Raw genomic sequence first — 57,162 nt, 5'->3', positions numbered from 1 at the left:
GACCTCAAGGTCCGCCGGGGTGAGTTGGAGCAGGCCGTCAACACCACCGGCACCATCGAGCTCGGCTTCCTGGAGCGGGGGCTGGTCGTGCTGGCGACCATCGCCAACGTAGCCCCCCTGATGGGCTTCCTCGGGACCGTTCTCGGAATGGTGCTGGCGTTCGCCTCCATCGAAGCGGCCGGCAACGTGGATCCGGGACTGGTGGCCGGCGGCATCAAGGTGGCTCTGCTCACGACGGCCGCGGGGTTGATCATCGCCATCCCGGTGAACATCGCCTACAACTTCTTCGTGTACGCGATCGACAAGCTGATCGTGGACATGGAGCAGGGGACCCAGGAGGTGCTGAATCTGGCCTGGGACCTCGAAAAGCAGGGCAAGCTCCAGGTCACGAGCAGCAAGGGAAAGAAGCGGGCGGCCACCACCTGAGGCCGGAACCTCGTCACAGATCACCCGGTATCTGAACTCAGCGCCGACACAGGCGGAGAAGCGATTCCATGGCATTCATGAAGAAGAAGTCCAAGGTCAGCGACGAGGTGCCCACCTCGTCGATGGCGGACATTGCCTTCCTGCTTCTGATCTTCTTCCTGGTCACCACGGTGTTCCCCCGCGACAAGGGGCTGCCGGTGGTGCTTCCGGAGGCTCAGGAGCAGGTCCAGGTCAGCCAGAAGAACATCATGCACCTCATCGTCCAGCCCAACGGCCTGGTCGAGGTGAAGCGGGGTGAGAGCCAGCAGACGCAGCAGGTGCGGCCCGACCAGATCGAGGCCATGTGGCGCCTGGAGGTGGCGAGCAACCCCGGCCTGATTGCGGCGGTAAAGACCCACCCCGATGCGCCGTACAGATTCATGGTGGACGTCCTGGATGCCCTCCAGTCGGCCGGCGCGGAACGTATCTCGTTGCAGCTCCTGGAGAACTAGACGCGATGGCGATCAAGCAAGGTGGGTTCAAGAGGAAGTCGGGCGTCTCCGACGAGATCCCCTCGTCGTCGCTCGCCGACATCGCCTTCCTCCTCCTGATCTTCTTCATGGTGACCACGGTCTTCCGGACGTCGGGCGAGCAGCCGATCGACTGGGTCGCGGCTGAGGCCACCCAGAAGATCGACGAGAAGAAGAAGAACGTCCTGGAGCTGTGGGTGCTCGAGAACGGCAACGTCTTCGTGAACGACCGTCCCGTGGCGATGGCCGACGTCTCGTCACTGGTCGCTCCCATGTACGTCGAGACCGACCGCCGCCTGGTGACTTCGATCCGAGCGGACAAGGACGTGCCCTACATCTTCATTGACCAGGTGCAGAAGGAGCTGCAGGAGGCCGGCGCCGTTCGCGTCGTGTTCGCCACCGAGCTCGAGCGCCGCATGTCGGGAGAGAGACGATGAGCGATGCGCAGGGATCCGCGATCGCCGAGGTCATGACGGCCAACGATCGCTTCAAGCAGGGCTTCGGAACCTGGTTCTGGGGCTCCATTCTGGCCGCCACCGCGCTGCATTTCGCGGTGTTCCAGTTCTGGCCGGAGATGACCGCGGCCGACGTGTCCTTTGCCACCGAGGAGTTGGAGGCCATCGAGCTCCCGCCGGAGATCGAGATTCCGCCGCCACCGCAGGCGATCGCCCGTCCGGCGACGCCCGTGATCGCGGATACGCCGCTCGAAGAGGACATCACGATCGAGACCACGACCTTCGCGGACAACCCGGTCGAGGACCTGCCCCCGCCGCCCGAAGCGACGGAGACGGACATCTCGGCTGCACCGACGTTCACGCCCTTCACCGTGAAGCCGGACTTGAAGAACCGGTCCGAGGTCCAACGGGCCCTCACGCGGGAGTACCCGCCGTTGCTCCGTGATGCCGGCATTGGTGGCACGGTCAACGTGTGGTTCTTCATCGACGAGAACGGACGGGTGTTGCGGACCCAGGTCCAGCAGTCCTCCGGCCACAAAGCGCTGGATGACGCGGCGCTCAAGGTGGCCAGCATCATGGAGTTCACACCGGCCTTGAACCGCGACAAGCGTGTGCAGGTCTGGGTGGCCTTTCCGATTACGTTCCAGATCCAGTAGCCGGATCCTGGGACGAGCAGTGCGGAGGCCCCGCCGGACTCGGTCCGGCGGGGCCTTCCCCGTTCCAGTGCCTGCCGCGGCAGCCCACGCGCACCGCCACGAGCCGCCGCGCCGAACGGGCTGCTCCCTCGTGGTTTCCCGGGGAGCAGAGCTTTAGGTTTGTATGTCTGTCCACCAAGCGTAGGAGTCGCGTTGGCACGGGTCGCTTGCGAGTCGGATGCCGAACCCCGAGCGGGGGAGGAGAGCGCCCTGGAGCGGGTCTATCGGGACCGCCTCCGGGAATCGCTTCCGCGGATCGAGGCGGGTATGGCCGAGGCTGCGGTCCGGTCCGGGCGGGAGGCGAGCGCCGTCCGCCTGGTTGCGGTCACCAAGGGACATCCGGTCGCGGCCCTGCGCGCTGCCTGGGCGGAGGGGATCGCGGACCTGGGCGAGAACCGACCGGAGATTCTGGTGGAGCGGCGGGGCCTGCTCCCTGCAGGGGCCGTTCGTTGGCACCTCATCGGGCACGTCCAGCGCCGCAAGGCCCGGGAGGCGGCAGAGGCGGCGGACCTGTTCCATGCCCTCGATTCGGAGCGGCTCGCCGAGCGTCTGAGCCGGGTCCTGGAGGAGGAGGGGCGCGTGTTGCCGGTGCTGCTACAGGTGAACACCTCTGGGGAGACCGTCAAAGGCGGCTTCGAGGCGGCCGAAGCTCTCGACGCCCTGGGCCGTGTGCTGGAGCTGCCGGGGCTGGAGGTTCGGGGGCTGATGACCATGGCGCCGTTCGTGGAGGACGAAGGCTGGATCCGGAGGACCTTCCGGCGCTTGCGGGAGCTGCACGAGCAGGCGACCGCCCTGAGCCGGTATCAGGGCACGGAGCTGTCCATGGGCATGACCCATGATTTCGAGATCGCGATCGAGGAGGGAAGCACGATGATTCGTGTCGGCACCGCCCTCTTCGGCGAGCGCGCGTAGCCGGGGTCGGCCACCGGCCCCGGTCCATCCACTGATTCGAGACCGAGATGATCGAGCTCACACCACTGGACGTTCGAAAGAAACGGGGCGACTTCCGCAAAGGCATGCGCGGCTACGATCCGGGCGAGGTCGATACGTTTCTCGAGATTGTGGCGGAGCGGCTGGAGGCGCTGGTCAAGGAGAACATGACGCTCAAGGAGCGCTCGGCTCGCCTCGGTGATCAGGTGCGCGAGCAGCAGGATCGCGAGAAGGCCGTTCAGGACGCTCTGGTCACGGCGCAGGCTCTGCGCAAGGACATCTCGGGACAGGCCCAGCGGGAAGCCGAGCTGATGCGTCGCGAAGCCGAGGCCGAGATCGAGCGGATGCTGATGGACGCGGAGAACCGCCTCGACGAGATCCGCCTGTCGATGGACGAAATGGATCGCCGCCGCCGCCGCTTCCTTCGGGCAGTGCGTGCCATGTTGGAGCGCGAGCTGGATTTCGTCTCCGTCGAAGAGGGCCGTGATCCGCTCGAGGAGCGGCCGCTGGAGCTGGAACTGTTCGTCCCTCGCGGGGGCGCAGGGGGCCGCGACACGGCGCCCAGCGATGCACGGGGTGACACAGAGGAAGAGGACGACGAGGACATCGTCGCCATCGAGACGCTGGGTCCTGAGCCTGGGGAGGACGACGAGGACCGGGAGGTGGCGCCCTGGCAGCCTCATTGGCGCTTCACGCTGGGCGAGTCGGAGCAGCCGGGCTCGGACGGGTGAGCCCGGGGCCGTTGGCGCTGGCCGCCATCGACGAGGCCGCGGCTCGCGTCCGCTCCCTTCCCGGTTTCACAGCGCCCCGCGTCGGGATCGTGTTGGGGACCGGCCTCGGAGGGCTCGCGGAAGAGATCGAGACCCCCGCCGAACTCGCGTATGATGCGATTCCCGGGTTCCCGCTCTCCACGGTCGAGTCCCACACGGGACGGTTGCTGCTCGGTCGGCTCGCCGGTGTGCCGGTCGTCGCGATGCAAGGTCGCATGCACCGCTACGAGGGCCACTCGCTGCAACAGGTCGCATTCCCGATCCGCGTCCTGGCGCGGCTCGGCATCGAGGTGCTGGTGGTGACCGGGGCCTGCGGCGGGATGAATCCGCTCTGGGCTCCCGGAGATCTCGTGCTGCTGGACGACCACATCAACCTGCTGGGAGACAATCCACTGGTCGGCCCCAATCTGGATGCTCTGGGTCCCCGTTTTCCGGACATGTCCGAGGCCTATGACCGGAGGCTGCAAAGGTTGGCCGAGGCCGTGGCGCTGCGGCGCGGAATCGCACTGCGGCGCGGCGTCTACGTCGCGGTCACCGGGCCCAACCTGGAGACCCGCGCTGAATACCGGATGCTGCGCCAGATGGGGGCCGATGTGGTGGGCATGTCCACCGTGCCTGAGGTGATCGTGGCGCGGCACATGGGCGTCCGGGTCCTCGGCTTTGCGATCGTCACCGACGCCTGCTTGCCGGACGCGCTGGAACCGGCCGACGTACCGACCATCATCCGCACCGCCATGGAGGCGGAGCCCCGCCTGACGGGGCTCGTGCACGACGTGATCGCGAACCTCGACGACGCATGATCTATCCCGAGCTGCCCAAGTCGCTGAACGAGCTGGAGGAGGCCGTACTCGCGCGCTGGCGTGAGGAAGACCTGTTCCTCCGCACTCAGGAGTGGACCGCGGACAAACCGCCGTTCGTGTTCTATGAGGGGCCGCCCACCGCCAACGGTCGGCCGGGCTTCCATCACATCATCAGTCGCACCACCAAGGATTTGATCTGTCGCTACCGGGCGCTGACCGGTCGCAGGGTGCTGCGCAAGGCCGGCTGGGACACGCACGGCTTGCCCGTAGAGATCGAGGCGGAGCGCAAGCTGGGCATCTCCGGAAAGCCGGACATCGAGGCCTTGGGCATCGAGCGCTTCAACCAGGTCTGCCGCGAGTCGGTCTGGACCTACCTGGAGGTCTGGGAGAAGCTCTCCGAGCGCATCGGGTACTGGCTCGACTACTCCAAGCCGTACGTGACCTACCACGCCGAGTACATCGAGAGCGTTTGGTGGATCCTGGAGCGGCTGGCCGGGAAGGGGTTGCTCTACCGGGGCCACAAGAGCGTGCCCTACTGTCCGCGCTGTGGAACCGCGCTCTCGTCGCACGAGGTGGCTCAGGGCTACGAGGAGGTGGAGGATCCGTCCCTCTACTTCCTGGCCCCGCTTCTCGATGCGTCCGGAGCGAGCGAGCCGCGCGGCCGCGCCTTCGTGGCGTGGACCACGACACCGTGGACGGTGCCGTCCAATGCGGCGCTGGCGGTCCATCCGGATCTCACGTACGTCGAGGTCGACACACCGGATGGCATCCGGATCGTGGCCGAGTCGCGCGCCGCTGCGCTGTTCGGCGAGGACGCCACCATCGTGGGGCGCCACACCGGTGGCGAGCTGGTGGGCACGCGCTATCAGCGGCCGCTCGACCTGATCGAGGTGAAGGACCCTTCGCCCACGGCCTGGACGGTGGTTGCGGAGGAGTTCGTATCGGCCGATGACGGCACCGGGCTGGTTCATATGGCCCCGGCCTTCGGCGCCGACGACTACGCGGCCGGACAGCGGCACGGGCTTCCTCTGCTCCGTCCCATCGACGACCAGGCGCACTTCCTGCCCGAGGTGGACGTCGTGGGTGGGCTCTTCGTCAAGGACGCCGATCCCATCCTGCTCGACCTTCTCCAGGAGCGGGGCGCGCTCTTCCGTGCTGAGCGCTATGTGCACAGCTATCCCCATTGCTGGCGCTGTCGCTCGCCCCTGATCTACATGGCGCGCGACTCCTGGTTCGCCGCTACTTCGACGCTGAAGGACCACCTCCTGGCCAACCACCACCAGGTCTCCTGGCACCCGCCCGAGGTGGGCGAAGGGCGCTTCGGCGCGTGGCTGGAGGGCAACGTGGACTGGGCGTTGTCCCGCGACCGCTTCTGGGGCACGCCCCTGCCGGCCTGGGTCTGTGACCAGGACCGCGAGCACGTCGAGTGGATCGGCAGCTTCGCAGCGCTGGCGGAGCGGGCGGGTCCGTTGCCGGAGCCGTTCGATCCGCACCGTCCCTTCATCGACGAGGTCACCTGGACCTGTTCGTGCGGCGGGACGATGCGCAGAACGCCCGAAGTGATCGATGTCTGGTTCGACTCGGGCTCGATGCCCTACGCGCAGTGGCACTATCCGTTCGAGAACCAGAAAATCTTCGAAGACCAGTTCCCGGCCGACTACATCTGCGAGGCCATGGATCAGACGCGGGGCTGGTTCTACTCGCTGCTCGCCATCTCCACGATGCTGGGGCTCGGTCCCTCGTACCGGAACGTGATCGTCAACGGCCTGATCCTGGACGCGGACGGACAGAAGATGTCGAAGTCGCGCGGCAACGTCGTCGATCCGTTCGACGCCATCGCCGAGCACGGCGCCGACGCGGTTCGCTGGACCATGATGACGGTCAGCTACCCCTGGGCGGACAAACGGTATGATCCGGCCGTGGTGGCGGATGCCAGCCGCGCGCTGTTCGACACGCTGCTCGAGACCTACCGGTTCTTCGCACTCTATGCCAATCTCGAGGGCTGGCGCCCGTCGCACGCGGACCCGGCGCCCGGGGAACGCCCCGTGCTGGATCGTTGGCTGCTGGCCCGCCTGGACGGATTGGTGCGGCTGGTGCGCGAGGATCTGGACAGCTACCAGATCACACGGCCCTACCGGGAAGTGGGTGCCTTCGTCGACGACCTCAGCAACTGGTACGTGCGTCGGTCGCGACGGCGCTTCTGGGGGAACAGCGACAGCGCCGACGCGCGTGCGGCTTTCCGTACGCTCTACGATGCCCTGCACACCGTGAGCGGGTTGCTGGCACCGGTCACACCGTTCGTCTCCGACGCGCTCTGTCGTGCGCTGACGGGCCAAAGCGTGCACCTCACCCCGTTTCCGCAGGCCAGTCCAGGATCCGCCGACCACGAAGCGCTCCTGGAGGAGATGCGCGCGGTACGCGTGCTCTCCCGCCTGGGACGGGCCGCGCGCGAGGATGTGCGCATCCGCGTCCGGCAACCCCTGCGCACCCTGCGAGCGGTAGTGCCAGGTGGCCGCGCGCCGCGTCCCGAGCTGCTGGATGTGCTCAAGGACGAACTCAACGTGAAGGACGTCGACTTCTTCTCCTCCTCCGACGGCCTGGTGCGGATCTCAGCCAAGCCCAACTACCGCGCGCTGGGCAAGCGCTTCCAGAAGCGGACGGAGCTGGCCGCCAATGCGGTGCGGGCTTTGGACGCCGAGACCCTGGAGCGCTACCGGGCCGGCGAGGCGGTACAGATCGAGGTCGACGGGGAGGCCTTCGCGCTGGAGACCGGGGATCTGGACGTCCTCGAAGAGGCGCAGGGCGAGTTCGCCGTTCGGGCGGAGGCCGGGCATGTCGCCGCCCTCGACCCCACCCTGGACGACGAGCTGTTGAGCGAGGGGCTCTATCGCGAGCTGGTCAGTCGCGTGCAGCGCCTCCGCAAGGACGGAGGCCTGGCGGTCTCGGACCGGATCCGCCTGGCGGTGGCCGGCCCCGCCGAGGTGGTGGGTGCCGCGCGCCACTTCGCCGATGCGCTCAAGGCCGAGACGTTGACGCTCGAGCTGGACGTGCTGGACGGCCCTGCCGAGGGCCGGTTCGCTCACACGCGCTCGGAGGACCTCGACGGACGCTCCGCCTGGATCGGTCTCGACGTCGTCCGGGGCGACTAACAGGTCGTCGGTGACGGAGCGGGAGCGTGCCGAGGGGCCACCCGCCGTGCGGCGCCCCAACAAGCTGGTCGTGCTACTGGGCGTGACCGGGAGCATGGTTCTGCTGGACCAGCTTTCCAAGAACTTCATTCGCGTCTGGCTCCAGGTGGGAGACCGGGTTCCCGTCCTGGGAGACGTGCTCACGCTGACGTACCTGCTCAATCCGGGAGCCGCCTTCGGCGTGCAAGGCGGGCCCGGTCGCTGGGCGCTTTGGTTGGGTCTGGGTGCGGCCGGGCTTCTGGTGTTGGTCTTCGTCTTCATGCCGGTCGAACAGCGTCTGCGCCTGTATGCGGTCGCGGTCACGCTCGGTGGTGCGCTCGGCAATCTGATCGACCGCTTCCAGCAGCCGGCCGGTGTCGTGGACTTCATCCACCTGCGCGTGCTGCGCTGGTCGTTCCCCGTCTTCAATCTCGCCGACGTCGCGGTGCTCGGCGGCTCGCTCACGCTGATCGTCGCCATCTGGTGGGAGGAGAGGAAGTTGCGTGAGCGAACGACGTGAGCGTCTGCAGGCGACTGCAAGCGACGGCGGACGACTCGATCGTTTCCTCTCGGAACGGCTGGGCCTCTCGCGCACACGTGTCGCTTCGCTGATCGCGGCAGGGCAGGTGCTCGTCGACGGGCGCACTGCCCGCAAGGCGGACCCCGTGGAGCCCGGGCAGATCATCGATGTGACCGTGCCCGCGCCGGAGCCGGTCGACATCCTGCCCGAGGACATTCCCCTCGACGTGGTCCACGAGGACGAGCACCTGTTGGTGGTGAACAAGCGTGCGGGCATGGTGGTGCACCCGGCGCCGGGACACCGCAGCGGCACGCTCGTCAACGCACTCCTGTTTCACGTGCGCGACCTCTCCGGTGTGGGTGGACGGCTCCGGCCCGGGATCGTGCACCGGCTCGACAAGGACACGTCCGGACTCCTGATCGTGGCCAAGTCGGACGCCGCCCACCTCGGACTGAGCGCAGCCCTCAAGAAACGGGACATCCGGCGGATCTACCTGGCTGCAGCCTGGGGTCATCTGGCCGAGGACCCGCTCACCATCGACGCGCCCATCGGCCGGGATCCGCGCGATCGCAAACGCATGGCGGTCGTCGAGTCCGGGAGGCCGGCGCGCACCCAGATCCGGGTCCGGGAACGGTGGCCTGCGGCCGAGCTTCTCGACGTCCGCCTCGCGACCGGGCGGACCCACCAGATCCGGGTCCACCTCTTGCATGTGGGTCATCCGGTCATCGGAGATTCCCTGTATGGCGCGGGCTGGGAGCGCGGAATCGCGGGACCGCAGAGACGATGGGCAAGGGAACTCCTTGCCCGGGTGCCTCGGCAATTCTTGCATGCGCGGGCACTGCGTTTTGTTCACCCGGTGACGGGTGAGCTCCTGCACTTCCGAATCCCACCACCGCCGGATCTCGCGGCGGCACTGGCCTTTGGCCGGGCCGCGCGCGGAGGATAGGCCGGGGCGGAATGGAAGCGAGCTCGACGGGGGGCACACAGAAGCGGCAGCCTCCGCCGGGACCACTGGACATCGCGGTCGACACGTTCGTCCGTGACGCGGGCGCAGCGCGCGTGGTTCTCATGAACCGCTCGGGGCGGCTCCTGCTCCAGAGAGGCTTTCCTGACTCCCGCCAGGTCATGAAGATCGCCACGCTCGCGGCGGGCATCCACGCCACCGGAAAGAAGATCGGTGAGTTGGTCGGGGACCCCGGAATGGCCCACGCCCAGAACCGCGGGACCACCTGTGAGTTCTTCCTGAGCGAGCTGGTCACGCCGGCCGGGCCGATCCTCTTCCTCACCGTCTTTCCTGCCAACGGGCGGGCCACGCCAGCCCGGTCGGCCTTCGAGGTCTTCGCGCGCACGCTGGGCTCCCTGGCCGGCGTCGGCGGAGACGGACCCTCGCGGGCCGAAGAGTTCGAGTCCTCCCTCATGGCCAGCCTCGAACGGCTGTTCCCCGACCGATGATCCGGGACGTCGCCTTCGACCTCGACCCGAGGATGACCTTCGACACGTTCGTCGTGGGTCCCGGGAACCGCCTCGCGTCCGCGGCGGCGCGCCGAGCGGCCGACTCCCCGGCGGCGTCCTACAATCCGCTCTTCCTCTACTCGGCGTCGGGCCTGGGCAAATCCCACATCCTGAACGCCATGGCGCATCACTCCGAGCGCCTGAATCCCGACGCGCGCGTGTTGTACCAGACGCTCGAGGGCTACCTGAACGAGTTGGCGGACGCGCTCGCCCAGGGTCGGCAGGACGAGATGCGGGACCGCTACAAAGACCTCGACATCCTCCTCCTCGACGACGTCCAGTTCCTGACCGGACAATCCGAGGCCCAGGAGATCCTGCTGCGGACGCTGGACGCGCTGAACGTGTCCGGCAGTCAGATCGTCCTCGCCTCCGACCGGCCGCCGGCCGAGATCGATGGACTGGACGCGCGGCTGCTGTCTCGCTTCTCGGGTGGGCTGATGGTGGACATCTCGCCCCCCGAGTTCGAGACCCGGCTGGCCATCATCCGGCGGCGACGGGCCGAGCGTGGGATCGAGCTGGCGGACGACGTGGCCGAGGCCGTGGCGCGCCTGCCGTTCCGCAACGTGCGCGAGCTGATGGGTGGCCTCAACCGCATCCTGGCCATCCAGGATCTCGAAGGTCGGGTGGTCACCGCCGCCGAAGTGCCGAAGCTGGTGGACGTGCCGCGCGAACGTCCTCGGCGGCCTCGCCGTCTGGCCACGGTGTCCAGCGTGCCCCTGCACGAGGAGCCCGAGTTCGAGGAGCCGTGGCAGACCCTCATCCGTGAGGCCGCCGAGGCCGCCGAAGCGGAGGGGTTCAGCGCCTCGCGCCTGCGCCGGGTGCTCGATGGGGACCTGGAGCCCGCCGACCCGGACCGCATCGTCAACGAGTACCATGCGGTTCTCGACGAGCTGAGGACCATCCAGTCCGAGCTGGACATGGTCGGCAATCCCTGGCCGGAAGCCGCACGCGGAGTGCTCACCGACCCGGAGCGGGTCGAGGAGGCGCGGGCGCTGCTCGCTTCGGCCCGCGAACGGGTGCGGGACTTCCCACCCTTCCGCGACGACCGCGTGCTCGACGACATCGCGGAACGCTTCCCACCGCTGGCGGTGAAAGCCGCCCGCGAGTTCACCGGGGAGGAGACGCCCGAATACAATCCGCTCTTCGTGTGGAGTCCCGACGGCTTCGGAGCCCGCGAGTTGCTCGAGGCGCTCGGGACCACCTATCTGGCGGCCCGTCCCCGGGCGCGCGCGGCCCTGATCTCGGCCAAGGAGTTCGCCGAGGAGTTCATCGCCGCGCTGTCCGAAGGGGTCGCGGGAGCGTGGCGCGAGCGCTGGTGGACGGTCGAGCTTCTGATGGTCCACCAGGCGCAGGAGCTCTCCCAGACCGAGCGGGCGCAGGACGAGTTCTTCCACCTGTTCGAGGCGGTCAAGCGCCGTGGCGCGCGCATCGTGATCGCCGCCGACCGGCCGCCGTCGCGCGTGGCCCACGTCGACGATCGACTCCGTTCGCGCTTCGAAGGCGGGCTGGTCGTCGAGGTCGACGTGAAGGGCGAGCCACCGCTGCCGGCCTCGGAGCTGCTCGCCCGCCGTCAGACGCGGCAGAGCGCGCTGGAGACGTCGCTGGACAGCCTCGAGGGCGGCGGCGAGGTGGGGCCGGACCTCGCGTTGGTGCGCAGGGACGACGAGGGGAAGGTGATCCGCCCCGAGGAGGCGCTGGACCCCGCCTTCGAGGCGTCACTGGCCGGGCTGGACGGGGGTTCCGAGCGGCATGCCCTGACGCCGGAGGTGGGGCCCGACCCGAGCGCGCCCCCGTCGCTCACCAAGATCAAGATCCGCACGGACGATTTCCCTACGCTGCTCACCGAGAAGAAGCGGTGGCAGCGCGAAGCCGGGATCGAGGACGATCGGCCGTTGCCACCGGAGCCGGTGCGCGCTGCCCCGTCCCGCGCGACCAGCGCCGAGGCACCGGCAGCCGCCGCGCCGGCGGCCCCTGGAGCACAGCCCGGCGCCGTGCCCGACGTCTCGGACGCGCAGCCTCTGCAGCCCCAGGCGCCTGGCGCCTTCGACATGTCACCGGAGTCCGGCGAGGAACCGACCGAAGCACCCCAGCCAGCGACGGCGGACCTTCTCGATCCGGCTCCGGTGACCTCTCACACGGCTTCCGAGCGCGGGGAGGGGTGGAACGACACCCTCCCCGTCTCGGAGCTGAGTGAGATCATCGATGCCATCCTCGCTCCCTTCGAGCAGCCCGCTGGCCCTGAGACGGCCGCTCTTGTCGGCAACGGGACCGGCCCCGCCCGCACGGAAGCTCCGCGCGAGCCGTGGCGTCCCTCCCCGGAGAAGGTGGTCTGGGAGTGGCCGCGCGTGGAAGATCGCATCGTGGCGGAGGACATCTGATGGCGCTACGCGGCTCGCTCAACGAGGTCAACCTCGCGGACATCTGCCAGCTGCTGGCCATGGGTCGCAAAAGCGGATGTCTGTGGATCACCGATCGCTCCAACTTCGGCTATGTCTACTTCGATCAGGGGCGGGTGACCTACGCTTCCGTATTGAACAGGCCGGACCGTCTCGGGGAGTTGCTCGTACAGAACGGCGTCATCAACCGGGAGCAGCTGTCGGCGGCCATGGAGGGGCAGGCCCACCGACCAGGCGCCCGCCTGGGGCGCATGTTGGTCGCCCAGGGTGCCATGTCCGAGGACCAGCTCAAGTCGTATGTGGAGCTTCAGGTCTCGGAGGCGGTCTATCACCTCTTCACCTGGACCCAGGGCTCGTTCCACTTCGACCCGGATCACGTTCCGGAAGAGGAAGAGGCGCGGCTCGTCTCGATCAACGCGGAGAACCTCCTGTTGGAGGGTGCGCGCCGGGTCGACGAGTGGAGCTTGATCGAGAAGCGCATTCCTTCGTTCGATCTGGTGTTCTCCATCACTCGGCTCCCCGAGGATGGCGAAGTCGAGCTGACGCGCGAGCAGCACAAGGTGATCGCCGTGCTCGACGGCCAGCGCTCCGTGGACGAGGTCGTACGACAGACCGGGCTGGTCGAGTTCGAGGTCGGCAAGGCGCTGTACGGGTTGGTGCAAGCGGGATTTGCCGAACAGAGCGGACGAAAGGTCGGAGCCCAGAAGGACACGCCCGAGCTGCGCGTGAAGCGCCATCTCGATCTGGGACTCGCCTTCGACCGCGCCGGATTGCTGGAGGACGCGGCGCGAGAGTTCCGGCGCGTGGTGGAGCTGGATGCCGAGAACGAGCGGGCGCACCGCAAGCTGGCGCTCATCGCGCTGCGCGGTGGCAAGGCCGCGGACGCGCTCCAGCACTTCGGCGCGCTGCCGGCCGCGGAGCAGAAGCGCTATTCGGTGCTGTGCAACCGCGCGCTGGCGCTCGAGATGCTGGGACGTACCGACGAGGCGCTCCACCTGCTGGACGTGGCGGAAGGCGTGCGTCCCACGGACGCCGATCTGTTCCTGCAGCGTGGTATCACGCTGCTGAAAGCGGGGCAGGCGGGCGCTGCGACGGACGCCTTCATTCGCTACCGCGAGCGCATGCGGGGGAAGGTGCCGCCTCCTATGTACTACGCGCACGCCGTGCTGGCCGCCGCCATGGACGGCGCCATGGAGGACGCGGTCCGCATCGGGCGGGAGGGGCTGACGCATCATCCCAAGGACGGCACCATCCTGGTCAATACGGGCGCTGTGTTGGAGCGGGTCGGTGAGCCCGCTGCCTCGGAAGCGTTCTACCTGCGCGCGGTGGGGCAGGACCCGCCCCCGCAGGCACACAAGAACCTCGGTGACCTGGCCCTGCAGCGCGGCGACCCGGCCGGGGCCCGTGCTCACTACGAACGGGCCGTTCGGGTCGAACCCCGACTGGGGGACGACGTGTATGCCAAACTCGGTCAGCTCGCCCATCAGGAAGCGGAGCACGAGCGGGCGGCCGAGTACTATGAGTTGGCCTTGGAGCTGAACCCGTCCAACGAGACGGCTCGTTCCGGCCACCGCACGCTGGAAACCGCCTAGGGCATCTGCCGGTCCCGGTCCGACTCGGGCCCCCCGGCCCGGAGCGCGGAGGACAGCACCGCGGGGGGGCGGAACCTCGGCGCAGGGCCCACGCTCCTCCGGCTCGATCGGATGCACGATGGCTCTCGCGTGGCTCTGCATGGCGCTGACGGTGGTGGCGTCGGAGGTCCAGACTCCGCCCACCGCCCCGCAGGCCGTGGTGGGCGAGCGCGTCCGGGTGGAGTTCTGGGACGGGAACCGGGCTCGCGCCCAGGCGCTGCTGGATCAGCTGGACGCGCTACCTCCGTTGTTGGCGCTACCGCCTGGATTGCCCCGAGGGGTTCAGCTACGGCTGGCCGAGACGGAGGAGCGTTTTCTTTCCCTCACCGGGGGAGCGCCTCCCGACTGGAGCGCCGCCGTGGCGCTGCCGGACCAGGACGTGATCGTGCTGCCGGTCTATGCGTCCAACCGCACCCGAGGTGGGGCGCGGGCGGTGACGCTTCGCCACGAATGGGCCCACCTCGGTCTCGAGCAACACCTGAGAGGGCTCCGCATACCGCGATGGTTTCACGAGGGATACGCGCTTCACGCGGCGCGCGAGTGGGACGCGAGAGCCGGCTGGAAGCTCCGCTGGGCCTTGGCCACCGGTGCCGCGCCGCCGCTCGACTCCCTGTCTCTGGATTGGCCCGCTGGCGCCGCCCGGGCGGGCCTGGCCTACGACCTGGCCGCCACGGCCGTCGAGTACCTTCTCGAACCGGCCGGAGAAGAGGGCCTCCGGATCTTCCTGGAGCGATGGCGCTCGGACGGGTCCTTCGACGAGGCGTTGGCGCAGGTCTTCGGCTTCACGCCAGGGCGGTTCGAGTCGGCCTGGCTTCGCTGGGTCAAGCGGCGCTACGGATGGGGGTTGGTACTCTCCCAGAGCGTCCTTCTCTGGCTTTCCCTGGGGGCGGTCCTGCTGCTGCTCTGGCGTTGGAGGGCGCGCCGCTTGAGGGACCGCATGGCCCGGCTGCGTGCGGCCGAACCCCCCGACGCGCCTGCCTGGTGGGACGTGGCGGCGGCGACGGAGGCACCGGCTCCACCGCCCGATCCGAACCCCGGTGGGGAGGCCGGGTAGTAGCCTCGTCTGAGTCGGACCGGCGCGCCCCTGCGCCACCCGAGCCCCCCCGCGCTCAAGGAAGGCAACGCTTTGCCGATGCCGTCGCGTATTCTGCTGGTCGACGACAATGCGGACGCCCTGACCGTGCTCAAGACCAAGCTCGAGCATGTGGGCCACCACGTGGGAACCGCGGGGAGCGCGGAAGAAGCGCTCTCTCGCATCAAGGAGTTCGATCCCGCAGTGGTGATCACCGACCTGCACATGCCGGGAATGAACGGCATCCAGCTCCTGGAGCGGGTCAAGGCCGACATGACCGAGGTCGACGTGATCGTGGCGACGGGCCACGAGGACATGAGCTCGGCCGTGATGGCCATGAAGGCGGGCGCCTTCGACTACCTGGTCAAGCCCATCGACCTGGGCGAGGTGGAGTCCCTGGTGGGGCGCTGCCTGGAAGCCCAGCGGCTCAACCGCACGGCCCGGCGCGTCCAGGACGACGGGGAGCCCCCTTCGTTCGGCGAGAACACGGTGGTGGGGCGCGATCCGCGCATGATCGAGATCTTCAAGACGATCGGAGTGCTGGCTCGCAACCGCGCCACCGTGCTCATCCGCGGCGAGACGGGCACGGGGAAGGAGATGATCGCGCGCGCGATCCATCAGAACTCGGCGGCGTCACGCGAGCCCTTCATCGCGGTCAACTGTACCGCGCTGTCGGATACGCTCCTGGAGTCGGAGCTCTTCGGGCACGTGAAGGGCTCGTTCACCGGCGCCGTATCCTCCAAGCGCGGGTACTTCGAGCTGGCGGGCTCGGGCACGATCTTCCTGGACGAGATCGGCGACACCTCGCCCGATTTCCAGACGAAGCTGCTGCGTGTGCTGCAGGAGCGTCAGTTCTATCCCGTGGGTGGGGAGGAGCCGCGCTTCACCGAGGCACGCGTGGTGGCGGCCACCCATCAGCCCATCGAGAAGTTGGTCGAAGAGGGCGGCTTCCGTGAGGATCTCTATTTCCGACTGAAGGTCGTCGAGATCGAGGTGCCACCGCTGCGTCAGCGCCGCGAGGATATCCCCCTGTTGGCGCAGGCGCTTCTGTACAAGACCGCGCGCGAGATGGGGTCGCAGTCCCGCTTCATCTCCGAGCCCGCGATGCGGCGCCTCAAGCAACATTCATGGCCGGGGAACGTCCGCGAGCTCGAGAATGTGCTCACCCGCGCCATCGTCCTGGCGCGAGGACATGCCATCGCCGAGGAGCATATCTCACTCGGAATCCAGGTCTCCTCGCGGGCCAAGCGCTCGGAGGGGCCGGACTCGGACACGCTGGACGCGGTGATCGCGGCGCACGTCGCGGACGTGCTGGACCGCTGTGGGGGCAACAAGAGCCAGGCGGCCCGCACGCTGGCGATCTCGCGGTCGCGGCTCGCGCGCATCCTGCGCAAGTTCAATCTCGATGACGGTTCCGACGAAGGCGACCTCATCGGGATGGACGACGACGACGACGAGGATTGACCCCTTCGGCACCCGAGTCCCTTGACCATGGGGGTCGGGGCCGGGTAGCGTGCAGCCGTGGCCAAGAATAGAACGTCCAAGACCGACGCTGCGAGCCCTGAGCGAACCCTCTCCCAGGCGCTGCGCTTTTCCGCGATCAATGGGGTGTTGGGGGTGGCCGGGTTGGCGGCCGTGGGGCTCGGGTACCTGCTGCTCTCGCAGGGCTCCATCACGGCGGCCCCGCTCCTGCTCGTCCTGGGCTACGTGATCCTGATCCCCCTGGCGCTCATCCTCTAGTCGACGCACCCGGGGGGCGTACTGGCGGGGTTCGCATGCGGCCCGGGAGCCGCATGCGGATGACTCAGCAGTTCACGGCGAGACTGGGGGCCGGGGGGGCTACCGGGGACGCGACCGCGGGCTGGGCCGGCAGCGCCGGCTCGGAGCCCGCAGCGGGGGTCCCGCTCAGCAAGGTTCCGGACGCCAACGCCAGGACGGTCAGCGTGATTCCCAGGATCGCCATCTTCGGGGGTGTCTTCCTCAACGTAGTCATGTCTCCTCTGTCCTCCACCACTTTCCTCCCTCCGTACACATACGACGCATGAGCGACCGAAAACGTTTCATCGCCCTGCTCGCCCTAGGAGTGTCGATGAGCGCGACCGCCGAATTGTCGGGCCAGCAGGGCCCCTTCAGCGCCGGGGGCCGCTCCACCGTCTACGCGCCGCGGGGCGCGGTGGCCACCAGTCAGCCCCTGGCCACGGCCGCCGCTCTGGAGGTGCTCCAGAACGGGGGCAACGCCATCGATGCCGCCGTGGTGGCGGCGGCGGTCCTGGGGGTGGTCGAGCCCCACATGACCGGGATGGGGGGCGACATGTTCGCACTGTTCTGGTCGGCCGATGAAGGGCGGCTGGTGGGGTTGGACGCGTCAGGCAAAGGGGGTGCGCTCCTGGATGCGGACGCCCTCCTGGCCGCCGGGGTGGAGCGTATGCCGGGTTCCGGACCCCAGTCCGTCACCGTTCCAGGCGCGGTGTCGGGGTGGGCCGCGCTCCTGGAACGGTACGGGACGCTGGATCTGGCCCGGGCGTTGGAGCCGGCGCGCCGCATCGCGGACGAAGGCTTCCCGGTCACGCCGGTGATCGCCGCCCAGTGGCGGGCGCAGGTTCCCAAGCTCTCGCGCGACCCCGGCGCCGCGTCGACCTATCTGTTCGAGGGAACCCGCGGTCCCGAGGCGGGGGAGTGGTTTCGCAATCCGGACCTGGCGGCGTCGTACGCGCAGCTTCAGAGCGAGGGCCCCGCTGCCCTCTACGGCGGAAGCCTCGGCCGGCGAGTGGTCGAGCACCTGCAGGCCAACGGCGGCTTCCTGACCCTCGACGATCTGAGGGGCCACTCGGTCCGCTGGGTGGACCCGCTCTCGGTCGACTACCGCGGCTACACCGTGTGGGAACTGCCCCCGTCCGGTCAGGGGATCGCGGCCCTGCAGATGCTCGAGCTGCTGGAGCCCTTCGATCTCGCGGCCATGGGACACAACTCGCCCGAGTATCTCCATCATCTGATCGAAGCCAAGAAGCTGGCCTACGAGGACCTCCGCACCTACGTGGCGGACCCTGACTGGATGACGACCTCGCCCCAGGAGCTCCTCTCCGAGGCCTACCTCTCCGGTCGCCGGGCTTTGATCTCACCCCGGGCGGCGGCCGACCGCGAAGAGGCGCCCGAGGCCGCGCAGGCGTCGGAGACCATCTACCTGTCGGTGGCGGACCAGTACGGCAACATGGTCTCCTTCATCAACTCGGTCTTCGGCTATTTCGGGTCCGGCGTCGTAGTGCCGGGGACCGGATTCGTGCTGCAGAACCGCGGGGCCGGGTTCACCCTGGAGGTGGGTCATCCCAACCGGGCCGCGGCCGGGAAGCGCCCGTTCCACACGATCATCCCGGGATTCGTCACCCGGGACGGGCAGCCGTGGATGGCGTTCGGGCTGATGGGGGGAGCGATGCAGCCGCAAGGGCATGCCCAGCTCTTGATCAACCTGATCGACTTCCACATGGACCCGCAGGCGGCGGTCGACGCGGCGCGCTTCTATCACCTCTCGGGTCGCAACGTGGCCCTGGAGCCCGCCATCGGGGCCGAGACGCGAGCCGCATTGCGTGCCCTGGGGCACCAGATCTCGGACTCCGATCCGGCGTACGGCGGAGCTCAGCTCGTGATCAAGCTGCCGCGGGGCTGGGCTGCCGCGTCGGACCCCCGCAAGGACGGGCACGCCGCCGGGCACTGAGCCCGGCCGAGGGGGGGCGGTCCCGCGGCCCGCGCGCGAGCCGGCGGGCGATGCGTGGCAGACGGCCGGGGCGTCTACTCCGGCGGCGGCGCGGCCTCCTGGACCCGCTGCCAGACCGCTTCGAGGTCCTGCCAGGTGCAGAGGTAGGTACCCAGGGCCCAGCGCAGCGTGAGTCGGCCTGCGATGGTGGCGTGGGAGAGAAACGCGAACCCTGATCCGTTGATGGCCTCGAGGAGCGCCCGGGTCGCCGCCTCCCCCGCTCGGCAGCGGAAGCACACCAGACCCATGGTCGTGGGCGCCGCGATCTCGAAGCGCGGATCGGCAGCGATCAGGTCGGTCAGTCGCTGGGCCCACTGCACGTGCTCGCGGATCCGTTGCACGATGCCGGCCCGTCCGAAGGACCGCATGACGAACCAGAGCTTGAGGGAGCGGAAGCGGCGCCCCAGCGGAATCGCGTAGTCCATCAGGTCTACGGTCCGATCGTCTCTCTGGTACTGGAGATAGGACGGCGTCAAGGAGAACGCGCCTCGGAAGGTGTCGGGGTCACGCGTATAGAGCACGCTGATGTCCATCGGGCAGAAGAGCCACTTGTGTGGGTTCACCACGATGGAGTCGGCTCCGTCCGCCCCGTCCAGCAGGTGCCGCAGCTCGGGGACCACGGCCGCCGCTCCGCCGTAGGCGGCGTCCACGTGGACCCACAGGTTCTCCTCGCGCGCGATCTCGACCACCTCCCGGACGGGATCGACGCTGGTGACGCCGGTCGTCCCCACGGTGGGCACCACGCATGCGGGCCGCAGCCCCTGGGCGCGGTCGCTGCGGATGGCCTCGCGCAGGGTGTCCGGGCGCAGCCGGAAGGCCTCGTCGACGGGAAGGCGCGTCAGGTTGTTCAGACCGATGCCGGCCATCGTGCAGGCCTTGTCCACCGAGGAGTGCGCGTACTCCGACGTGTAGACGCGCAGTCGTCCGTCGGGACCGCGATCGCGGCTTTCGGGGTCGGCGCGGTGACGCGCGGCCGCGATCGCATGCAACGTGGAGGTGGAGGCGGTGTCGAGGATCTGTCCGAACCAGCCGGGGGTGAGGCCCAACCACTGACGCAGCCAATCAAGCGTGACCTGTTCCAGCTCGGTGCCGGCCGGCCCCGACGCCCAGAGCATGTGCTGCATGTTCAGGCCCGCGATGAGCGTCTCGGCCAGCACGCCAGGCGGGGAGGACGAGATCGCGAAGAAGGAATGGAAGCGCGGGTGGTTCCAGTGGGTCACGGCGGGGAGGATCTCCGCTTCGAAGTCCGCCAGGATCCGCTCCATCGGCTCGCCCTCTTCCGGAGCGGAGTCGGGGAGTCGATCGATCAGATCGCCCGGACGCATGTTCGGCGTGACCGGGTAGCGGCGAATGGAGCGCCAGTACTCCGCGATCCAGTCGGCGACGGTGTGCGCGTGCTGCTGGTACTCGTCCGGGGTCATGAGCGTTCTGGCTCTGCGAGGGCACCTCTGGAGCGCTCCAGGGTTAGGCCCGCGATCGACGTCGCGCCAGACCAGCTCGTGGAAGAGGATGCCATGCCATCGACGACGCCGGGTACGACGGGACCCGATTCCCCCCACCAGGGGCAGTCCCTTCTCTGGGCAGGCGCCCCCCTCGCTGAGGCTCGCGGCGCGCTGGTCCTGGTACATGGCCGCGGAGGTTCCAGCGAGGACATCCTGAACCTGGGCCTGCACCTGGCCTCCGAGGGCGTGACCTTGGTGGCGCCGGCGGCGGCACAGCACACGTGGTATCCGTTCCGTTTCCTGGAGCCCACCCACCGCAACGAGCCCTGGTTGACGTCGGCACTGACGGTGCTCGACGACGTGGAGGCGACGCTGACGGAGTCGGGGATCGATTCAACGCGGGTGGTGCTGGTGGGGTTCTCACAGGGCGCCTGTCTGGCGAGCGAGTCGTTGCGACGGCGGCCGCGGGCTCTGGGTGGGCTCCTCGCCTTTGCCGGCGGCGTGATCGGACCCGACGCGGGCGGGCCCGGGGAAGGGGCGGCCCTGACCGGTATGCCCGCCCTCTTCGCCTGTGGAGATGCCGATCCGCACATCCCGGCGCAGCGCGTGCGGGAAAGCGCTGCGCTCTTCACGGCGATGGGCGCCGAGGTGGACGTGCGCCTCTACAAGGGCATGGGACACGGCATCCATCCCGACGGCTTGCGGGCGGGACAGACCCTGGTGGAGCGCGTGCTCCCCGGCCCGCCGTAGCGACCCGGGCCTGCGCCGGCGTTTGCCCGTCGTGGTGTCCGTCGGGCCGCCGGGCGCAGACCCGGTGACATTCGAATTGAAACCCTTTCCCCCTCCCGTCCATCCAACGGTGCGATGCTACCGGAAACGGGGCCCGAGAGGGCGGGGAGGGGGGACATGCGCGCAGGGATCGTGGCGATCCTCGGGCTGGCGGTTGCCGCCGGAGGGTTGGGTGCCCAGTCGCTCGACGGGGATCGTGGAGCCGCGGAGCGAGCGGGGCGGGCCCGGGCGACGGTGGCCATCCGCGCGGAGGTGCCTCCACAGATCGACGGCCGCGACGGCGATGCCGTGTGGCTGAGGGCTCCAGCCCAGACGGGATTCCGGCAGTTCGATCCCCAGCCCGATGCAGCTCCGTCGCTGCCCACGGAGTTCAAGGTCGCCTACGACGACGACAACCTCTATGTCTTCGTGCGCGCCTTCGACAGCCATCCCGACAGCATCAGGCGCGCGCTCACCCGACGGGACGTCCGGGGACCTTCCGACCAGATCAGCCTCTACGTCGACTCGTACAACGACCGGCGCACCGGCTTTGCCTTCCACGTCAATCCGGACGGCGTCAAGCGCGACTTCTCCATCTTCAACGACGGGAACGAGGACGTCTCCTGGAACGGTGTGTGGGACGTGGTGCCCCGCGTCGATTCCCTGGGATGGACTGCGGAGTTTCAGATCCCGCTTTCCCAGCTGCGCTATGCCGATGCCGCCGATCACACGTTCGGTTTCGGGGTGTGGCGTGACATCGAGCGCTACAACGAGACCGTCGCCTGGCCCCTGTTCAGTCGCACCACCAGCGGCCTCATCTCGCAGCTCGGGCAACTGGAGGGCCTCGCCGGCCTGGGATCGACGCGCCGCACGGAAGTCACGCCCTACGTGCTCACCCGCAATGTGTCCCGGCCGACCGGAGGCGGCTTCGAGCGCGACCAGCAGCTGGCCGTGGGTGGCGACCTCAAGATCGGCCTCACGCCCAACGTCACGCTCGACGCCACGCTCAATCCCGATTTTGGGCAGGTGGAAGCGGATCCGGCGGTGTTGAACCTGACCGCGTTCGAGACCTTCCTGAGCGAGCGGCGCCCCTTCTTCGTGGAAGGCACCGGGCTCTACAGCTTCCAGCTCAACTGCTACATCGTCGTGGACTGCTCCACCAACGAAGGGCTGTTCTACTCCCGCCGCATCGGTCGGAGCCCGTCGCTTTCGGGCCAGTATGGCGACGCTCGTACGCCCACTGCGACGCCCATCGCGGCCGCCGCCAAGCTGACGGGTCGCACCGCCGGGGGCTTCTCGTTCGGCGCGCTCGACGCGTTCACCCAACAGGTCGAAGGCGCCCAGGGGCGGACCGTCGAGCCACGGACCAACTACGCCGTGCTGCGCGCCCAGCAGGATTTCCGGGACGGGGATGCCGGCATCAGCTGGATCGGCACGGCCGTGAACCGAGCGATGGACGATTTCAGCGCCCCCTGGTTGCACGAGAGCGCCTACGTCTCCGGCGTCACCTTCCGGAATCGTTTCAGCGATCGGCGCTACGAGGTCGCCGGGTCGTTCGCCTATTCGCGCGTCGCGGGCAGCGCCGAAGCCATCGCGCGCACGCAGCGCGGCTCAGTGCACTACTACCAGCAGCCGGGGGACGAGCTGGTGTTCGACTCCACGCGCACCTCCCTCTCCGGGTACGCAGCGCAGCTCAAGTTCGGCAAGTACGGCGGCGGGATCACCCGCTTCGAAACCAGCCTGGTGCAGCAGTCCGCAGGCTTCGAGCCCAACGACCTGGGGTTCCTGCGCCGCGCCGACATCGTGGACTGGAGCACCTGGGCGGCGCTCAGCTTTCGCACGCCGACGCGCGTGTACCGATGGGCGCAGGTGAACGCCAACCACTGGGAGCACTGGACCACCTCGGGGCTGCGCCTGGAGAGCGCTATCAACCTGAACGGACACATGGGCCTCCACAGCAACTGGGACGTGCACCTGGGGGGGACCCTCGGCGACCTCGGCGAGAGCTACTGCGACCGCTGCACGCGCGGTGGGCCCTCGGTTCGGGATTCGCGCGGGTTCTACCCGTGGGGAGGGATCAACTCCGACAGCCGCAGGACGCTGGCGGGGGGGATGTGGGTGAACCTGGGGTTCGCGGACGAGGGTCAGACGCGGACCACCAACCTGAGTCCGTACCTTCGTTTCCGGTTCTCGGATCGCTTCACGACCAGCGTGGGGGCCAACATCTTCCGGGCCGACCGGGACGCGCAGTGGTACGGCAACTTCAGCGATGGCCCCGGGACGGTGCACTACAGCTTTGCCCACCTGGACCAGCGCACCGTGTCCTTCAACCTGCGCGTCAACTACACAGCCACGCCGGATCTGACCTTCGAGTTCTATGGCGAGCCGTTCGCCAGCAGCGGGACGTGGTCCGACGTGCGCGAGATCAGCGCGACCCCGGACGCCCCCGCCTACCAGGACCGCTACCAACCCTTCACGCCCCCTGCGGGCTCGCCGGCCAGCTTCTCGTTCCGGCAGCTGAGGACCAACGCGGTGGTCCGCTGGGAGTACCGTCCCGGCTCCACGCTCTTCCTGGTCTGGGCGCACGGCCGGGAGGCCTTCGCCGAGGACCAGAGCCGGCGCCCCTGGCGCCAGGACTTCGACGGGCTCTTCGATCTCCACCCCGACAACACCTTTCTGATCAAGGTGGCGTACTGGCTGAACCGCTGAGCGGTGGGGCGTATGGGCCGGCCCGCTCCCGCGGCGCGCTTCTTGCCTTCTGACTCGACAGAGGTGGTGCACAGTGCCCCATTTCGAGCGCGAGGGACATGAACAGAGTCGCAAAAGCTGCCTCCGCGGAGGAGGTGGCCTTCAGCCACGCGGCTTCAGAGGAAGCCTGGATTCCCCGGGCCATCCTCTGGACCGTCGTCATCGTCGAAGCGGTCGCCCTGGCGCTGCCGCTCCCCGGATTCCTCCGGACCGTCGTCGGCTTCACGGCCCTGGCGCCCCTGATCTGGGTGGCCGCCGGGATCCAACCGGCCCAGCGCGCCCGGACGTCGGACGCGTGGGCCAGGGCCCGGCGCTTCAATCGGCTCCGGAATCTCACCGTTGTCTTCCTGGAAGAGGTGAAGCGCCTGAACTGGCTGGGCGTCGACGCCAAGCGGGGCGGCAGGGACGCCACCCGGGCCGAGGCAGAAATGGCCGCCATCGAGCACCGCATGCACGAGCTGATCACCCAGATCCGCAAGGCGGCCGGGACGGAAGACGGGCAGGCCGGCTAGCGGCCAACAAGGTTGCGCTGCTGGAAGAGTGGGCTTTGCTTCGGGGTCGGAGCGCTCACAGCAGCGAGGACGGACTCGTGGATGCCGAGCTCGAAGGACCCTTGGAGTTCCTGCGGACGGCTGAGCGTTTGAAGACCACGCACCGGAGCGCCTGGACGTCGAGCGGGGAACGTGAGAGCGTCGCGGAGCATACCTGGCGACTGTGCCTCATGGTCGTGGTCCTCGGCGAGTGCTTCGACGGAGTCGACCTGGATCGGCTGCTGCGCATGTGCGTGATCCACGACCTGGGCGAGGCTCTGGGCGGAGACATCCCCGCCACGCTGCAAGATCCGACCGTACCCAAGTCCGACGCGGAGCGCCGGGACTTGGTCAGGCTGCTCGAGCCCCTCCCCCAAGCCAAGCGCCTGGAATTGCTCGCGCTCTGGGACGAGTACGAGGCAGCGGAATCGCCGGAAGCGAAGGTGGCCAAGGCGCTCGACAAGCTCGAGACGATCCTGCAGCACAACCAGGGCGCCAACCCCCCCGACTTCGACTACGCGTTCAACCTCACGTATGGTGCGCGCCATACGCGGGGGCATCCGCTGATCGAGCGGATCCGCGCGCATCTGGACGCGGAGACAGCAGAGAAAGCGGGGTGAGCGCGATCCTCAGCGCGCCGTTCGGCTGCGATGGACATGCAAGGGCAGCTTCTCGGACCACCCCAGCGCCAAGGCCAGGCGGACCGCCCGTCGTCGCACCTGCGCCCAGCCCGGTCGGGTAAGGACATCGGAACGGAAGCAGGTGAGGTCCGCGGCGGTCAACCCGGCCACGGACTCACGCAACTCCTGAAGGAGGCGCGCCTGCCCCGCCGCGAGCCGACCCGTCCAGAGGCCCTCGAATGCCGTCGCCGCAGTCGAGAATCGGGTGACCAGTCCACAGGTGACGCAGCTGTTCTCGAAGAGTTGGGCTTGTTCCTGAGGTTGGAGGGCCAGAGCCTCGACCGCGAGTCGAAAGTCCCGATCGATGGCGAGAGACCTCCGGGTGGCGGCGGCGGGGGCCGCGGCGCTGTCCGCGGCCTGCGCAGGCCCGAGGAGGACCAGCTTAGGCTTGGAATAGGAATGCTCGTTGGGGGGCATCTCGAGCGAGTCCGCGTGTTCGGGGGTGGACCGGCCCTGGACCAGCACCAGGCAAGAGACCGTGCGACCGGCCTCGGGGCAAGGCGGGTGTCCCGCGGCGTGCCCGAGGCCGGCCCCGGGCCTAGGGGTGGGCCGCGCCGGTTCCGGCGGCCGCGTCCTCGGTCACCGGATGCTTCGCCCGTCGCTCCAGGTCGTTGTAGTTCAACAGGGCATTGAAGAGCATGTTGAACTCGCCGTGGTTCTGCCAGCGGTACACCGGGTTGGTGGCGTACATGAGGAGCCGGCCGGAACCGGCCGGAACCGACACGATGGCGGGGCGGTTGCGGATCTGATCGGGCCCACGCATCAAGCCGCTGAGCACGGCATCCTTCCCCCCCACGAACTTCATGAGCATCACGTCGTCCTGCTCGTCGTCGGGTACCTGAAGGAGGGGACCGTTGGTGTACTTGATCGGCAGCGTGCTCTCGGTATAGCCGTAGAAGATCGGGTTCTCGGGTTGGGTGACCTGCGCCTCCACGATGGGGCGCGGTGCGTAGAAGTTGCCGCCGGGCCGCGAGCTGTTGATGTCTCGCACGAGACCCATGTCCGTCGGGAACGTGGTGGCGTTGCCCAGCGTCATGAGCACTCCGCCTTCGCTCAGGAAGCGTTCGAACTCCAGGACGCCTTCCAGTCCCATCCCTCCCGTGATGTCGTCAGACGATCCGTACATTCCCAGACTCTTGAACTCGGGCGTCTGGGTGTAGGCGACGGGTCGGTCGCGGGGCTCGAGGCCTTGCACGAAGCTCTTCCCGTCCCGGCCTTGGGAAGGCATGACGATCACGTCGTAGTCACGCTTGAGGTGGCCCTGCCGGACCCGCTCCTTGTAGATGAGGTCGTAGGGGATCTGGAACTGATCGAAGGAATAGCGCACCCAACCGACGTCCTGGGTGCTGCTCCAGGTGCTGTACATCGCGATACGCGGAAGGTCCAACTCATGCGTGGCGACATCGGGCGCGGAGGACAGCCCGACGGCCGTGAGTCCCAGTTCCTCGATGGCCGCGCGAATGCGCTCGTCCGCGCCCGCCGCCGGGATGAGGAAGGAGCCCGCGGGAAGCTCGACGCCTTCCGCCGCGAACGCTTCGTCCAGCGCCTGCACACCCAGGTCGGCCAGCCGGTAGCGCAGCGTGATCATATTCGTGGAGCCCAGATGAGGCACTGCGTACAGGGCCGGGGAGCGCCGCCCCGTGATGGATCCGGCGAGCCTCACCGCATCGACGGGCGCCGTCTGGACCTCCAGGATGGCCTGGTCGTCGACGGCCACCACCTCGGTCTGGAGCATCAAGCCCATGGTCCAGCCACTGTCGTCGTAGGTCTGGAGGCTCTCGTCCGGGTAGTTGTCCTGACGCTGCAGGAGCAGGTTGGCCAGACGCCCGTAGGGCTGGTTGCGCTTGATCACGTAGGAGCTGGCCGGATAGGTGGTCTCCCCGATCTGGAAGGCCCGCCGAGCCTGACCCACCTCGATGCCCTGGGTGCGGAGCAGGTTCACGAGCAGCGCCACGCGTGTCATGTCCCGTTGCCCGGCCGGCAGGACGAAGCCGTGCGGCGTCTTGTTCTCGCCGTCCTCGATCGAGTGCAACGTCTTCAGATAGAAGTTCTCCAGCACCACCTTGGGGAACTGCGAGGTGAGCTGCAGCCCCAGGAGGACTCCGGTCTGCATGTAGTTGGTGTTGTTGCGCATGGACCAGACGACCTTCTCATAGGGCGGGAGCGGGCGATACCACTCCCGGGTCACCTGACGACCGCCCCCTCCCGAGAGATCGCGCTCCATGGTGGTGGCGCCCCCGTTGCCGAAGGTCTCGTACATGCGCATGAGACCGTTGTGGTTGTAGGACATGGCGCCCAGGTACCCGGGCGACCAGGCGTCCATGAACCCGTGGGTCCACACGCCCGGCATCCCGTACTTGATCATCTGCGCCATCTCGTAGTTGGCGTACCAGGGCAGCTCGCCGAACAGGATGGGGTCGAACGCCGGGTTCTGTGGATCCTGTCCGCTGTAGTTGTACATGAAGGGGATCGACTCATGCAGCTCGTGCATGATGGGCGGGTGCCACTCCAGGTACCAATCGAGCAGAGTGCGCATGGTCACCTGCGAGTAGTTGATGTCGCGGTTGTTGTCATGCAGCACGTACTTGCCCCAGTAGGGCGGGCCCGACATGCGGTCGTCCTCGTTGTCGATGTCGACGAGGTAGCGGTAGTACCAATCCACGTAGCGGTCGCGTCCGTCCGGATCCGCCACCGGCGTGAACGAAGTGATCACGTTGTCGCGGATGCCCTGGATCAGCGGTGAGGTTTCGGTGGCCAGGCGGTAGGCCAGCTCCATCTCCATCTCGGGTGGGCCGGTCTCGCCGCTGTGCAGTCCCCCCATCACATGGTAGATCGGCTTGGCCTCGGCGATGACGGCCTTGGCCTCCTCGGCGGACAGCCCCCTCGGATCGGCGAGGTGGGCCAGCGCCTCCCGGTAGCGGTCCAGGTTGGCCATCGTCTGCTCCGAGCTGACGAACACCACCACGGTCTCCCGGCCCTCGTCGGTGGTCCCCGTCGAGATCACCTTGACACGCGGCGAAGCGGCTTCCAGGGCGCGGTAGTAGCGCAGAATATCCGCATAGTAGGTGAGCTTCTTGGGAGCGCCGATGTGATAGCCCAAGACGTCTTTGGGGGAGGGCACGCCCTCGACCGTGGGCAAGTGGTCCACCAGCGGGCTCATGAACTCGGGCTGCGTGGTCCATTCGGCGATCGCGCGCGCGAAGTCGGCATCCTGGGCCTGGCCCGGGTCACGGGTCTCCAGGACCGACTGCTGAGCGAGGGAAGGGCCAGCCGAGACCAGCACGCAGGCCAAGGCGCTGAGGAACCGTCGAAGGGGAGCCATGGCTCACCGCTCCTTGTCGGATGGGGAATCGATGCTCGGACGGTAGGGAGAGGCCTGCGGCTGGGGCAAGCGGGGCGCGGGTGGGGGGGGGCGGCCGTGCACCTCGCAGTCCGGGCCCTATCCCTCCAGGTGGGGACGGCTTCGTGCGATCTCTTCGATACGCTCCGCGAAGTCTGGATAGCGCTCCAGTGTGCGGAGGAAGGCGTCCCGGTCCAACGCGTAGAGGTCGCAGTATCCGAGCGCACGCACGGTCGCCGTCCGCGGTTGGGAGCGGAGTAGCGCGAGCTCGCCGAAGAAGTCGCCATCGGTGAGGGTGCCCACCCGCGTCCCATCGGGCGCGAGCACCTCGACCGCACCACCGCTGATGAAGTAGATGTCCCGCCCCTCTTCCCCCGCGCGAACGATCGTGTCGCCCGGGGTGAAGACGAGAGGTCTCAGGCGCATGCACAGGTCGAGGATGAGCTCCTTGGAGGCTCCCTCGAGAAACGAGAGCTTCTCGATCAGGTCCCCCTTGAGCACCAGGGAAAGCTCCTGGCGGAGGGTGGGGGGCAGATCTTCGAGGAGCGACGCCTCGTCGTACCCCATCCGGTGCTCCCAGAGGTACCGGTAGTAGTCGAAGATGTGCCGCTGCACGTGCAGAGGGACGCGCCGGTAGCGCAGGAAGCCCGATAGGCGATCGAGCGTGGCCACGTATTGGGCGCGAGCCATGTCCACGCGCGTGAGCAGCGTGGCCACGTTCCCGATCACGAATCCGTAGACCCCGACGCCCAGGAGCATCACGCTCATCGCGTAGAGCCGCTGCGGCGCGGTCGCCGGCGTTACGTCTCCGTACCCGACCGTGGTCAGGGTGGTCACGGTCCAGTAGAGGGCTTCGAGATAGCTCGCTCGGGCGAGGCCGCCAGGACCCCTGCCACCGAGTGCCATCCAGGCGCACGCGAGCCAGTGGGCGAGCACCAGGAGGATGAGCACGAAGCCGCCGAGGCGGAGCAGGGCAGGGTTGGCGCGCAGCCGGTGACCGATCCCACCGAAGAGCGGGAAGGCCCGGAGCAGCTTCACCAGCCGCAGGAGCCCGGCTTCGGGGCGGTGGAGGAGCGGCGCCAGAGGAAGGGCGGCCAGCGCGTCCACCGTGGCCCATGCAGGTCCTGTCGGCGCTCCCGAACTCCGGCGTGCGCGGACCCGCAGAACGAAGTCGACCCCGAACACGACCGTCACGAAGACTTCGGCGATCGGAGGCAGGCCGCGGTCCCCGCCGGAGAGCAAACGGATGGGAAGGGTGATCGCCAGCAGCGCGGCGGTCGACGCCACCAGCACCTCCCAGACGAGCCGGAGCGTGCGGTGCGGCCGCGGCTCACTCATCGGCATCCTGTTGCTCGCTGGCACCCTGCTCGCATGCTACCCCATGGTAGCCCACCTCCGACGGCTCGAGAAGACGCGCAGCCAGGCACCTGAACCCGGGGGCGCCCCGGTGGGGCGATGGCGACAAGCTAGGATGCCCGACCGGAGCCGTCGAGAAACCGGACCTGCCACACCCGGTGATCGCGATCGCAGCGCGATCGTGGCTGCTCCTCGTCTCCTGCGGGGCCGGTCCATCAACGACGTCCCATCCTGCTATGGACGACTTTGCGGCACGCGTGCCTACCGGCATCCGAGATCGTGGGTTCGGGCGTTACTGACGCTCTGCTCGAGGCTCTGTGCGCGGCCGCTCGGTCCCGCTGACCCCTCCGCGGCCTGCGGCGTCACACTCGTGGCTCCAGGCGCCCTCAGTGAGGCCGAAAAACCCGCCCTTACCTTTCGTGCACGCGCCACGAACGCGCTCGATTCGCCCTCCGAAAGGCAGCCGTTTCATGGGTTTCGCTCCCGCCTCTGCTATGGTTCCCGCGTCCATCGCAGGACCCGACGCCCCTCGCCGCTCTCCGTTCGACCTTCCGAACGAAGAACTCGACGAACTGGAAGCGCTGAGTGACGAGATTGCCTCGCTTGCGGCCCAGATCGCCTCCGCCACCCACCGACAACTGACCTTGATCGCGGAGTTCGATCGCCGGCGCGGGTGGGAGCTGTCTGGTCATGTCACGTGCGCGCACTGGTTGGCGTGGCGCACGGGAATCGACCTGGGCGCGGCGCGGGAGAAGGTGCGTGCGGCCCGGGCACTCACGTCGCTTCCGGAGATCCGCGGCGCCATGGCGCGCGGCGAGCTCTCATTCTCCAAGGTACGGGCCCTCACGCGAGTGGCCGATTCGAACAGCGAGTCCGAACTGCTGGAGGTGGCTCTCAGTTCCACAGCTCATCAGTTGGAGCGCGTCGTGCGTGGATGGAAGCGTCACAGCCGGCTGGACGAGCGGGAGCTTGAGCGCCTGAGGCACCAGAGACGGACACTGTCGGTCTTCCCGGACGACGATGGGATGTATGTGGTGAAAGGACGACTGGACCCGGAAGTGGGTGCCCTGCTGATGCGGGCGCTGGATGCAGCCAGCGATGCCCTGTTCTGGAAGGGGCCGGGTCTGGCCGGGTACGGCGAAGCGATCACACCCGAGCAGCGGCGGGCAGACGCCGTCGGGCTGCTGGCCGAGCGGGCGCTCGCGGCGGGGCTCGACCAGGAGGGCGGTGGACCGGAGGCGCCGGTGAGCGGTACGCGGGCGGAGCGGTACCAGGTAGTGCTGCATGTGGAGGCCGAGACGCTCGACGGCGACTCCGAGCCCGAGATGTCAGAGCTGGATGACGGGACTCGCGTTTCCGCGGCAACGTCACGGCGGCTGGCCTGCGATGCGGGGGTTGTGCGTGTCACGAGAGACGCGGACGGGCGAGTGCTCGACGTCGGACGAAGGACGCGCTCGATTCCGCCGGCGATCCGTAGGGCGTTGGAGGTAAGAGACCGAGGCTGCCGATTCCCGGGCTGTGGCCGGCGGTTCACCGATGCTCACCACGTGCGGCATTGGGCGGACGGAGGCGGCACGCGCCTCTCCAACCTGATCCTGACCTGCCGTGTGCATCACCGACTGCTGCACGAGGGGGGCTATGGGGTCGAGCTGAAGCCGGACGGTGGGGCGACCTTCTTCGATCCGACCGGACGGCTGCTACCCGACGCGCCGCCGCTCAAACGAGCGACGCAGGTGGAGGCTGAACAGGTGAAGAGGCGACTTCGGATCGGGCCTGGTTGAGGGAGAACCGAGCATCACGCGCAGGGGGAGGACCTTCGCAATTGGGGCGCTGGGTCGCGGAATCCATACCAGGATTTGTGGCGGAAGTCGCTTGCGGACCCTCCTCCCCCGCCGGATGTTGCGCCCCATGTCCGATGAGCCCGCCTCCCGCCTGAACGCCGCCCTACGACCTCCTGGCCCTTTCCCCGCACGACGTTCTGATTCCCTGACGCGGAGGCCGCAATGGGAATGGTGAGACAAGCACCCCCTCCAAGGGAGCCAAACAACCTCCACCTGATCACGGTCGCCATCGATCGCACTGGATTGCCCTTCATTGGCGAGCTGAACGCCTGCAAGGATGACGCGCGTCGGATCGCCTGGAAGATCGAGAAGGACGTTCCGATCAGAGGTGCCCTCCATGCCTACCTGCACGACGACGAGGAGGCCACTCTCGATCGGATCACCCAGAGCTTCGAGAAGGTCGTCGCACAGGCGCGACCGGATGACGTGTTGGTGATCTTCCTGGCAGGATACGCGGTGCTGAAGGAGGGATTCAGGCTCCTGACCCACCCTGGGGATCAGACGTGGGCGGATGTCTCCGAGGCCTCGGAACACGCCTTGTCCCTGGAGAAGCTTCACAGCTGGACCTCGCAGATCGAATGCCAGAAGCAGTTGTTCATTCTCGACCTCTGCTCGGAGGAGGGGATGCAGGACGTCCTGATCTCCGCGTTGTCGAGTCAAGACCCTCAGCTCACGGCCCTGACCCGTCGCAACCGCGTGATCATCTCCTCGGAAGGTGTAGCCTATGAAACCGCGGAAGGCGGTGTCTTGACCCAGATTCTGACGGGAATCGACGCCAGTCTTCTCGATCTGTTCGACCCCCATCAGAGAAAGCGGGTCGAGTTCGAGATCCTGCAACGACAACAGGACTTCCCGGTTCTCCAGAACCCGTGGTTCTATTCCCGCATCTTCTATGAGAAGGACTATGCGGACCTCGCCGCCCGGATCCGGGCGGTCGACACCCGCGGTACCACGATCCCGGACCAGACGCAAACTCCAACAGCGAACGTAGGGCCCGAGGACTGTGCGCTGGTCGTTGCCATCGACGAGTTCGATGCGCCCGGCTGGGACAGCTTGAGGAACCCGATCGCGGATGGAACAAGGGTCGAGGAGCTGCTGAGGAAGGAGTACGGCTATGACACACGGTTCTTGCCGAACGCCACCTACGATGACCTGCAAGGCGCTCTCATCGACTACACCGAGGTGCGCGAGAGAAAGAATCTGATCGTGTTCATTGCGGGCCATGGACACTTCGACAGCGTGATCCACGACGACGGGTTCATTGTACTGAAAGACTCCAAGAGCCTACGAGACGACAGAGGTTTGAGGTCCTATTTCCAGTTCGTCGCCTTGCAGAAGATTCTGGACAATCTGGATTTCAAACACGTTCTACTGATCCTGGACGTGTGCTTTGGTGGCAAGTTCGGATACAACGCTCGCACCGGCTACACCTTGACGCGGGAACAGAAGGAGCAGCTGGACCGGCTGGCGATGACCGAGAAATACAGAAGCAGCTACGCATCGGTGGACACGCAATACTTCCTCGACCGCCAGCTCATGTGTGGCTCGCGCTACTTCATCGCCTCGGGGATCGGGAGCGTCAAAGATGGGGAACAGGCGCATTCGCCCTTTGCCCGCAATGTCCTGGAGGCATTGGAGACCCGAGGGAACAAGAATGTCCAACAGGACGACCTGCTCACCTTCGACGAGTTGAAGATGCACTGCGCCAAGGGCGTGAACATGCCGGTCCATGGACACTTCGGTTCACACCAGGGCGGTGACTTCGTGCTGATCCCGCGTGCGGTCAAGGAAACGCTTCGTCGCGGGTAGCTATCCGTGGGTACGGCTGCTGAAAGGGCCGTCAGCCCGCGCCGGGCACAGCGCTTGCTCGCTCCTGCGAGGGCGCTACGACGGGAGAGGCATGAGGGAAGCGATTCGGGGGGTACTCGTGATGGTGGGTATGGGCGGCTTGGCGGCCTGCGCCAGCGCGCCCTCCCGCGCCCCACAACGGGGAGTGATCCCGGCGCACGTCGTGATCGAAGCGTACGCGGCAGCCTTCAATCGCCATGACCCCGAGGCTATGCGGGAGTGGCTGGCCGAGGACGTGATCTGGTTCCAGCTGGAGAACGATGGGTTGACCGAGGTGGCCCGCGGCCGCGACGAGATCGTGGGCATGGCGGTCCAAGCGTTCGGTGACCTGGACGATCTCCGCATGGAGGTGATTCCGGGGGCAAAGGTCCACGAGTTCGTTCACGCGGTAGAGATGGATTCGTGGGGCGCCGGAGCCGATCGAGTCACCGCGACCCAGCTGGTGACCTATCAGATTCTGGGCGGGCGCATCGCGCGGATCTGGTTTTTTCCGTCGAGTGTCCTGCCGCCTGAGCTTCCTCGGAGCTGAGGAGAGCGCATGGTGACCCGCCCAGCGGCCAGTCGGGCTACCGACCGACCCGCTCCCCGGCTACGTTCACTACCGACGGGCGCTTAGCTCAGCTGGTCCAGAGCACCTGCCTTACAAGCAGGGGGTCGGGGGTTCAAATCCCTCAGCGCCCATCCATGCAGAGTGGTCTGAACAGCGGTCTGGCTGGGGTTCGAGCCGAGGCCGCTGAGCGGCCGACGCGGCGGAGCGGAGCGACGCCCATCCAGTAGCGCCCATCGAAGCGAAGTGATTGCCGTGACGGGGTTTGTCGCCTGCGCACGATCGGGGCCGTTCTCCAGCGATCTTGCCGGGACTCCTGTTCGGATCCACTTGCCAGGGCGGACCGGACCTTGCCGCGCACACTCCTCGCCGTGACCCTCCTCCTCTCCGCATGCAGCTTCGGCGGGCCTGCGGATGTGGAGGTCGATCCGGCGGTCGAGGCGGTCCGCGACGAGGCCGGCGCCTGGGTGGGTGACTACTTTGGGAGCGGGGCGGGGCTGGTGGACGGCCAGCCCTTCGAGAACAAGGACGCGCGTCTGCGCATCGCCTTCGACGCGGACAGCGTGCGTCTCCCCACCTGCCCCTCGTGCGTGACCATCACCCTCGACGCGGTCTTCGCGCTGGTCAACGTGCGCGTTGCCGACCCGGTGGAGCTGACCCTGGCGTATGACCGGGGAGCGGTGCGCCACACGCTGGTGGTGCGTCGTTTCAGCGGCGGCGGGGAGGTGGGCAACGTGGTGTTGGCTCGGGCCACCATCGGCACCATCGGCGTCTCCACCCCCTTCTTCGACGTCTCCTATTTGCTGGAGCGGCCGTAGGGGTCCCCCTCCGCCGCCGCTGGTGCGAGCCGAGGCCGCGGCGCGCGACGCGCCGGAGTACAGTGATACCCACCCGGTAGCCCTACCCTGGGGCCGCCGCCTCCGAAGCAGTAGGATTCGAGGCGCCGTCCCAACCGCCGCCTCCGAAGCAGTAGGATTCGAGGCGCCGTCCCAACCGCCGCCTCCGCCCCCGACCGCCATGTCGCATGACCCCCTCGCAGGCCAGCCCGTCCCCCTGGACCGCCTGCCCGACATTCCCCGCCTGGTCTCCAGCTACTACGTGGAGAGGCCCGACCCCGCCGACCGGAGGGAGCGGGTCACGTTCGGCACCTCGGGCCATCGCGGCAGCTCGCTCAAGCGTTCGTTCAACGAGGCGCACATCCTGGCGGTCGCCCAGGCGGTGGCGGAGTACCGCGCGGGCGCGGGGATCGTGGGGCCGCTGTTCCTGGGCATGGACACGCACGCGCTCTCCGAGCCGGCGATGGTGACTGCGCTGGAGGTGCTCGCCGCCAACGGCGTGGACGTGGTCATCCAGTCGGGCCGCGGATACACGCCGACGCCCGTGATCTCGCACGCCATCCTGACCCACAACGCCAAGCACCGAGATGATCGGGCCGATGGAGTGGTGATCACGCCCTCGCACAATCCTCCCGACGACGGCGGCTTCAAGTACAACCCGCCGAGCGGCGGCCCCGCGGACACGGACATCACTTCCGTGATCGAAAAGCGCGCCAATGAGCTGTTGGAGGGCGGGCTGCAGGACGTGCGTCGCTGGACGCTCAGGCGAGCACTCGCATCCGATCGGGTGCATGAGCACGACTACGTGACGCCGTACGTGGCAGACCTTGCCCACGTGGTGGATCTGGAGGCCGTCGCCGCCGTCGGACTTCGCATCGGAGCCGATCCGATGGGCGGGGCGGGGCTCGCCTTCTGGGATCCCATCGCGGAGCGCTACGGGCTGGACATCGAGGTCGTGAACCGCAGGATCGATCCCACGTTCTCCTTCATGCGGCTCGACTGGGACGGCAAGATCCGGATGGACTGCTCGTCCCCGTTCGCGATGGCCGGGTTGGTGGCGCTCAAGGACGACTACGCAATCGCCTTCGGCAACGACACCGATTTCGACCGTCACGGCATCGTCACGCCCGCGGGCGGGCTGATGAACCCCAACCACTACCTGGCGGTGGCCATCGACTACCTGTTCCGTCACCGACCGGGGTGGCGAGCGGACGCGGCCATCGGCAAGACCCTGGTCTCGAGCTCGATGATCGACCGTGTGGCTCGCGATCTGGGGCGCCCGTTGGTCGAGGTACCGGTGGGTTTCAAGTGGTTCGTGGACGGCCTGCTCGACGGCAGCGTGGCGTTCGGTGGCGAGGAGAGCGCGGGCGCGTCGTTCGTACGCAGCGACGGCCGGGCCTGGAGCACGGACAAGGACGGGATCATCCTGGACCTGCTGGCCGCCGAGATCACCGCGCGCACCGGCAAGGATCCGAGCGAGCACTACCAGGCGCTGGAAGCCCGCTTCGGAAGCCCGGTCTACGAGCGCACCGACGCGGTCGCCTCACCCGAGGCCAAGGCCGTGCTGAAGGCCCTCTCGCCCGAGCAGGTCACGGCCAAGGAGCTGGCGGGGGAGCCCATCGTGGCCACGCTCACCCGCGCTCCCAGGAACGGCGCTCCGCTGGGCGGCCTCAAAGTAGTGACCGAGAACGGGTGGTTCGCCGCGCGCCCTTCGGGCACCGAGGACGTATACAAGATCTATGCGGAGAGCTTCTTGGGGCGCGAGCATCTTGCGCGCATCCAAGAAGAGGCGGCCGGGATCGTCGCCGCGGCGTTGGCGGACGCGGGAGTGGCGCGCGGCTGATTCTGCGCACCTCAGCGCGACGAGCGCCCCAGCCGGATCTCCGTCTCTCGTTCCATCTTCAGCGTCTCGTAGGTCTCCAGCCGCTGCAGGTACATCTGGTTCAGCAGCTGGTACTCCTCGTAGACGTGAGGGGCCACCCGCTGGTTGCTGCGCTCGAGTTCATCGATCCGACCTGCCGCGCCCTCCACGCGCTCGCGGAGGTAGGCCATCTGGACGTCGAGTCGCTCGAGGGCCGCTTCGCGAGTCTCGTCGGCCATGGGGCCCAAGCGCGAGGTGATCTCCTCGGCGGCGTCGCGGGCTTCGTCGCTGACACTAGACCGCAGGCCCGGGATCCCGGAGCAGGCGGACAGGACCACGAGGCCGAGGCAGGCCACTGCGCCTGCCGCGCTGCTGAGTGGGCGCAGATGTCGGGATTCGGGTTTGTTCGCGAAGCGTCTCATGGTCTCCAACCGGTGTGTGAGATTCGAGTGCCGGGCAGCGAGCCCCGGGGCGGGAAGGGGAAGGGCGCTCCCTGCGCCCAGCTCGTAGAGCAGCCGCGCATAGGGCCCGGGAGGTGCGATGCCGCGGGCGACCAGCTCCGCATCGCACGAGCTTTCCCGATGACGATCCACCGCCTTGGCGAGTGCGGGAACCAGCGGATGGGCCACGCCTAGCGATGCGATCAGGCCCTCGATGACAGCCCAGGCGGCGTCGCCGCGACGGACGTGGATGAGCTCGTGCGCTACGGCCATGCGCAGGCGCTCCGGCTGCTGCGCCAGTGTGGCGCAGACGACGATCCTCGGGCGCCGCCATCCGAAGGTCATGGGGATCGTTCCGGGCGGTCCCTCCAGCAAATCGACCCGTTGCTCGACGCCAAGCTCGGAACGCCCCCACTCCAGGATGGCGATTGCCCCTGGGTCGGTGACCGGCACGGCGAGGCGACCGAGCCTACGCAGCAGGTTCAGACGTCCCAGGAACCGCCATCCAGCACGCAGCGCCAGGAGTGCCACCCACACCGTTGCGGCGCCCAGGATCAAAGCGAACACGTCGACCGTCGCGGGGGGCGCCGCGTCGGGAAGGAGGGCCGGCGGTGTCAGCGCGACGGACGGCGTCGAGCGCGGCGTCCCCCACGTTGGCAGCAGCTGCGGGGTGGGCATGAGCCGCGCGAGTTGCGGCCCCAGCCCGACGGTGAGCGGCAGCGCCAGCAACATCCCCTGCCGCAAACGGTAGGCGAGCAGGGGCTGGAGGGTGCGGTGCGGACCGAGCAGCAGGAGGGCAATTCCGGTTCCTGCGGTCCACACCGCCAACGGGCCCCAGAACCAACCCACGCTGATGCGCCCCAGGTGCTCGAGCGGGTCGAGTGTCATCCTTGCCCTCCCTGTCGATCCAACTCCGCGAGGAGCTCGACGATCGCTGTTCGTTCGTCGGCAGTGAGTTGCTCGTCCTCGACCAGCGACTGCACCAGAGCGGTGGGGGAGCCCTGGAAGACCTTCTCCAGCACGTCTCGCAGGAGCTCACCCCGGACGGTGTCGGGTGAACGGGCCGCGGAGTAGACGTAGGAGGGACCGTCGGGCTCGTATTGAAGGAAGCCCTTCTCGGCGAGCTTCTTCATCACGGTCATGACCGTGGTGTAGGCCACGGACCGTTCCTCCAGGATGCGCGCGTGCACGTCCGCGACCGTGGCGTGGCCCAGCGCCCAGACGTGCTGCAGAACCTCCATCTCGGTCTCGCCGAGGGGAGTCAGGGACCGCCGGCGCGCGGGTCGGGGCATGGGCTCTCCAGTGCGTACTATTCATGTAATACTATCATAATAGTATGACGGCCGCCAGCTGGGGGCAAGGGCCCCGCGGGGACAAGTCAGGCGGGCCGGCGTCCAGGGGCCCTCACCGCCGCTGACGGAGCAACTCGTACAGGGCCAGGGCTACGCTGGTGGAGAGGTTGAGCGAGCGGACGAGCGGAGAGGCCATGGGGATGGTCAGGAGGCGGTCGCTGTAGCGTGCGAGCAGATCTCCGGGCAAGCCGGCGGTCTCGCGGCCGAACACCAGGACCACGTTCTCGGGCTCGCGCAGCGGTGCGTCCCAATAGGAGCGGGCCGCCTTGGTCGAGAAGAACCAGGGGGTGCCGAGGGACGGCAGGGCACGCTCGAACGCCTCCCAATCGGGCCACACCTGCAGGTCCACATGGGGCCAGTAGTCGAGGCCCGCACGTTTGAGCTGGCGCTCCGCCAGCGAGAAGCCGAGGGGCTCGATCAGGTGCAGGGTCGCGCCCACCGCCAGGCAGGTCCGCGCGGCGTTCCCCGTGTTCCAGTGGATCTCCGGGTGAACCAGGACGACATGGATGGCCATGGCTCAAGACCTCGTGCAGGCCCCGGGGAAGGGGCCCCTGGGGGCGTCGAGTGGGTCGAGACAACCTCGCCCCCGAGTCTCTTCGCGCAAGCGTCGGAGATGGTCTTGCGCAAGCGTCGGACATGGGCCAGTTCCCCGGGGGTTCGCGTCGGAGGTCATCGTGCGTGCAGCGCTCCAGGACCCGCGGAAAGGGAACCCCCGCCCTCCGCTGAGTACCACATCCGCCTTGGCACCCACACCCCAGGAGGCAGCAGCGTGGAGCAACGCGTGATCGTCGTTACCGGTGCGAGCGGGGGCATCGGCGCGGCTGCCACCGAAGCGCTGGCCGCCCGCGGCCACAGCGTTCTGGCCGTTGCCCGACGTGCGGATCCGCTGCAGCACGTCGCGGATCGCTCGCAAGGGACCGTCGTCCCTTTCGTCGCGGACATGACGGTACGCTCCGAGGTGCGGCGCGCCGTCGAGGCCACACTGGAGCGGTTCGGCCGCGTCGATGTCTGGATCAACAACGTGGGTCGGGGCATCTTCCGCATGCCTTCCGAGCTGACGGACGACGACATCGACGAGATCATGCGGATCAACGTCATGACGGCGCTCTACGGCATGCAGGAGGTGCTGCCCCATTTCAAGGAACGCGGACAGGGGCACATCATCAACATCTCCTCGCTGCTGGGGCGCATCCCCTTGGCGCCCTTCCGTTCTGCGTACTGTGCCGCCAAGCACTTCCTGAACGCGCTGAGCACCACGTTCCAAGCGGAGTTGGCCGAGGCCTACCCGCACATCCACGTCTCTCTGGTCTCGCCCGGCGTCGTACGCACCGATTTCGGGGCGAACGCGATGCACGGCGGACCCAGCTCCTGGGAGTTGCCCAACTCGCAGAGTGCCGAGGAGGTCGCCGCGGTGATCGCGGACGTCGTGGAATCCGGTCGACGTGACGTGTACACGCGCGCGGGCATGCAGGAGCGGATCGCGAGCTATTACGCGTCCTTGGGAGAGGATCCCTAGGGCGGCCGCGCCGAGAAGCGGCGGCGCCCGGCCATCGTGCACCGGCTTTGGCCTCCGGTGTCCAACTTCCCCCCTCGACCGTCGCCGTGTCGGGTGTCGCGCGGACGGGTGAGCCGCGCGTGCCACCACTCGACGGGGAGGGACGATGCCCCGGCTCGGCGTGTACCTGTGTTCAATCTCGGCGCTGGTGCTCAGCGCCTGTCATGACTCTCCGACGGAAGCCCCTTCCGAGAGGCTGGGCCCGCCCGCTCTGACCGCGGCGGGGACAGCGATTCCAGCGAGCGCCTGCACCCGCTCCTGGGCCTCCGGGATCGGGGGCCTCTGGGTCGACTCCACGCGCTGGTCGCCGGCGGGCGTTCCCGCGGCCGGAGACGTGGTGTGCATCGACGCCCCCGGCACCTACACGGTCAACTTGTCGTTCTCCACCGACGTGAAGAGCATTCGGATCGGAGGGGCGGGGGCCACGGTGACCCTGGAATGGTATCCCCTGCTGGCGAGCACGTTCGCGGTCTCCGACACGCTCGAAGTCGCTGCCGGCAGCCGCTTCGACATCCCGTCCGTGGGCGGGCACGTCATCGGCGGATTTCCCGGGCCGACCCTGATCAACGATGGGCGCATCACGGTCTCCAACCCCTGCGCCTGCGGCGGACAGCTGGCACTCTTTCAATTGGCTCGCATCCGCAACGGCGGCACTCTGGACCTGACGGCCCCGGTCAAGTTCGAGCTCGAGAGCAACGGACGCGTGGTCAACGACGGCGTCATCGTCGGGCGCACCGGTCAGACTTCGAACATCGAGTTCCGGCCCCGGCCCTTGGCCACCGGCGTCAGCTGGCACCAACGCGCAGGCGAAATCACCGGGGACGCCGTGATGCAGGCTTGGTTCGACTTCGTATGGACGGGGGGCGTGCTCGACTTCACGGGGGGGATGCCCCTGGCCGTGTGGACCGGCGACCTGACCATCCGGGAGCCCGCACTTGAAGGCACCCTCTACCTGTTCCCCGGCGGAGGCGGTCCCAGCACCACCAGGGTGACCGGGATCATCGGCGAGGACGTCACCCTGCGAGCCTTTGGCGACAGCGATCACGACTATGTCTTCGACCGTCTGACGGCGGGTCCGTTCATCATCGACGGCACGTTGATGGTGGCCTCCACCGCGGTGGATTCCGTCGCGTTGTCGTTCCCCGGTCTGCTCAACCGCGGGGAGCTGCGCCTGACCACGGGGGGCGCGACCATTTCGTCGGACAGTATTGTGAACCGAGGGGAGATGCGACTGTCGGGCGGGGGCACTCTGAGTGTCGACGGCCCCGGAGTGGTACAGCTCAAGAACAAGGGCTTCATCGATGCCAACGGCGCCAGTCTGCGGATGACCCTCAATACCATCTTCCAAGCGAACTCGCTCAGCACCATGGTGGGCGTGTTGGAGTTGGACCACGCCGTCCTGTTCGGACCGGGATCGGTCGGGGACGTGATCGGGAGCGGCGCGCGCATCGAGCCCGGGAACGGAGTGGGCACGCTCACCATGGCGTCCGCGGACCTGGACAACACGACGACCGTGGCCCTCGAGGTCGGCGGGCCGGACGCCGGCGACTACGATCAACTGGTCGTCACGGGGTCCTTCCGCGCCACGGGCAATTTGACTCTGTCCGGCGCGTCGCCCTACGAGGGCGGAGAATGCGGACAGGTGCTGGACGTGATCACCGACGACGGCACCGCCGGTCCCACGTTCTCCATGCTGGGCGGGTACCTGGTGGACAACAACCACGCCTGGCGTCTGCATCAGGCACCCGGACGGACGCGCGTGGTCGCCTACGATTTCAGTGCCGACGTTGCCGTAGGCCCACCCACGCTCACGCTCGCCGAGGGCGGAGCCACCAAGAGCTACAGCGTGTGCCTGGGCGCCACCCCGCCCAGCGCGGACGTCACGGTGACACCGAGCTCGGCGTTGGGTGAAGTGGTCACCGACGGTGCCAAGACCTTCACTGTGGCGGACTGGGCGTTGCCGCTCGCCTACCTGACCAGTGCCGTGGACGATGCCGTGGCCGAAGGGCTGCACAGCGACACCATTCGCCACGCCGTGACCAGTGCGGATCCGGCGTACTCGGGCGCGGCAGCGCAGTCCGTGGTGGTCCAGATCGCCGACAACGACGTCGATGCGGATCTGGAGCTCACACAGGTGAGTCAGCAGGACAACCGGTTCGTGGGAGACACCATGAACAGCGTGTTCCGGGTCACCAACCTGGGTCCGTCGTCCTCGAGCGGGTCCACGGTGACGACCACGCCGCTCCAAGGGCTGGCGTTCCTGTCGGCCTCAGGCGCTTCGTGCACCGTGGACGGAGCAGGCGTGGTGACCTGCACTCTCGGTCCCGTCGCTGCGGGCGCGCCGCTCGAGTTCACCCTCACCTTCGAGGGGACTGTGGTGGGACTGCATTCGCAGACCCTCACGGTGGCGGGCCTGGAGAACGACCCGAACGGCGCCAACGATGCGGTGATCTATACCCAGCGGGTGAACTGATGCGTGGGTGAGTGCGGGCGGGGGGGAGGGGCAGGCGGCCGGTCCCGGCGTGCCGGGGCACCGCGTGCGTCTCCCCTCCGCCCCGCTCCTCCGTTATCCTTGGCCCCACGATGGACGAGCTCTCCCGCCGCGACGCATGAGCTTCCAGCCCCTCGACCGGCTGAGACAGCGCGTCGCGCACTCGGAGACCACCGCTCCCCTCCTCGTCGCGATCGCGGTGGGTCTTCTGGCCGGCTTCGGAGCCATCGTGCTCCGGGTGCTGATCGCCGGAGTCCAGTGGTTCTTCTTCGGGCAGGGACAACACCTGGGCGAGTGGCTGGGTCTGCCTCCCGCGCTGGCCAACCTCCACTACTTCCTGGCGCCCCCGCTCGGCATGGTGTTGGTCACGCTGCTGGTGCGGCGTTGGGCGCCGGAGGCGCGTGGGCACGGCGTGCCCGAGGTCCAATACGCGGTGCGCATGCGCGGCGGTCGCATCCGGCCGCGGGTGGCCGTGGCCAAGGCGCTGGCCAGCGCCATCTCCATCGGGTCGGGGGGATCCGTGGGGCGCGAGGGGCCGATCGTCCAGATCGGGTCGGCGTTGGGCAGCTCGGTCGGCCAGCTCCTGGGCGTCACGCCAGAACAGCTCCGCGTGCTGGTGGCGTGCGGCGCCGCGGGTGCCATCGGCGCCACCTTCAACGCACCCATCGCGGGGACGATCTTCGGGCTCGAGGTCATCCTGACCAGCTTCGTGGCTCGCTCGTTCGGCCTGGTGGTGATCTCGGCCGTCACCGCCACAGCCGTCTCGCAGGCGGCCCTTGGCCGGGAGCCCGCCTTCCATCTGGTCGAGACGTTCACGCTGGTGAGCGACTGGGAATTCGTGCTCTACCTGCTGCTGGGCGTCCTGCTGGGCGTGGTGGCGACCGCTTACGTGCGTAGCGTCTACTGGTTCGAGGACGCCTTCGAGCGCTGGCAACGGGGCCCGGTCTTCAAGGCCATCGTGGGCGGGCTCGCCGTCGGCGCCATGGGGTTCTTCGGGAGCGCACACATCTTCGGGGTGGGGCACGAGGGCGTCGAGCTCGCACTGCTGGGCAGCTTGACCACGGGCCTCATGCTTTCCCTGGTGGCGCTCAAGATCCTGGCCACGTCCATCACACTGGGCGCGGGTGGCTCGGGGGGTGTGTTCGCGCCGGCGCTGTTCATCGGCGCGATGGGCGGCGGCGCGTTCGGGCGTTTGGTGAACGCCTGGCTTCCGTTGCAGACGGCGCCCGCGGGGGCCTATGCGTTGGTGGGCATGGGAGCCCTGTTCGCGGCCGCGGCCCACGCGCCCATGACGGGGATCATCATCCTCTTCGAGATGACCGACAACTACGAGATCATCCTCCCCCTCATGTTCTCGGTGGTGGTGGCCTATCTGATCTCCTCACGCGTCCATCCCGACTCCATCTACTCCCTGAAGCTGCGACGGCGTGGGGCGCTCACCCCGGCGGGTGGAGCGTCCAGCGTGCTCGACCTGGTTCTGGTCGAAGACACCATGAGCCGTCAGTTCGAGACGCTCTCACCGGCCTTGACGCTGGAAGAGATGGCGCGCTTCGCGCGCTCGCGGCGGACGCGCAGCTGGCCGGTGGTCGACGACCAGCAGCGCTTGATCGGCATCATCACCGACACGGATCTCGAGCAGGCGGTGCTGGCGGGGGAGATGGAAGGCAGGACGGTGGGAGACGTGATGACCCGCACGGTGCTCTCCTGCGAGCCGGGCGACACGCTGCGCGTGGCCTTCCGACTGTTCGCGCAGGCGGACGTCCAGCAGATCCCGGTGGTCGAAGACGCCAGTGGACGGGCAGTGGTGGGCGTGCTGCGCCGCCATGACATGATGTGGGCGTATCAGGAGCTCAGCGAGGAGCACCGCAAGCTGTTAGAGCGGGCCGGCGGCTCTCTGCACGTACAGGGCAGCGCCTCGGTGCAGATCGAAGTGCACGTGCCTCCGGTCGATCAGGGAGGACGGAGCCGCCTCATTCGCCATCTGCGGCTGCCTCCCCAGTGCCTGGTGGTGCTGCTGCGGCGGGCCGACCGCGTCATCGTGCCGGGGGGGGATACCATGGCCGAACCGGGGGACACGCTGGTGGTGCTCACCACCGAGGCCCACGAGCCGGAGCTGCGGGGCTGGGCCGAGCGTTGGGACCAGCGCCAGGAACGGCGGCGCGAGCGTCTGGAGCGCCTGCAGGGCACCCGCTGAGGGATGCCGCCCGAGCGGGCGGGTCCCTGGTTTGAGGGTCGTCCATCGGTCGGCTACTTTTCCGGGGCGTCTTTCGTGCCCATGGAGTCCCCGCGTGCCTGATTCCGGTTCCATGCTCAACCGCTACAGTCGTCGGCTGACCCAGGAGCCGTCGCAAGCTGCCTCGCAGGCGATGCTCTACGCCACGGGTCTGACTCCAGGCGACCTGGACAAAGCTCAGATCGGCATCGCCTCCATGTGGTGGGAGGGCAACCCCTGCAACATGCACCTGCTCGATCTCGCCGGCGCGGTGTCGGAGGGCGTGCGAGCCGCTGGCATGGTGCCCATGCGCTTCAACACCATCGGCGTCAGCGACGGGATCTCGATGGGTACGGCGGGCATGAGCTACTCGCTTCCGTCGCGTGATCTGATCGCCGATTCGATCGAGACGGTGATGGGGGCACAGTGGTACGACGGCACCGTGTGCGTGCCGGGGTGCGACAAGAACATGCCGGGCTCGCTGATGGCCATGGCCCGCCTGAACCGTCCCGGTCTGATGGTCTACGGCGGCACCATCCGGGCGGGTCGGCTGGATGGGCAGCCCATCGACATCGTCAGTGCGTTCGAGAGCTATGGAAAGCGGATCGCCGGCGCGCTGGACGAGGCCGGGTTCCAGCGCGTGGTGCGCAGTGCCTGCCCGGGAGCAGGTGCCTGCGGTGGCATGTACACGGCCAACACCATGGCCGCGGCAGCGGAAGCCCTGGGGATGACCTTGCCGTACAGCTCCTGCACGCCCGCCACCGATCCCGCCAAGCTGGAGGAGTGTCGCGCGGCCGGAAGCGCACTGCGGTCGCTGCTGGAAGTGGACCTGCGGCCGCGCGACATCCTCACCCGCGCGGCCTTCGAGAACGCGATGGTGGTGGTGATGGCGCTCGGCGGTTCCACCAACGCCGTGCTGCACCTGCTCGCCATCGCCCAGGCGGCCGGCGTCGAGCTGACCCTCGACGACTTCCAACGCGTCAGTGACCGCACGCCCTATCTCGCGGACCTCAAGCCGAGCGGACGCTACGTCATGGAGGATCTGCATCGGGCGGGCGGTACACCGGGTGTGCTCAAGCTGCTGCTGCAGGCCGGCATGCTGGATGGCGACTGCCGCACCGTGACGGGGAAGACCCTGGCGGAGAACCTGGCGGCGCTCCCCGCTCTCGGCGAAGGGCAGGACGTCATTCGCCCCCTGGCACGGCCCCTGAAGGCGACGGGGCATATCCGCATCCTCAGAGGGTCGTTGGCGCCCGAAGGCGCGGTGGCCAAGATCACCGGGAAGGAGGGCACCCGGTTCGTCGGGCCCGCACGCGTGTTCGATCGTGAAGAAGCGGCACTGGGCGCCCTGGAGCGCGGTGAAGTGGCAGCGGGCAGCGTTGTGATCGTGCGCTACGAGGGGCCCAAGGGCGGTCCCGGGATGCCGGAGATGCTCACGTTGACGTCGGCGATCATGGGGGCGGGGCTGGGCCCTGCGGTGGCGCTGGTCACCGACGGCCGCTTTTCAGGGGGTAGCCACGGATTCGTGGTCGGTCACGTCTCCCCGGAGGCACAGGTCGGGGGCGCCATTGCCCTGGTGCAGGACGGCGACGAGATCGTTGTCGACGCGGAGGCGGATCGGATCGAGTGGAACGTGCCGGAGGCTGAACAGGAGCGGCGGCGCAGCGTCTGGGTCGCGCCGCCGCTCCCCGTGTCGGGGGGGGCGCTGCTCAAGTATGTGCGGGCGGTCTCCTCCGCCTCGCTGGGCTGCGTGACCGACCGATGAGTGTCGGAACGCATGGAAGCGTCAGGGGCGCGACGCGCCGGAACAGGCGATGCGCAGCGGCCGGAGGTGACGCATGAAGTTCGTGGTGCTGGGTGCGGGCGGCCTGGGCGGCTATCTGGGTGCCGCACTGTTGAGGGCGGGGCACGACGTGCAACTGGTCACGCGCGGCCAGCACCTCGAGGTCATCCGCCGGGACGGGCTGCATGTGCGCGAGCCGACGGGCGGGTATCTGGTACGCATCCCCTGCGCAGCCTCCGGGCTGGACGTGGAGCGGCCTGACGTCGTGCTGGTGACGGTCAAGACCTACGCGCTGGACGGCGTTGCACCCCAGGTGCACTACCTGGCGGAGCAGGGGGCATTGGTGGTCCCCCTCCTGAACGGTGTCGATGCCGTGGAGCGGCTCGAAGCCATGGGGGTGCGCAGCGATCGCCTCCTGGCGGGTTTGGCCTATGTGACCGCCTTTCGCACCGGTCCCGGCGTCATCGAGCGGAAAGGCGAGCACGGCCGCATCGTGCTGAGTCCGCCGGGTCCGGTGGGTGGAGCGGCGTCGGCAACTCTGGTCACGCCGATCGCCCGAGCGTTGGAAAGCGCCGGGCTGGTCGTCGAGGTCTCTTCCGACATCCGCATGGAACTCTGGCGCAAGATGGCAGTGGTGTGCACGCTGGCCGCACTCTGTGGGCCCAGTGGATCAACGTTGGGACCCCTACGCGCGCACCCTGCCGGTGACCGGCTGCAACGCGCCGCGGTGGCGGAGGTCCTGCAGGTGGCCCGCGCCCTCGGCGTGCCGTTGGACTCGGAGGAGGAGTCGCGCGTGGCCGCGGTGCTCGACGCGTTTCCCGACGGGTTCTACCCGAGTCTTCTGCACGACCTGGCCACGGGCATTCCCACCGAGATCGACGCCCTCAACGGGACGGTGTCCCGACTCGGACGAGTGCACGAAGTGCCCACGCCCGTGCACGATTTGACGACCGTGGCGATCCAGCTGCGCGAGGCGCGCGGCAGGTAGTCCGATGCGGGGCGGCGGCCTGCCCGGCGTCGGCCTGTTCGCAGGTCCCGCCTCAGCGGTTCCCGAGTCGGTCCCGCGCCACGGCCGCCAGCAGAATCGCCAGAGCCGTTGCGCCCAGGGCACCCGCGACAGAGAGGGTCGGCTCGTGGACATGGGGTCCCGCGCCGGGATGTGCCCAGAGCGGCAGTGCGTCGGCAGCGAACAACGCTCCGATCAGTCCAGCCAGGCGCCCCAGTGGGCTCGTTCTCGTCATGGTTCCTCCTTGGAAAGTCTCGTCCGAGGCGGGGCGAGGCCCGCCGAGAAAGCAGGTCAACAGATCCGTGGAAGTTGATCTCCTGGAAGGAGATCGACGATCCGACTTCCACCGAGTCCGGTGCGGAGCACCACCAGGCCCGGGTGTCGGTCCACCGCCCGTCCCACGAGCTGGGCCTGCTGCCCGAGCGGGTGGCTGCGCAGCGCCGCCAGCGCCCGCTCGCCATGCTCCGCGTCGACGATGGCGACCAGCACGCCCTCGTTGGCGACGTACAGCGGGTCCAGGCCCAGCATCTCGCAGGCAGCCGCCACCGGCTCGGGTAGGACCGCGTCGATCCCCTCCAGCTCGAAGCCCACGCCAGAGGCCCGTGCGATCTCGTTGAGCGCGCTGGCGAGGCCCCCCCGCGTCGGGTCCCGAAGGGCGTGCACGCCCGATCCGCAGCGTTCCCGCAGCAGAACGACCAACGGGTGCAGGGAGGCGCTGTCGCTCTCCACGTCCACCTCGAAGCCGATCTCGCCGCGCGCGGCCATCACGGCGATACCATGGCAACCGAGCGGGCCGCTCACGAGGACGGCGTCGCCGGGATGCACCTCATCGGGCCTGGGGTGGAAGGTGTGATGCAGGAACCCGATGCCGGTGGTGTTGATGAACATCCCGTCCGCCTTGCCCCGCTCCACCACCTTCGTGTCTCCCGTCACGAGTTGCACGCCTGCCTTGGCGACGGCGTCTTGCATGCTGTCCAGCACACGATCCAGCACGTCGAAGGGAAGTCCTTCCTCCAGGACGAAGCCTGCGGCCAGATAGAGCGGATCGGCGCCCATCATGGCCACGTCGTTGAGCGTGCCATGCACGGCCAGCGTACCGATGTTGCCCCCCGGGAACTCGAGGGGGGAGACCACGAACGTATCCGTGGAGACGACGAGGTCCGGACTCTGGGCCCGCACGGCCGCGCCATCTCCGAGCAGCGATAGCGCCGCGTTGGCGAAGCGCGGCAGGAAGCGCTCGGCGAGCAGTTGGCCGCTCATCTTCCCGCCGGAGCCGTGCCCCAGTTGCACACGCTCCCGGTCCGGGATGGGCGTGGGGCAGGAGACACCGGTTCGCGACAGCGTCTGCGTGCTCATGCGGTCACCTCCGTAGGAGACTGGAAGCGCTGGAAGTTGTAGTAGGCGGCGCAGGCGCCCTCGGAGGAGACCATGGGTGCACCCAGCGGGCGCTCCGGTGTGCAGTCTGTACCGAACGCAGGACACTGGTGGGGCTTCAGCCGCCCGCGCAGGACCTCGCCCGCATGGCAGGCCTCGGGTTCCGTGGCGCGGATGCCGGCAAGATCGAACTTCCGCTCGGCGTCGTAGTCGGCGAACTCCGCCTTGAGGCCCAGGCCGGAGCCGGGGATGGTGCCGATGCCCCGCCATTGACGATCGACCAGCTCGAAGACACGCGCCACCAGAGTCTGCGCGGGGCGGTTTCCGCCGCGTCGCACCGAACGCGCGTACTGGTTCTCGACCTGGTGACGGCCCTCCTCCAGCTGCATGACCGTCATCTGGATGCCCTCGAGGATGTCCAGAGGCTCGAACCCGGTGACGACGATGGGCACCTGGTAACGCGCAGCCAACGGCTCGTACTCCATCCAGCCCATGACCGTGCACACGTGGCCGGCAGCCAGGAAGCCCTGGACGCGGTTGTCGGGTGCGGTCAGGATCGCCTCGATCGCGGGCGGCACGGTCACGTGGGAGACCAGCACGCTGAAGTTGCGGATCCCGAGCTCCCGTGCGCGCCAGACGGCCATGGCGTTGGCCGGCGCCGTGGTCTCGAAACCGACCGCGAAGAAGACCACCTCCCGTTCGGGGTTGTTCAGGGCCAGCTCCAGCGCGTCGAGCGGTGAGTAGACCACCCGCACCTGGCCCCCCCGGGCGCGCACCTGCAGGAGGTCGCACTCGCTGCCGGGCACGCGCAGCATGTCTCCGAACGAAGTGAACACGACGTCGGGGCGGGCCGCCAGCGCCAAGGCGCGGTCGATCTGCTCGAGCGGTGTCACGCATACGGGGCAACCGGGACCGTGGATCATCTCCACCGCGCCCGACAGCACCTCGTTGATTCCCTGGCGGACGATCGTGTGGGTCTGACCGCCACAGACTTCCATGAGCACCCACTCCTGCGTGGCGGTGCGCTGGATGCGGTCCACCAGCTTGCGGGCAAGGAGCGGGTCGCGGTACTCGCTCAGGTACTTCACCTTCCGCCTCCGTCCTCGAGGCTTCCCAGTCCCTGCTCGGCCACCTCGCGCATCCAGGACAGCTCGTCCAGCTCGCTCATCTCCTTCAGCGCTTCAAAGGTTCGGCGCGCTTCCTCTTCGTCCACCTTGGAGATGGCGAAGCCCACGTGGACGATGGCGTAGTCGCCCACTTCCACGTGATCGGCCACGTAGGCCAGGCACACCTCGCGGCGCACACCGCCGAAGTCCACCGTGCCCATGGGCAGACCCGCGTCCTCGTGGATCTCGGTGATCCGTCCCGGTATTCCCAGACACATGGTTTCAGGTCTCCTCGTGCAGGCGGGCGGCCGCCACCACGGCCTGGCCGTAGCTGATGGCGCCGTCGTTGGGACCCAGTCGAAGGGGGAGCAGGGGCATCAGGGAGCGCTCCAGCAGCTGCGTCACCAGGGCGTCGCGTAGCCGCTGGTTGAGGAAGACCCCGCCGCCCAGGGCCACGCGCCGCGTCCCGTGGCGGTGGCAGGCCCGCTCGGCGAGCTCCGCGGCCGTGGTGGCCACCGCGTCGTGGAACGACGCTGCGAGGCCGAGGAGGGAGGCGCCTTTCGCCCGGGACTCGCCGAGGGCCACCAGCAGCGGGAGGGGGTCCATCCACCAACCCTCCTCGGTCTCGACCAACGGGAAGGGCAGCGCTTCGCTCGCGGGGCGCGCGCCCGCCAGCGCCTCGAGCTCCATGGGAGCCTGCGCCTCGTACTCGGCGACGCGCCGCACGCCGAGGACGGCAGCGGCCGCGTCGAAGAGCCGGCCCATGGACGACGCTTGAGGGGCGTTGAGTCCCGTCTCGATCTGCCGTTGCGCCGCGGCCAGCGCACGGGGTTCGATCCCCCGGAACGCACGTTCGAAGGCCGGTGCATGGTGGGGTGCCAGGGATCGGTAGCCCAGGGCAGTGCGCCACGGCTCGCGGGCCGCCCGGTCGCCGCCGGGAAGCGGTGCGTAGCGCAACGCGCCCAACCGCCGGAACTCCGTGAGCGTGCACAGGAGGCACTCCGCGCCCCAGACCGCTCCGTCTTCTCCGTAGCCCGTGCCGTCGAAGGCCAGTCCGACGACGGGCTCGTCCAGTCCGTGCTCACCCATCACGGCCGCGATGTGGGCGTGATGGTGCTGCACCGGGCGCAGGACCTCCAGGCCCTCGCGCTCCGCCACGTCCAGCGCGACCCGGGTCGACAGGTATCCCGGGTGCAGATCGTGCACCACGGCCTCGGGACCGATCTGGAAGAGGGAGCGGTAGCGCGCCAGCGCCTCCGAGTAGTGATCGAGCGTCTCGATGTTCTCCAGGTCCCCGATGTGTTGGCTGGGAAAGACGCGTTGCCGCTCGGCCAGGGCGAACGTGTTCTTCAGGTGCGCACCCACGGCCAGAAGGGGGCGGGGCGTCGCCCGGGGGAGGGGAAGCGGGAGCGGCGCATACCCGCGCGCGCGACGAACGACGATGGGCACGTCGCCCGACGGCACCACGACCGAGTCGTCGTAGCGCGAGACGATCTCGCGATCGTGAAGGAGGAACGCGTCGGCGACCCCGTCGAGACGCCGCCGTGCCTCGGCGTTCTGGATGGCGATCGGCTCTTCGGAGAGGTTGCCACTGGTCATCACCAGCGGACGCGCGCAGCTCTCCAGCAGCAGTACGTGCAGCGGCGTATAGGCCACCATCACGCCGATGCGTCCCAAGCCGGGTGCCACTCCAGGCGCGATCGCGGAGTCGGGGAGAAGCGGAAGGAGCACGATCGGGCGTTCCGGCGACTCCAGCAGGTCCGCGGCGTGGGAGTCCACCAACGCGATCCTGCGGGCCGCGTCCACCGAAGGCACCATGATCGCCAGCGGCTTGCCCTCGCGGTGCTTGCGTCGCCGCAGGCGTCGAACGGCTGAGCGCTGGGTGGCATCGACAGCCAGGTGAAAGCCGCCCAGGCCGCGCAGGGCCACGATCTCGCCTGCCAGCAGAGACCCAGCCGCGGCGGCCAGGGCCGCGTCGCTGCCTGAGACCATGCGGCCATCGCTGGCCTCGAACCAGAGACCGGGACCGCAGCTGGGACACGAGTTCGTTTCCGAGTGGTAACGCCGATCCGACGGTGACTCGTACTCGGTGCGGCACTCGGGACACTGCCGGAACGCGGCCATGCTGGTGCGCGCACGGTCGTACGGCATGCGTTCGATCACCGTGTAGCGCGGCCCACAGTCCGTGCAGGTGATGAACGCGTACCGGTATCGGCGATTGGAGGGGTCCCTGAGCTCCGACAGACACGTGGCACAGACGGCCACGTCCGGGGAGACCGGGAGCGCCTCGGCGCCCGTCTCCGCGCTGAGGTCGATGCGGAAGCCGAGAGACGGTCCGGCGAGCGCGTCTGACACCTCGACGGTGTCGATTCGCGCGATGGGCGGCGCGTCGCGCTCGAGGCCGCGCAGGAACGAGGACGCCGCCTCGGCATCCCCCTCGATGTGGATGCGGACCTCACCGGACTCGTTGCGCACCCATCCGCGCAGGTGGTGGCGCACGGCCAGGCGATGGATGAACGGTCGGAATCCCACGCCCTGCACGACGCCACGCACGTGGATGTCCAGGGAGACCGGCTCCCCCTCGTGTGCGAGCGCGCTCATCGAAGCTAGCCGACCAAGGCGCCCCGCCGGACGCGCGAGCGCAGCAGGTCGAACCAGGGCTCCAGTCCCTCTCCGTGGAACGCCGAGAGCGTCAAGACGGTGAGATCCGGGTTGATCTCATAGAGGGACTGCCGGGCGCGCTCGAGATCGAACGGGACCCAGGGCAGGAGATCGGCCTTGGTAAGCACCGCCACAGAGGCGTTCTGGAACATCTTCGGATACTTGAGCGGCTTGTCTTCGCCCTCGGTGACGGCGAACAGCACCACCTTCTCGTCCTCGCCCAGATCCCAGCTGGCCGGACAGACCAGGTTGCCCACGTTCTCGATGAAGAGCAGATCGGTGTCGTCGAGGTCGATGTGGTCCAGCGCGTCCGAGACCTGGCTCGCATCGAGGTGGCAGGCACCACCGGTCACCACGGCCTGAACCAGACGCGAGGTGTGGGCGGCCACCCGTTGCGCGTCGTTGTCCGTCTGGACATCCCCGGCGACCACGGCGAAGCGCACCTCATGTCCCAACTCGGACAAGGTGCGCTCCAGCAGGGTCGTCTTCCCGGAGCCCGGTGAGGAGACCAGGTTCAACGCCGCAACCCGGTGACGAGCCAAGCGCGCCCTCACCTCCCGAGCGAGCTCGTCGTTTCGCGCCATCACCCGCTCGCGCACCTCAATGCGTCGGACGGTCATCGCTTACCTCCAGATAGGTGACCCGCAGATCGTCTCCGGCGGTCCGCTCGATGGTGGCGTGCGCTCGCCCGAAGGGGGGATGGCCGAGCAGCGTGTCGAGGCAGAATGCCAGGTTGGAGATCTCGATCCCGCTCTCGGTTCCCACCTCCAGGCCCACTTCGAGCACGTCCGGAAGCACCGCCGCACCGACCTGTTCCTCGGCGATGCGGCAGATCTCCAGGGCCAGACTCAGCTCGTGCACGGCTTCCTACGCTCCCCGCTCGGCGACGCTCAGAACGTACGTGGTCAGATCCCACCGATCGTCGTCGCTCAACGATCGCCACGACGGCATGGACGTGCCGGGCAGTCCATCCCGAAGCACTCGGAAGACGTGGGTGGCATCTGTGCCCGCACGCCAGCGTGGATCGGTCAGATCCCGGGGTGGGGCGGACAGGTCCGCCCGACGCAGCCCCCGTCCGTCCGCCGCCTCGCCGTGGCAGAGCGCGCAGTGCTCCAGGAAGAGCGCGCGTCCATGTGTGCGCGCCTCCTCGCTCGCGAGGCGATCCGTGGGCACGCGCACGTCCCCCTCGCCGCTACAAGCCCAGGAGAACCCGATCATCAGCAGCACGGAACTCCGGGTTCTTCGCATTCCCTCCCTCGGAGAACGGGTAGCCGATGGCGGCCGCCTCGCGCACCACTCGCCGGACCAACTCGGGGAGTGCCGCCTGAACTGGTTCGGAGAGCCCCACCCGCAGCTCCACCGTGGCGGGCACCACCCCGGCGAGGCGCAGCACCGGTGGGCAGCGCCCGAGCAGGCGCAGCGCATCGAAGAGGTCTGCGACACCCACCTGGTGCACTGACAGCCGCTCACGGGCGGCATCGGTGACGTCGTCCTCCCGAAGCATCAGGACCGTACCGGGAGGCGCGTCCGCGGCAACGGCGTCCAACAGGATCAGGGCGTCGGCATCGGCGACGTGCGACAGGAGCGACAAGCCCAGCGTGCCCCCGTCCAGCACCTGGACGCCAGCGGGTGGCGTGTAACGTTCCGTGAGCAGGCGCAAAGCAGCCACGCCCAACCCATCGTCGCCGCAGAGAACGTTGCCGAGGCCGACCACTCGCAGTCCGCCGACTCTGTTCGTGCTAGACGTCATGGGCTCCCCCCGGGGGCACCGACTTGTATCCCGTGACGATGGATTCGAGCGTGTTGTTGGCCTCCACGGTCGAGACCTCGACCGCGCTCCAGATGTGATGGGCCGCGAACCCCAGCAGGAGCCACATGGCCACGTGGTGGATCAGATGCAAGCGCTGGAGGCCTCCCAGCATGGGACCGACGAACAGAAACGCCCGGAACGACGATCCCACCGGTGCGTAGGCGGCGTACATCCCGAGCCCGGTGAGGATCATCACCAGGTACAGCCCGAACACGGCGAGGTAGGCCATGCCCGCCAGGGGGTTGTGACCCAGGTTCGGCGGGGGCTCTCGATCCAGGAACAAGTAGAAGCGGAGCATTCCGCTGATGTCTCTGCGGCGCTCACGGCGCGTGGGGATGAACTGATCCCAGCGCGCATAGCGGTTGCCGCGGAACATCCACACGATCCGGCTCAGCACAGCCAAGGAGAAGACGATGGCCGCATAGAAGTGCACGACCCGGACCGTTCCCATGATGAAGTGATCACGGGCCTCTCCAGACGCCAGGGACAACGGCGTACCGATGAAGATGCCCGTCACGGCCAGGACCAGCATCGACCCGACGATGAGCCAGTGGGTGAGGCGGACGGGCGCCTCCCACACGTAGACCCTGCGTCCCGCCGTCTCCGCCATCGGCTGCGCGATCGCGTTCATCGGACTCTCACCCTCGCCCGGGTGCCGCCGCCTCGATCGAAGACGTGCACTCCGCAGGCGATACAGGGATCGAAGGAGTGGACGGTGCGCAGGATCTCGATGGGCCGGTCGGGGTCGGCGACCGGCGTGCCGACGAGTGCCGCTTCATAGGGACCACGAACACCGTTGTGATCGCGGGGTCCGGCATTCCAGGTGCTGGGTACGATGCACTGGTAGTTGGCGATGCGTCCGTCCCGGATGTGCACCCAGTGGCCCAGCGATCCGCGTGGCGCTTCATGGAGTCCCGCTCCGGAGCACTCCGCTGGCCAGCTCGCCGGATCCCACTTGGCGTTGTCGGCGATCCGCAGGTCGCCGCTTCCCATGTTCGTGGCCAGGGCATCGATCCACTCGGGGAGCTTCTCCGCCAGCACCTGCGTCTCGATGCCGCGGGCAGCGACACGACCCAGCGTCGAGAACAGGGCTTCGGGGCCCACCCCCAGCTGACCCAGTACGGCACCCACCAACTCCCGGACACGGGGTTGTCCCGCCCCGTAGGCGACGAGCATACGGGAGAGCGGTCCGACCTCCATGGCCTCGCCATCGTACCTCGGAGCTTTGAGCCAGGAGTACTTGTTTCCCGTGTCGAGCAGCTCGTACGGAGGTTGCGGGCCGGTATAGCGCGGGGCGGTTTCGCCGTCGAAGGGGTGGAGCGCAACGTCGTCTCCACCTTCGTATTCGTACCAGGAGTGTGTGACCGACTCCGTGATGCGCGACGGATCGAGCGGCTCGACGGTGCCCAGGTTCCGTGCGCGGATGATCCCGGAAGGCAGGTATTGCGCAGCCCCCGGTCCGTCGCCTTCAGGGTACTCGCCGTAGGACATGTAGTTGCCGACACCGGCCCCGATGCCGGCCCAGTCCTTGTAGAAGGACGCGACGGCCAGCAGGTCGGGGACATAGACCTGCGTGACGAACTGCAGCGCTTCGGCGGCCAGACTCTGCATCTGCCCCACCGACGTCATGTTGATGGACGCCTGCTCGTTGGGGTCGACCGGGCTGGCCATCCCGCCCACGAGAAAGTTCTGCAGGTGTGGGTTCTTCCCACCCAGGATCGCGTGGATCTTGATGACCTCACGCTGCCAATCGAGCGCTTCCAGGTAGTGCGCCACGGCCATGAGATTGGCTTCGGGTGGGAGCCGGTAGGACGGATGCCCCCAGTACGCGTTCCCGAACGGTCCGAGCTGACCGCGATCGACGAAGGCCTGCAACCGCTCCTGGATCCCGCGGAAGTAGTCGGTGCTCGACAGCTTCCAGTCGGAGATGGACTGCGCCAGCGTCGACGTGCGAGCCGGGTCGGCCGACAGCGCCGAGACGATATCCACCCAGTCCAACGCGTGCAGATGGTAGAAATGCACCACGTGATCCTGGATCATCTGGGTGGCCATGATGATCTGGCGAAGCAGGCGGGCATTGGGCGGCGGCTCGGCCCCGATGGCGTTCTCCACCGCGCGGATGGAGGCGATGGCATGCACGGTGGTGCACACGCCGCAGATGCGCTGGGCGAAGGCCCAGGCGTCGCGAGGATCACGGCCGCGCAGGATCAGCTCGATGCCCCGGAACATGGTGGCGGACGACCATGCGTCCTGCACAGACCCTCGGTCCACCTCGGCTTCGATGCGCAGGTGGCCCTCGATGCGGGTCACCGGGTCGACGACGACGCGCGTCATTGCTCACCTCCCTCGTGCTGAGCGGATGCGACCGACTGCTTGCGCTTCGTGATCTGTACCAGGGCGTGGGCGCCGAAGGCGGCGGCGACGCCGAGCGTGCCCCAGAACCCCACCTTGTCGATCGGGGTTTGCAGGCCGAAGCCCGGCACGCCGGGTAGGTGGGCATAGAACGGAGTCATCTTGTCCCAGAAGTCGGGCTCCGCGCAGCCCAGGCAGGGGTGACCGCATCCGATCGGCCAGTTCGTGCCCTCGTTCCAACCCACTTCGGGGCAGTTCTGATAGCACACCGGTCCTTTGCAGCCGACCTTGTAGAGGCAGTAGCCCTTGCGGTGTCCCGGATCTCCCCACTCCTCCACGTATTGGCCCGCGTCGAAGTGGGCTCGGCGTTCGCAGTTGTCGTGGATCGTCTTGCCGTACGCGAAGAGCGGGCGGCGATGGCTGTCCAGCGGAGGCCAGCGCTGATAGGTCAGGTAGTAGAGCACCAGGGCGGCCAGGTTGGCGGCGTTGGTGGGGCAGGCGGGCAGATTGATCAGGTTGCGCACACCTGGGACCGCGTCGGCCACGCTCAGTGCACCGGTGGGATTGGGGGCGGCAGCGGGCAATCCACCGA

Annotated in this window: 51 protein-coding genes and 1 tRNA gene (2 of these 52 only partly in view); 32 read left to right on the top strand and 20 right to left on the bottom strand. The window is 68.2% G+C overall.

Going from position 1 to position 57,162, the window contains the following annotated elements; genetic code table 11:
* The 16 genes from R3E10_04585 to R3E10_04510 form a co-directional block, all read left to right on the top strand.
* A protein-coding gene (locus tag R3E10_04585) for a MotA/TolQ/ExbB proton channel family protein (GenBank protein ID MEZ4415009.1) crosses the window boundary here: on the top strand, positions 1–426 show its 3' portion. It extends 273 nt beyond the left edge of the window; the window shows 426 of its 699 coding nt (coding positions 274–699); its start codon lies off the left edge, out of view; its stop codon occupies positions 424–426.
* 68 nt (positions 427–494) lie between these two features.
* On the top strand, positions 495–917 hold the full coding sequence (locus tag R3E10_04580; protein ID MEZ4415008.1) for a biopolymer transporter ExbD: 423 nt from the start codon (positions 495–497) through the stop codon (positions 915–917).
* Positions 918–922: 5 nt separating this feature from the next.
* On the top strand, positions 923–1,372 hold the full coding sequence (locus R3E10_04575) for a biopolymer transporter ExbD (protein MEZ4415007.1): 450 nt from the start codon (positions 923–925) through the stop codon (positions 1,370–1,372).
* Positions 1,369–2,046 carry a TonB family protein gene (locus R3E10_04570; GenBank protein MEZ4415006.1) on the top strand — a complete coding sequence of 226 codons (678 nt, stop codon included), beginning with the start codon at positions 1,369–1,371 and terminating at the stop codon, positions 2,044–2,046. Before R3E10_04575 ends, R3E10_04570 begins: the two co-directional genes overlap by 4 nt.
* A 192-nt stretch (positions 2,047–2,238) precedes the next feature.
* Positions 2,239–2,997 (top strand): YggS family pyridoxal phosphate-dependent enzyme, encoded by a 759-nt coding sequence (locus R3E10_04565; protein ID MEZ4415005.1) that lies wholly within the window; start codon positions 2,239–2,241, stop codon positions 2,995–2,997.
* A gap of 47 nt (positions 2,998–3,044) precedes the next feature.
* Positions 3,045–3,746 (top strand): DivIVA domain-containing protein, encoded by a 702-nt coding sequence (locus tag R3E10_04560; GenBank protein ID MEZ4415004.1) that lies wholly within the window; start codon positions 3,045–3,047, stop codon positions 3,744–3,746.
* Positions 3,747–3,772: 26 nt separating this feature from the next.
* Positions 3,773–4,585, top strand: a complete 813-nt coding sequence (locus R3E10_04555; GenBank protein MEZ4415003.1) for a purine-nucleoside phosphorylase — start codon at positions 3,773–3,775, stop codon at positions 4,583–4,585.
* On the top strand, positions 4,582–7,734 hold the full coding sequence (gene ileS, locus R3E10_04550) for an isoleucine--tRNA ligase (GenBank protein MEZ4415002.1): 3,153 nt from the start codon (positions 4,582–4,584) through the stop codon (positions 7,732–7,734). Before R3E10_04555 ends, ileS begins: the two co-directional genes overlap by 4 nt.
* A gap of 10 nt (positions 7,735–7,744) precedes the next feature.
* Complete coding sequence (lspA, locus tag R3E10_04545) at positions 7,745–8,272, top strand: signal peptidase II (protein MEZ4415001.1); 528 nt, start codon at positions 7,745–7,747, stop codon at positions 8,270–8,272.
* Complete coding sequence (locus R3E10_04540; protein ID MEZ4415000.1) at positions 8,256–9,218, top strand: RluA family pseudouridine synthase; 963 nt, start codon at positions 8,256–8,258, stop codon at positions 9,216–9,218. The genes lspA and R3E10_04540 overlap by 17 nt, the downstream gene beginning before the upstream one ends.
* A gap of 11 nt (positions 9,219–9,229) precedes the next feature.
* Entirely contained in the window at positions 9,230–9,724 is a 495-nt protein-coding gene (locus R3E10_04535; GenBank protein MEZ4414999.1) for a hypothetical protein, read from the top strand.
* A complete protein-coding gene (locus R3E10_04530; protein ID MEZ4414998.1) occupies positions 9,721–12,162 on the top strand; it encodes a DnaA/Hda family protein in 2,442 nt (813 codons plus the stop codon). Before R3E10_04535 ends, R3E10_04530 begins: the two co-directional genes overlap by 4 nt.
* Entirely contained in the window at positions 12,162–13,772 is a 1,611-nt protein-coding gene (locus R3E10_04525) for a DUF4388 domain-containing protein (GenBank protein ID MEZ4414997.1), read from the top strand. The genes R3E10_04530 and R3E10_04525 overlap by 1 nt, the downstream gene beginning before the upstream one ends.
* Before the next feature lie 118 nt (positions 13,773–13,890).
* A complete protein-coding gene (locus R3E10_04520) occupies positions 13,891–14,865 on the top strand; it encodes a peptidase MA family metallohydrolase (GenBank protein ID MEZ4414996.1) in 975 nt (324 codons plus the stop codon).
* A gap of 78 nt (positions 14,866–14,943) precedes the next feature.
* Positions 14,944–16,347, top strand: coding sequence for a sigma-54 dependent transcriptional regulator (locus R3E10_04515; protein ID MEZ4414995.1), 1,404 nt, complete (start codon positions 14,944–14,946; stop codon positions 16,345–16,347).
* Between the two features lie 57 nt (positions 16,348–16,404).
* Positions 16,405–16,623, top strand: a complete 219-nt coding sequence (locus tag R3E10_04510) for a hypothetical protein (GenBank protein ID MEZ4414994.1) — start codon at positions 16,405–16,407, stop codon at positions 16,621–16,623.
* Positions 16,624–16,687: 64 nt separating this feature from the next.
* On the opposite strand, the gene R3E10_04505 is transcribed toward R3E10_04510, so the two are convergent.
* The gene (locus R3E10_04505) at positions 16,688–16,876 is read right to left on the bottom strand and encodes a hypothetical protein (GenBank protein MEZ4414993.1); all 189 of its coding nucleotides are present in this window, start codon (positions 16,874–16,876) and stop codon (positions 16,688–16,690) included.
* Between the two features lie 96 nt (positions 16,877–16,972).
* Between R3E10_04505 and ggt the strand changes: the two genes are divergently transcribed.
* Positions 16,973–18,592 (top strand): gamma-glutamyltransferase, encoded by a 1,620-nt coding sequence (gene ggt, locus R3E10_04500; protein ID MEZ4414992.1) that lies wholly within the window; start codon positions 16,973–16,975, stop codon positions 18,590–18,592.
* 74 nt (positions 18,593–18,666) lie between these two features.
* Here ggt and R3E10_04495 read toward each other — a convergent pair whose 3' ends face one another.
* A complete protein-coding gene (locus R3E10_04495) occupies positions 18,667–20,052 on the bottom strand; it encodes a pyridoxal-dependent decarboxylase (GenBank protein ID MEZ4414991.1) in 1,386 nt (461 codons plus the stop codon).
* Between the two features lie 93 nt (positions 20,053–20,145).
* Between R3E10_04495 and R3E10_04490 the strand changes: the two genes are divergently transcribed.
* The 4 genes from R3E10_04490 (at position 20,146) to R3E10_04475 (ending at position 24,739) form a co-directional block, all read left to right on the top strand.
* On the top strand, positions 20,146–20,823 hold the full coding sequence (locus tag R3E10_04490) for a dienelactone hydrolase family protein (GenBank protein ID MEZ4414990.1): 678 nt from the start codon (positions 20,146–20,148) through the stop codon (positions 20,821–20,823).
* 156 nt (positions 20,824–20,979) lie between these two features.
* Positions 20,980–23,550, top strand: coding sequence for a DUF5916 domain-containing protein (locus R3E10_04485; GenBank protein MEZ4414989.1), 2,571 nt, complete (start codon positions 20,980–20,982; stop codon positions 23,548–23,550).
* A gap of 98 nt (positions 23,551–23,648) precedes the next feature.
* Positions 23,649–24,101 (top strand): hypothetical protein, encoded by a 453-nt coding sequence (locus R3E10_04480; protein MEZ4414988.1) that lies wholly within the window; start codon positions 23,649–23,651, stop codon positions 24,099–24,101.
* Positions 24,102–24,178: 77 nt separating this feature from the next.
* Complete coding sequence (locus R3E10_04475) at positions 24,179–24,739, top strand: HD domain-containing protein (GenBank protein MEZ4414987.1); 561 nt, start codon at positions 24,179–24,181, stop codon at positions 24,737–24,739.
* Between the two features lie 9 nt (positions 24,740–24,748).
* On the opposite strand, the gene R3E10_04470 is transcribed toward R3E10_04475, so the two are convergent.
* The 3 genes from R3E10_04470 to R3E10_04460 form a co-directional block, all read right to left on the bottom strand.
* A complete protein-coding gene (locus tag R3E10_04470) occupies positions 24,749–25,216 on the bottom strand; it encodes a hypothetical protein (protein MEZ4414986.1) in 468 nt (155 codons plus the stop codon).
* Between the two features lie 121 nt (positions 25,217–25,337).
* Positions 25,338–28,121: a M14 family zinc carboxypeptidase gene (locus R3E10_04465; GenBank protein ID MEZ4414985.1), complete on the bottom strand. Its 2,784-nt coding sequence runs from the start codon at positions 28,119–28,121 to the stop codon at positions 25,338–25,340.
* 117 nt (positions 28,122–28,238) lie between these two features.
* Positions 28,239–29,477 carry a cyclic nucleotide-binding domain-containing protein gene (locus R3E10_04460; GenBank protein ID MEZ4414984.1) on the bottom strand — a complete coding sequence of 413 codons (1,239 nt, stop codon included), beginning with the start codon at positions 29,475–29,477 and terminating at the stop codon, positions 28,239–28,241.
* A 488-nt stretch (positions 29,478–29,965) separates the two neighbouring features.
* Here R3E10_04460 and R3E10_04455 point away from each other — a divergent pair, with 488 nt between their 5' ends.
* The 6 genes from R3E10_04455 to pgm all read left to right on the top strand — a co-directional run bounded on the left by R3E10_04455 (position 29,966) and on the right by pgm (position 36,410).
* Complete coding sequence (locus tag R3E10_04455) at positions 29,966–31,276, top strand: DUF222 domain-containing protein (protein MEZ4414983.1); 1,311 nt, start codon at positions 29,966–29,968, stop codon at positions 31,274–31,276.
* Between the two features lie 222 nt (positions 31,277–31,498).
* Positions 31,499–33,145 (top strand): caspase family protein, encoded by a 1,647-nt coding sequence (locus tag R3E10_04450; protein MEZ4414982.1) that lies wholly within the window; start codon positions 31,499–31,501, stop codon positions 33,143–33,145.
* A 91-nt stretch (positions 33,146–33,236) separates the two neighbouring features.
* A complete protein-coding gene (locus R3E10_04445) occupies positions 33,237–33,713 on the top strand; it encodes a nuclear transport factor 2 family protein (protein ID MEZ4414981.1) in 477 nt (158 codons plus the stop codon).
* A 77-nt stretch (positions 33,714–33,790) separates the two neighbouring features.
* Positions 33,791–33,865: transfer RNA gene (locus R3E10_04440), tRNA-Val, on the top strand.
* A 216-nt stretch (positions 33,866–34,081) separates the two neighbouring features.
* Positions 34,082–34,549, top strand: coding sequence for a hypothetical protein (locus tag R3E10_04435; protein ID MEZ4414980.1), 468 nt, complete (start codon positions 34,082–34,084; stop codon positions 34,547–34,549).
* A gap of 199 nt (positions 34,550–34,748) precedes the next feature.
* On the top strand, positions 34,749–36,410 hold the full coding sequence (pgm, locus tag R3E10_04430) for a phosphoglucomutase (alpha-D-glucose-1,6-bisphosphate-dependent) (protein MEZ4414979.1): 1,662 nt from the start codon (positions 34,749–34,751) through the stop codon (positions 36,408–36,410).
* 11 nt (positions 36,411–36,421) lie between these two features.
* Here the strand turns inward: pgm and R3E10_04425 are convergent, their stop codons facing one another.
* The 3 genes from R3E10_04425 to R3E10_04415 all read right to left on the bottom strand — a co-directional run bounded on the left by R3E10_04425 (position 36,422) and on the right by R3E10_04415 (position 38,734).
* Positions 36,422–37,756, bottom strand: coding sequence for a M56 family metallopeptidase (locus R3E10_04425; GenBank protein MEZ4414978.1), 1,335 nt, complete (start codon positions 37,754–37,756; stop codon positions 36,422–36,424).
* Positions 37,753–38,160 (bottom strand): BlaI/MecI/CopY family transcriptional regulator, encoded by a 408-nt coding sequence (locus tag R3E10_04420; protein MEZ4414977.1) that lies wholly within the window; start codon positions 38,158–38,160, stop codon positions 37,753–37,755. The genes R3E10_04425 and R3E10_04420 overlap by 4 nt, the downstream gene beginning before the upstream one ends.
* A gap of 112 nt (positions 38,161–38,272) precedes the next feature.
* Positions 38,273–38,734 carry a tRNA (cytidine(34)-2'-O)-methyltransferase gene (locus R3E10_04415; protein ID MEZ4414976.1) on the bottom strand — a complete coding sequence of 154 codons (462 nt, stop codon included), beginning with the start codon at positions 38,732–38,734 and terminating at the stop codon, positions 38,273–38,275.
* 255 nt (positions 38,735–38,989) lie between these two features.
* On the opposite strand from R3E10_04415, the gene R3E10_04410 reads away from it, so the two are divergent.
* From R3E10_04410 to R3E10_04390, 5 genes are all read left to right on the top strand, one after another.
* The gene (locus R3E10_04410; GenBank protein MEZ4414975.1) at positions 38,990–39,736 is read left to right on the top strand and encodes an SDR family oxidoreductase; all 747 of its coding nucleotides are present in this window, start codon (positions 38,990–38,992) and stop codon (positions 39,734–39,736) included.
* Between the two features lie 145 nt (positions 39,737–39,881).
* Positions 39,882–42,248: a hypothetical protein gene (locus R3E10_04405; protein ID MEZ4414974.1), complete on the top strand. Its 2,367-nt coding sequence runs from the start codon at positions 39,882–39,884 to the stop codon at positions 42,246–42,248.
* 136 nt (positions 42,249–42,384) lie between these two features.
* The gene (locus tag R3E10_04400; protein ID MEZ4414973.1) at positions 42,385–44,460 is read left to right on the top strand and encodes a chloride channel protein; all 2,076 of its coding nucleotides are present in this window, start codon (positions 42,385–42,387) and stop codon (positions 44,458–44,460) included.
* 112 nt (positions 44,461–44,572) lie between these two features.
* Positions 44,573–46,243, top strand: a complete 1,671-nt coding sequence (ilvD, locus tag R3E10_04395) for a dihydroxy-acid dehydratase (protein ID MEZ4414972.1) — start codon at positions 44,573–44,575, stop codon at positions 46,241–46,243.
* 73 nt (positions 46,244–46,316) lie between these two features.
* The gene (locus R3E10_04390; GenBank protein MEZ4414971.1) at positions 46,317–47,249 is read left to right on the top strand and encodes a ketopantoate reductase family protein; all 933 of its coding nucleotides are present in this window, start codon (positions 46,317–46,319) and stop codon (positions 47,247–47,249) included.
* 52 nt (positions 47,250–47,301) lie between these two features.
* Here R3E10_04390 and R3E10_04385 read toward each other — a convergent pair whose 3' ends face one another.
* The 12 genes in view from R3E10_04385 to R3E10_04330 are tightly spaced (at most 56 nt apart) and all read right to left on the bottom strand, a layout consistent with a single transcriptional unit that may run on beyond the window.
* Complete coding sequence (locus tag R3E10_04385) at positions 47,302–47,502, bottom strand: hypothetical protein (protein ID MEZ4414970.1); 201 nt, start codon at positions 47,500–47,502, stop codon at positions 47,302–47,304.
* A 56-nt stretch (positions 47,503–47,558) separates the two neighbouring features.
* Entirely contained in the window at positions 47,559–48,623 is a 1,065-nt protein-coding gene (hypE, locus tag R3E10_04380; GenBank protein MEZ4414969.1) for a hydrogenase expression/formation protein HypE, read from the bottom strand.
* Positions 48,620–49,729 (bottom strand): hydrogenase formation protein HypD, encoded by a 1,110-nt coding sequence (gene hypD / locus R3E10_04375; GenBank protein ID MEZ4414968.1) that lies wholly within the window; start codon positions 49,727–49,729, stop codon positions 48,620–48,622. Before hypD ends, hypE begins: the two co-directional genes overlap by 4 nt.
* Complete coding sequence (locus R3E10_04370) at positions 49,726–50,025, bottom strand: HypC/HybG/HupF family hydrogenase formation chaperone (protein ID MEZ4414967.1); 300 nt, start codon at positions 50,023–50,025, stop codon at positions 49,726–49,728. The genes hypD and R3E10_04370 overlap by 4 nt, the downstream gene beginning before the upstream one ends.
* A 4-nt stretch (positions 50,026–50,029) precedes the next feature.
* A complete protein-coding gene (hypF, locus tag R3E10_04365; GenBank protein MEZ4414966.1) occupies positions 50,030–52,348 on the bottom strand; it encodes a carbamoyltransferase HypF in 2,319 nt (772 codons plus the stop codon).
* A 5-nt stretch (positions 52,349–52,353) separates the two neighbouring features.
* Positions 52,354–53,028, bottom strand: coding sequence for a hydrogenase nickel incorporation protein HypB (gene hypB, locus R3E10_04360; GenBank protein ID MEZ4414965.1), 675 nt, complete (start codon positions 53,026–53,028; stop codon positions 52,354–52,356).
* Positions 53,009–53,269, bottom strand: coding sequence for a hydrogenase/urease maturation nickel metallochaperone HypA (locus tag R3E10_04355; GenBank protein ID MEZ4414964.1), 261 nt, complete (start codon positions 53,267–53,269; stop codon positions 53,009–53,011). Before R3E10_04355 ends, hypB begins: the two co-directional genes overlap by 20 nt.
* 6 nt (positions 53,270–53,275) lie before the next feature.
* Positions 53,276–53,626 (bottom strand): cytochrome c, encoded by a 351-nt coding sequence (locus R3E10_04350; GenBank protein ID MEZ4414963.1) that lies wholly within the window; start codon positions 53,624–53,626, stop codon positions 53,276–53,278.
* Positions 53,601–54,158 carry a HyaD/HybD family hydrogenase maturation endopeptidase gene (locus R3E10_04345; GenBank protein MEZ4414962.1) on the bottom strand — a complete coding sequence of 186 codons (558 nt, stop codon included), beginning with the start codon at positions 54,156–54,158 and terminating at the stop codon, positions 53,601–53,603. Before R3E10_04345 ends, R3E10_04350 begins: the two co-directional genes overlap by 26 nt.
* Entirely contained in the window at positions 54,148–54,849 is a 702-nt protein-coding gene (gene cybH / locus R3E10_04340; GenBank protein ID MEZ4414961.1) for a Ni/Fe-hydrogenase, b-type cytochrome subunit, read from the bottom strand. Before cybH ends, R3E10_04345 begins: the two co-directional genes overlap by 11 nt.
* Positions 54,846–56,552: a nickel-dependent hydrogenase large subunit gene (locus R3E10_04335; GenBank protein MEZ4414960.1), complete on the bottom strand. Its 1,707-nt coding sequence runs from the start codon at positions 56,550–56,552 to the stop codon at positions 54,846–54,848. Before R3E10_04335 ends, cybH begins: the two co-directional genes overlap by 4 nt.
* A protein-coding gene (locus tag R3E10_04330; protein ID MEZ4414959.1) for a hydrogenase small subunit crosses the window boundary here: on the bottom strand, positions 56,549–57,162 show its 3' portion. 481 nt of this gene lie beyond the right edge of the window; only the last 614 of its 1,095 coding nucleotides appear in the window; its start codon lies beyond the right edge, outside the window — the gene reads right to left on this strand; it ends in the stop codon at positions 56,549–56,551. The genes R3E10_04335 and R3E10_04330 overlap by 4 nt, the downstream gene beginning before the upstream one ends.

The organism is Gemmatimonadota bacterium (assembly GCA_041390105.1).
Lineage (GTDB): Bacteria > Gemmatimonadota > Gemmatimonadetes > Longimicrobiales > Gaopeijiaceae > JAGQIF01.
Note: the sequence above shows the minus strand (reverse complement) of the source record. Positions and strands in the feature narration are given on the sequence as shown.

What these genes read in the sequence shown, in the direction of transcription:
- R3E10_04580 (MEZ4415008.1), top strand. Translation starts at nt 495, where the DNA reads ATGGCATTCATGAAGAAGAAGTCCAAGGTCAGCGACGAGGTGCCCACC.
- R3E10_04575 (MEZ4415007.1), top strand. Translation starts at nt 923, where the DNA reads ATGGCGATCAAGCAAGGTGGGTTCAAGAGGAAGTCGGGCGTCTCCGAC.
- R3E10_04570 (MEZ4415006.1), top strand. Translation starts at nt 1,369, where the DNA reads ATGAGCGATGCGCAGGGATCCGCGATCGCCGAGGTCATGACGGCCAAC.
- R3E10_04560 (MEZ4415004.1), top strand. Translation starts at nt 3,045, where the DNA reads ATGATCGAGCTCACACCACTGGACGTTCGAAAGAAACGGGGCGACTTC.
- ileS (MEZ4415002.1), top strand. Translation starts at nt 4,582, where the DNA reads ATGATCTATCCCGAGCTGCCCAAGTCGCTGAACGAGCTGGAGGAGGCC.
- R3E10_04535 (MEZ4414999.1), top strand. Translation starts at nt 9,230, where the DNA reads ATGGAAGCGAGCTCGACGGGGGGCACACAGAAGCGGCAGCCTCCGCCG.
- R3E10_04530 (MEZ4414998.1), top strand. Translation starts at nt 9,721, where the DNA reads ATGATCCGGGACGTCGCCTTCGACCTCGACCCGAGGATGACCTTCGAC.
- R3E10_04525 (MEZ4414997.1), top strand. Translation starts at nt 12,162, where the DNA reads ATGGCGCTACGCGGCTCGCTCAACGAGGTCAACCTCGCGGACATCTGC.
- R3E10_04520 (MEZ4414996.1), top strand. Translation starts at nt 13,891, where the DNA reads ATGGCTCTCGCGTGGCTCTGCATGGCGCTGACGGTGGTGGCGTCGGAG.
- R3E10_04515 (MEZ4414995.1), top strand. Translation starts at nt 14,944, where the DNA reads ATGCCGTCGCGTATTCTGCTGGTCGACGACAATGCGGACGCCCTGACC.
- R3E10_04505 (MEZ4414993.1), bottom strand. Translation starts at nt 16,876, where the DNA reads ATGACTACGTTGAGGAAGACACCCCCGAAGATGGCGATCCTGGGAATC.
- ggt (MEZ4414992.1), top strand. Translation starts at nt 16,973, where the DNA reads ATGAGCGCGACCGCCGAATTGTCGGGCCAGCAGGGCCCCTTCAGCGCC.
- R3E10_04495 (MEZ4414991.1), bottom strand. Translation starts at nt 20,052, where the DNA reads ATGACCCCGGACGAGTACCAGCAGCACGCGCACACCGTCGCCGACTGG.
- R3E10_04490 (MEZ4414990.1), top strand. Translation starts at nt 20,146, where the DNA reads ATGCCATCGACGACGCCGGGTACGACGGGACCCGATTCCCCCCACCAG.
- R3E10_04485 (MEZ4414989.1), top strand. Translation starts at nt 20,980, where the DNA reads ATGCGCGCAGGGATCGTGGCGATCCTCGGGCTGGCGGTTGCCGCCGGA.
- R3E10_04480 (MEZ4414988.1), top strand. Translation starts at nt 23,649, where the DNA reads ATGAACAGAGTCGCAAAAGCTGCCTCCGCGGAGGAGGTGGCCTTCAGC.
- R3E10_04470 (MEZ4414986.1), bottom strand. Translation starts at nt 25,216, where the DNA reads ATGCCCCCCAACGAGCATTCCTATTCCAAGCCTAAGCTGGTCCTCCTC.
- R3E10_04465 (MEZ4414985.1), bottom strand. Translation starts at nt 28,121, where the DNA reads ATGGCTCCCCTTCGACGGTTCCTCAGCGCCTTGGCCTGCGTGCTGGTC.
- R3E10_04460 (MEZ4414984.1), bottom strand. Translation starts at nt 29,477, where the DNA reads ATGAGTGAGCCGCGGCCGCACCGCACGCTCCGGCTCGTCTGGGAGGTG.
- R3E10_04455 (MEZ4414983.1), top strand. Translation starts at nt 29,966, where the DNA reads ATGGGTTTCGCTCCCGCCTCTGCTATGGTTCCCGCGTCCATCGCAGGA.
- R3E10_04450 (MEZ4414982.1), top strand. Translation starts at nt 31,499, where the DNA reads ATGGGAATGGTGAGACAAGCACCCCCTCCAAGGGAGCCAAACAACCTC.
- R3E10_04445 (MEZ4414981.1), top strand. Translation starts at nt 33,237, where the DNA reads ATGAGGGAAGCGATTCGGGGGGTACTCGTGATGGTGGGTATGGGCGGC.
- pgm (MEZ4414979.1), top strand. Translation starts at nt 34,749, where the DNA reads ATGTCGCATGACCCCCTCGCAGGCCAGCCCGTCCCCCTGGACCGCCTG.
- R3E10_04425 (MEZ4414978.1), bottom strand. Translation starts at nt 37,756, where the DNA reads ATGACACTCGACCCGCTCGAGCACCTGGGGCGCATCAGCGTGGGTTGG.
- R3E10_04420 (MEZ4414977.1), bottom strand. Translation starts at nt 38,160, where the DNA reads ATGCCCCGACCCGCGCGCCGGCGGTCCCTGACTCCCCTCGGCGAGACC.
- R3E10_04415 (MEZ4414976.1), bottom strand. Translation starts at nt 38,734, where the DNA reads ATGGCCATCCATGTCGTCCTGGTTCACCCGGAGATCCACTGGAACACG.
- R3E10_04405 (MEZ4414974.1), top strand. Translation starts at nt 39,882, where the DNA reads ATGCCCCGGCTCGGCGTGTACCTGTGTTCAATCTCGGCGCTGGTGCTC.
- R3E10_04400 (MEZ4414973.1), top strand. Translation starts at nt 42,385, where the DNA reads ATGAGCTTCCAGCCCCTCGACCGGCTGAGACAGCGCGTCGCGCACTCG.
- ilvD (MEZ4414972.1), top strand. Translation starts at nt 44,573, where the DNA reads ATGCTCAACCGCTACAGTCGTCGGCTGACCCAGGAGCCGTCGCAAGCT.
- R3E10_04390 (MEZ4414971.1), top strand. Translation starts at nt 46,317, where the DNA reads ATGAAGTTCGTGGTGCTGGGTGCGGGCGGCCTGGGCGGCTATCTGGGT.
- R3E10_04385 (MEZ4414970.1), bottom strand. Translation starts at nt 47,502, where the DNA reads ATGACGAGAACGAGCCCACTGGGGCGCCTGGCTGGACTGATCGGAGCG.
- hypE (MEZ4414969.1), bottom strand. Translation starts at nt 48,623, where the DNA reads ATGAGCACGCAGACGCTGTCGCGAACCGGTGTCTCCTGCCCCACGCCC.
- R3E10_04370 (MEZ4414967.1), bottom strand. Translation starts at nt 50,025, where the DNA reads ATGTGTCTGGGAATACCGGGACGGATCACCGAGATCCACGAGGACGCG.
- hypF (MEZ4414966.1), bottom strand. Translation starts at nt 52,348, where the DNA reads ATGAGCGCGCTCGCACACGAGGGGGAGCCGGTCTCCCTGGACATCCAC.
- hypB (MEZ4414965.1), bottom strand. Translation starts at nt 53,028, where the DNA reads ATGACCGTCCGACGCATTGAGGTGCGCGAGCGGGTGATGGCGCGAAAC.
- R3E10_04350 (MEZ4414963.1), bottom strand. Translation starts at nt 53,626, where the DNA reads ATGATCGGGTTCTCCTGGGCTTGTAGCGGCGAGGGGGACGTGCGCGTG.
- R3E10_04345 (MEZ4414962.1), bottom strand. Translation starts at nt 54,158, where the DNA reads ATGACGTCTAGCACGAACAGAGTCGGCGGACTGCGAGTGGTCGGCCTC.
- cybH (MEZ4414961.1), bottom strand. Translation starts at nt 54,849, where the DNA reads ATGAACGCGATCGCGCAGCCGATGGCGGAGACGGCGGGACGCAGGGTC.
- R3E10_04335 (MEZ4414960.1), bottom strand. Translation starts at nt 56,552, where the DNA reads ATGACGCGCGTCGTCGTCGACCCGGTGACCCGCATCGAGGGCCACCTG.